The sequence below is a fragment of the Stenotrophomonas sp. Iso1 genome, assembly GCF_027497995.1.
Taxonomy (GTDB): domain Bacteria; phylum Pseudomonadota; class Gammaproteobacteria; order Xanthomonadales; family Xanthomonadaceae; genus Stenotrophomonas.
The window spans coordinates 287263-343497 of record NZ_JAODBT010000003.1 but is presented as its reverse complement, the minus strand read 5'-3'; the positions used below and the strand labels follow the sequence as shown (position 1 = coordinate 343497).

General features: G+C 62.3%; 54 protein-coding genes (1 of these 54 only partly in view). 29 read left to right on the top strand and 25 right to left on the bottom strand.

The window, feature by feature from the left end; all coding sequences use genetic code 11:
• The 3 genes from PAN08_RS14420 to glk form a co-directional block, all read right to left on the bottom strand.
• On the bottom strand, positions 1 to 1927 hold the 5' portion of the coding sequence (locus tag PAN08_RS14420) for a family 20 glycosylhydrolase (RefSeq protein ID WP_269792200.1). Its footprint begins 380 nt before the window's first position; 1927 of the gene's 2307 nt are visible here — the first part of the coding sequence; its start codon is at positions 1925 to 1927; its stop codon lies beyond the left edge, outside the window.
• 253 nt (positions 1928 to 2180) lie between these two features.
• Positions 2181 to 4904: a TonB-dependent receptor gene (locus PAN08_RS14415; protein ID WP_269792199.1), complete on the bottom strand. Its 2724-nt coding sequence runs from the start codon at positions 4902 to 4904 to the stop codon at positions 2181 to 2183.
• A gap of 76 nt (positions 4905 to 4980) precedes the next feature.
• Positions 4981 to 6015, bottom strand: coding sequence for a glucokinase (gene glk, locus PAN08_RS14410; RefSeq protein WP_269792198.1), 1035 nt, complete (start codon positions 6013 to 6015; stop codon positions 4981 to 4983).
• Between the two features lie 370 nt (positions 6016 to 6385).
• On the opposite strand from glk, the gene PAN08_RS14405 reads away from it, so the two are divergent.
• The 6 genes from PAN08_RS14405 to PAN08_RS14380 all read left to right on the top strand — a co-directional run bounded on the left by PAN08_RS14405 (position 6386) and on the right by PAN08_RS14380 (position 13306).
• Complete coding sequence (locus PAN08_RS14405; protein ID WP_269792197.1) at positions 6386 to 7675, top strand: sugar MFS transporter; 1290 nt, start codon at positions 6386 to 6388, stop codon at positions 7673 to 7675.
• A 43-nt stretch (positions 7676 to 7718) separates the two neighbouring features.
• A complete protein-coding gene (locus PAN08_RS14400; RefSeq protein WP_269792196.1) occupies positions 7719 to 8795 on the top strand; it encodes a LacI family DNA-binding transcriptional regulator in 1077 nt (358 codons plus the stop codon).
• A gap of 6 nt (positions 8796 to 8801) precedes the next feature.
• Positions 8802 to 9830: an SIS domain-containing protein gene (locus PAN08_RS14395; protein ID WP_269792195.1), complete on the top strand. Its 1029-nt coding sequence runs from the start codon at positions 8802 to 8804 to the stop codon at positions 9828 to 9830.
• Entirely contained in the window at positions 9830 to 10972 is a 1143-nt protein-coding gene (nagA, locus tag PAN08_RS14390; protein ID WP_269792194.1) for an N-acetylglucosamine-6-phosphate deacetylase, read from the top strand. Before PAN08_RS14395 ends, nagA begins: the two co-directional genes overlap by 1 nt.
• 9 nt (positions 10973 to 10981) lie before the next feature.
• The gene (locus PAN08_RS14385) at positions 10982 to 12049 is read left to right on the top strand and encodes a heparan-alpha-glucosaminide N-acetyltransferase domain-containing protein (protein WP_269792193.1); all 1068 of its coding nucleotides are present in this window, start codon (positions 10982 to 10984) and stop codon (positions 12047 to 12049) included.
• Between the two features lie 198 nt (positions 12050 to 12247).
• The gene (locus PAN08_RS14380) at positions 12248 to 13306 is read left to right on the top strand and encodes a S41 family peptidase (RefSeq protein ID WP_269792192.1); all 1059 of its coding nucleotides are present in this window, start codon (positions 12248 to 12250) and stop codon (positions 13304 to 13306) included.
• A 126-nt stretch (positions 13307 to 13432) separates the two neighbouring features.
• Here PAN08_RS14380 and PAN08_RS14375 read toward each other — a convergent pair whose 3' ends face one another.
• Positions 13433 to 14653, bottom strand: coding sequence for a multifunctional CCA addition/repair protein (locus PAN08_RS14375; RefSeq protein WP_269792191.1), 1221 nt, complete (start codon positions 14651 to 14653; stop codon positions 13433 to 13435).
• Positions 14654 to 14772: 119 nt separating this feature from the next.
• A complete protein-coding gene (locus PAN08_RS14370; protein WP_269792190.1) occupies positions 14773 to 16716 on the bottom strand; it encodes a transglycosylase SLT domain-containing protein in 1944 nt (647 codons plus the stop codon).
• A 333-nt stretch (positions 16717 to 17049) separates the two neighbouring features.
• Here PAN08_RS14370 and PAN08_RS14365 point away from each other — a divergent pair, with 333 nt between their 5' ends.
• On the top strand, positions 17050 to 17460 hold the full coding sequence (locus tag PAN08_RS14365; protein WP_269792334.1) for a biopolymer transporter ExbD: 411 nt from the start codon (positions 17050 to 17052) through the stop codon (positions 17458 to 17460).
• Between the two features lie 210 nt (positions 17461 to 17670).
• A complete protein-coding gene (locus PAN08_RS14360; protein WP_269792189.1) occupies positions 17671 to 18549 on the top strand; it encodes an EamA family transporter in 879 nt (292 codons plus the stop codon).
• Positions 18550 to 18562: 13 nt separating this feature from the next.
• Here PAN08_RS14360 and PAN08_RS14355 read toward each other — a convergent pair whose 3' ends face one another.
• The 4 genes from PAN08_RS14355 to PAN08_RS14340 form a co-directional block, all read right to left on the bottom strand.
• Positions 18563 to 19300: an endonuclease/exonuclease/phosphatase family protein gene (locus tag PAN08_RS14355; RefSeq protein WP_269792333.1), complete on the bottom strand. Its 738-nt coding sequence runs from the start codon at positions 19298 to 19300 to the stop codon at positions 18563 to 18565.
• Positions 19301 to 19370: 70 nt separating this feature from the next.
• Positions 19371 to 20183 (bottom strand): thiol:disulfide interchange protein DsbA/DsbL, encoded by an 813-nt coding sequence (locus tag PAN08_RS14350; protein WP_269792188.1) that lies wholly within the window; start codon positions 20181 to 20183, stop codon positions 19371 to 19373.
• A 128-nt stretch (positions 20184 to 20311) separates the two neighbouring features.
• Positions 20312 to 20956: a thiol:disulfide interchange protein DsbA/DsbL gene (locus tag PAN08_RS14345; RefSeq protein WP_269792187.1), complete on the bottom strand. Its 645-nt coding sequence runs from the start codon at positions 20954 to 20956 to the stop codon at positions 20312 to 20314.
• A 95-nt stretch (positions 20957 to 21051) separates the two neighbouring features.
• Positions 21052 to 21837 carry a c-type cytochrome gene (locus PAN08_RS14340; protein ID WP_269792186.1) on the bottom strand — a complete coding sequence of 262 codons (786 nt, stop codon included), beginning with the start codon at positions 21835 to 21837 and terminating at the stop codon, positions 21052 to 21054.
• Positions 21838 to 22051: 214 nt separating this feature from the next.
• On the opposite strand from PAN08_RS14340, the gene yihA reads away from it, so the two are divergent.
• On the top strand, positions 22052 to 22684 hold the full coding sequence (gene yihA / locus PAN08_RS14335) for a ribosome biogenesis GTP-binding protein YihA/YsxC (protein ID WP_269792185.1): 633 nt from the start codon (positions 22052 to 22054) through the stop codon (positions 22682 to 22684).
• Positions 22685 to 22944: 260 nt separating this feature from the next.
• Here the strand turns inward: yihA and PAN08_RS14330 are convergent, their stop codons facing one another.
• The 3 genes from PAN08_RS14330 to PAN08_RS14320 form a co-directional block, all read right to left on the bottom strand.
• A complete protein-coding gene (locus PAN08_RS14330; protein ID WP_269792184.1) occupies positions 22945 to 23922 on the bottom strand; it encodes an MBL fold metallo-hydrolase in 978 nt (325 codons plus the stop codon).
• A gap of 104 nt (positions 23923 to 24026) precedes the next feature.
• Positions 24027 to 24860 (bottom strand): helix-turn-helix domain-containing protein, encoded by an 834-nt coding sequence (locus PAN08_RS14325; RefSeq protein WP_269792183.1) that lies wholly within the window; start codon positions 24858 to 24860, stop codon positions 24027 to 24029.
• Positions 24861 to 24864: 4 nt separating this feature from the next.
• Positions 24865 to 25563, bottom strand: coding sequence for a VIT family protein (locus tag PAN08_RS14320; RefSeq protein WP_269792182.1), 699 nt, complete (start codon positions 25561 to 25563; stop codon positions 24865 to 24867).
• Positions 25564 to 25770: 207 nt separating this feature from the next.
• Here PAN08_RS14320 and PAN08_RS14315 point away from each other — a divergent pair, with 207 nt between their 5' ends.
• Both PAN08_RS14315 and PAN08_RS14310 read left to right on the top strand, forming a co-directional pair.
• Positions 25771 to 27135, top strand: a complete 1365-nt coding sequence (locus PAN08_RS14315; RefSeq protein WP_269792181.1) for a glutamate--cysteine ligase — start codon at positions 25771 to 25773, stop codon at positions 27133 to 27135.
• A 202-nt stretch (positions 27136 to 27337) separates the two neighbouring features.
• A complete protein-coding gene (locus PAN08_RS14310; protein WP_269792180.1) occupies positions 27338 to 27976 on the top strand; it encodes a glutathione S-transferase family protein in 639 nt (212 codons plus the stop codon).
• Positions 27977 to 28057: 81 nt separating this feature from the next.
• Here the strand turns inward: PAN08_RS14310 and PAN08_RS14305 are convergent, their stop codons facing one another.
• The 4 genes from PAN08_RS14305 to PAN08_RS14290 all read right to left on the bottom strand — a co-directional run bounded on the left by PAN08_RS14305 (position 28058) and on the right by PAN08_RS14290 (position 31287).
• A complete protein-coding gene (locus tag PAN08_RS14305) occupies positions 28058 to 28396 on the bottom strand; it encodes a DUF6616 family protein (protein WP_269792179.1) in 339 nt (112 codons plus the stop codon).
• 67 nt (positions 28397 to 28463) lie between these two features.
• Positions 28464 to 28949, bottom strand: coding sequence for a MarR family transcriptional regulator (locus tag PAN08_RS14300; RefSeq protein ID WP_269792178.1), 486 nt, complete (start codon positions 28947 to 28949; stop codon positions 28464 to 28466).
• Between the two features lie 162 nt (positions 28950 to 29111).
• Positions 29112 to 30566, bottom strand: a complete 1455-nt coding sequence (locus PAN08_RS14295; protein WP_269792177.1) for an amidohydrolase family protein — start codon at positions 30564 to 30566, stop codon at positions 29112 to 29114.
• 49 nt (positions 30567 to 30615) lie between these two features.
• Positions 30616 to 31287, bottom strand: coding sequence for an ankyrin repeat domain-containing protein (locus PAN08_RS14290; RefSeq protein WP_269792176.1), 672 nt, complete (start codon positions 31285 to 31287; stop codon positions 30616 to 30618).
• 120 nt (positions 31288 to 31407) lie between these two features.
• Between PAN08_RS14290 and PAN08_RS14285 the strand changes: the two genes are divergently transcribed.
• From PAN08_RS14285 to PAN08_RS14265, 5 genes are all read left to right on the top strand, one after another.
• Complete coding sequence (locus tag PAN08_RS14285) at positions 31408 to 32289, top strand: LysR substrate-binding domain-containing protein (RefSeq protein WP_269792175.1); 882 nt, start codon at positions 31408 to 31410, stop codon at positions 32287 to 32289.
• Positions 32290 to 32411: 122 nt separating this feature from the next.
• A complete protein-coding gene (locus PAN08_RS14280; RefSeq protein WP_269792174.1) occupies positions 32412 to 33527 on the top strand; it encodes an alpha/beta hydrolase in 1116 nt (371 codons plus the stop codon).
• Between the two features lie 476 nt (positions 33528 to 34003).
• Positions 34004 to 34150: a hypothetical protein gene (locus tag PAN08_RS14275; RefSeq protein ID WP_269792173.1), complete on the top strand. Its 147-nt coding sequence runs from the start codon at positions 34004 to 34006 to the stop codon at positions 34148 to 34150.
• A gap of 564 nt (positions 34151 to 34714) precedes the next feature.
• Complete coding sequence (locus PAN08_RS14270) at positions 34715 to 34984, top strand: hypothetical protein (protein WP_269792172.1); 270 nt, start codon at positions 34715 to 34717, stop codon at positions 34982 to 34984.
• A 169-nt stretch (positions 34985 to 35153) separates the two neighbouring features.
• Positions 35154 to 35834, top strand: a complete 681-nt coding sequence (locus PAN08_RS14265) for a hypothetical protein (RefSeq protein ID WP_269792171.1) — start codon at positions 35154 to 35156, stop codon at positions 35832 to 35834.
• A gap of 170 nt (positions 35835 to 36004) precedes the next feature.
• Here PAN08_RS14265 and PAN08_RS14260 read toward each other — a convergent pair whose 3' ends face one another.
• Positions 36005 to 36892 carry a LysR family transcriptional regulator gene (locus tag PAN08_RS14260; protein WP_269792170.1) on the bottom strand — a complete coding sequence of 296 codons (888 nt, stop codon included), beginning with the start codon at positions 36890 to 36892 and terminating at the stop codon, positions 36005 to 36007.
• 127 nt (positions 36893 to 37019) lie between these two features.
• Here PAN08_RS14260 and PAN08_RS14255 point away from each other — a divergent pair, with 127 nt between their 5' ends.
• The 4 genes from PAN08_RS14255 (at position 37020) to PAN08_RS14240 (ending at position 40952) form a co-directional block, all read left to right on the top strand.
• Positions 37020 to 38069 (top strand): NAD(P)-dependent alcohol dehydrogenase, encoded by a 1050-nt coding sequence (locus tag PAN08_RS14255; RefSeq protein WP_269792332.1) that lies wholly within the window; start codon positions 37020 to 37022, stop codon positions 38067 to 38069.
• Between the two features lie 25 nt (positions 38070 to 38094).
• Complete coding sequence (locus PAN08_RS14250) at positions 38095 to 39207, top strand: alpha/beta hydrolase (RefSeq protein WP_269792169.1); 1113 nt, start codon at positions 38095 to 38097, stop codon at positions 39205 to 39207.
• Positions 39204 to 40415 (top strand): MFS transporter, encoded by a 1212-nt coding sequence (locus tag PAN08_RS14245; RefSeq protein WP_269792168.1) that lies wholly within the window; start codon positions 39204 to 39206, stop codon positions 40413 to 40415. Before PAN08_RS14250 ends, PAN08_RS14245 begins: the two co-directional genes overlap by 4 nt.
• A gap of 195 nt (positions 40416 to 40610) precedes the next feature.
• Positions 40611 to 40952 carry a cyclophilin-like fold protein gene (locus PAN08_RS14240; protein ID WP_269792167.1) on the top strand — a complete coding sequence of 114 codons (342 nt, stop codon included), beginning with the start codon at positions 40611 to 40613 and terminating at the stop codon, positions 40950 to 40952.
• A 258-nt stretch (positions 40953 to 41210) separates the two neighbouring features.
• Here the strand turns inward: PAN08_RS14240 and PAN08_RS14235 are convergent, their stop codons facing one another.
• Together PAN08_RS14235 and PAN08_RS14230 are read right to left on the bottom strand one after the other, a co-directional pair.
• Positions 41211 to 41879, bottom strand: a complete 669-nt coding sequence (locus tag PAN08_RS14235; RefSeq protein WP_269792166.1) for a hypothetical protein — start codon at positions 41877 to 41879, stop codon at positions 41211 to 41213.
• A 179-nt stretch (positions 41880 to 42058) separates the two neighbouring features.
• Positions 42059 to 42802, bottom strand: a complete 744-nt coding sequence (locus tag PAN08_RS14230; RefSeq protein WP_269792165.1) for a hypothetical protein — start codon at positions 42800 to 42802, stop codon at positions 42059 to 42061.
• Positions 42803 to 43098: 296 nt separating this feature from the next.
• On the opposite strand from PAN08_RS14230, the gene PAN08_RS14225 reads away from it, so the two are divergent.
• Positions 43099 to 43884, top strand: a complete 786-nt coding sequence (locus PAN08_RS14225) for a hypothetical protein (protein ID WP_269792164.1) — start codon at positions 43099 to 43101, stop codon at positions 43882 to 43884.
• An 805-nt stretch (positions 43885 to 44689) separates the two neighbouring features.
• Here PAN08_RS14225 and PAN08_RS14220 read toward each other — a convergent pair.
• Positions 44690 to 45139, bottom strand: coding sequence for an MBG domain-containing protein (locus PAN08_RS14220; RefSeq protein ID WP_269792163.1), 450 nt, complete (start codon positions 45137 to 45139; stop codon positions 44690 to 44692).
• Here PAN08_RS14220 and PAN08_RS14215 point away from each other — a divergent pair.
• The 3 genes from PAN08_RS14215 (at position 45114) to PAN08_RS14205 (ending at position 47537) form a co-directional block, all read left to right on the top strand.
• Positions 45114 to 45470, top strand: a complete 357-nt coding sequence (locus tag PAN08_RS14215) for a transposase (protein WP_269792162.1) — start codon at positions 45114 to 45116, stop codon at positions 45468 to 45470. The genes PAN08_RS14220 and PAN08_RS14215 overlap by 26 nt on opposite strands.
• Positions 45440 to 46276, top strand: coding sequence for an IS3 family transposase (locus tag PAN08_RS14210; protein ID WP_269792331.1), 837 nt, complete (start codon positions 45440 to 45442; stop codon positions 46274 to 46276). The genes PAN08_RS14215 and PAN08_RS14210 overlap by 31 nt, the downstream gene beginning before the upstream one ends.
• Before the next feature lie 1033 nt (positions 46277 to 47309).
• Positions 47310 to 47537: a hypothetical protein gene (locus PAN08_RS14205; RefSeq protein WP_269792161.1), complete on the top strand. Its 228-nt coding sequence runs from the start codon at positions 47310 to 47312 to the stop codon at positions 47535 to 47537.
• 454 nt (positions 47538 to 47991) lie between these two features.
• On the opposite strand, the gene PAN08_RS14200 is transcribed toward PAN08_RS14205, so the two are convergent.
• Entirely contained in the window at positions 47992 to 49428 is a 1437-nt protein-coding gene (locus PAN08_RS14200) for an IS1182 family transposase (protein WP_269792160.1), read from the bottom strand.
• A 304-nt stretch (positions 49429 to 49732) separates the two neighbouring features.
• On the opposite strand from PAN08_RS14200, the gene PAN08_RS14195 reads away from it, so the two are divergent.
• From PAN08_RS14195 to fghA, 4 genes are read left to right on the top strand one after another with little or no spacing between them, the layout of a single operon-like run.
• On the top strand, positions 49733 to 50008 hold the full coding sequence (locus PAN08_RS14195; protein WP_269792159.1) for a metal/formaldehyde-sensitive transcriptional repressor: 276 nt from the start codon (positions 49733 to 49735) through the stop codon (positions 50006 to 50008).
• Between the two features lie 48 nt (positions 50009 to 50056).
• Positions 50057 to 51166 (top strand): S-(hydroxymethyl)glutathione dehydrogenase/class III alcohol dehydrogenase, encoded by a 1110-nt coding sequence (locus tag PAN08_RS14190; RefSeq protein WP_269792158.1) that lies wholly within the window; start codon positions 50057 to 50059, stop codon positions 51164 to 51166.
• Positions 51167 to 51176: 10 nt separating this feature from the next.
• A complete protein-coding gene (locus PAN08_RS14185; protein WP_269792157.1) occupies positions 51177 to 51506 on the top strand; it encodes a hypothetical protein in 330 nt (109 codons plus the stop codon).
• A gap of 1 nt (position 51507) precedes the next feature.
• Positions 51508 to 52341 (top strand): S-formylglutathione hydrolase, encoded by an 834-nt coding sequence (gene fghA, locus PAN08_RS14180; RefSeq protein WP_269792156.1) that lies wholly within the window; start codon positions 51508 to 51510, stop codon positions 52339 to 52341.
• Positions 52342 to 52401: 60 nt separating this feature from the next.
• On the opposite strand, the gene PAN08_RS14175 is transcribed toward fghA, so the two are convergent.
• From PAN08_RS14175 to PAN08_RS14165, 3 genes are all read right to left on the bottom strand, one after another.
• On the bottom strand, positions 52402 to 53073 hold the full coding sequence (locus PAN08_RS14175; protein ID WP_269792155.1) for an adenine nucleotide alpha hydrolase: 672 nt from the start codon (positions 53071 to 53073) through the stop codon (positions 52402 to 52404).
• A gap of 6 nt (positions 53074 to 53079) precedes the next feature.
• Positions 53080 to 53418 (bottom strand): hypothetical protein, encoded by a 339-nt coding sequence (locus PAN08_RS14170; protein ID WP_269792154.1) that lies wholly within the window; start codon positions 53416 to 53418, stop codon positions 53080 to 53082.
• 70 nt (positions 53419 to 53488) lie between these two features.
• Positions 53489 to 54430 (bottom strand): DegV family protein, encoded by a 942-nt coding sequence (locus PAN08_RS14165; RefSeq protein ID WP_269792153.1) that lies wholly within the window; start codon positions 54428 to 54430, stop codon positions 53489 to 53491.
• 243 nt (positions 54431 to 54673) lie between these two features.
• Here PAN08_RS14165 and PAN08_RS14160 point away from each other — a divergent pair, with 243 nt between their 5' ends.
• Complete coding sequence (locus PAN08_RS14160) at positions 54674 to 55213, top strand: DUF924 family protein (RefSeq protein WP_269792152.1); 540 nt, start codon at positions 54674 to 54676, stop codon at positions 55211 to 55213.
• A gap of 79 nt (positions 55214 to 55292) precedes the next feature.
• Here the strand turns inward: PAN08_RS14160 and grxD are convergent, their stop codons facing one another.
• Positions 55293 to 56219, bottom strand: a complete 927-nt coding sequence (gene grxD / locus PAN08_RS14155) for a Grx4 family monothiol glutaredoxin (protein WP_269792151.1) — start codon at positions 56217 to 56219, stop codon at positions 55293 to 55295.
• Between the last annotated feature and the right edge of the window lie 16 nt (positions 56220 to 56235).

Here is a 56235-nt window from a genome sequence, read left to right as displayed (position 1 = left end):
CCACCGGGCCATCATCTTCCAGCCGCAGCAGCAGCTTGCCGCCGGTGGGGCACAGGCCCAGTTGCGTGTCATCACGCATCAACAGCGACTCGGCAGTGAAGTTGTAGGCACGCGTGGCGGCAAGTGGCTTGCCGTCGAAGAACGCAGCAGCACGCACTTCGCTGGGGACCTTCAGCTGCAGCGGCTGGCTGTACAGCGGCGCGTTGGCGGTGACGTCGCTGCCATCGAGTGTGTAGTGCACCGGATAGCCGAGCGGATTGACGAGGGTAACGTCGGCGGTGCCGGTGGCATGGTCGCCCTTGTCCAGCATGTCCACCTGGAATGGTGTCTGTGCGTAGCGGATACCCATGGCCTGGTAGCGCTGCAGCTGACGCGGCAGACGTTGCAGGAAGGTGCTGAAGTTGCGCTTGTCCTGCGGGCTCCAGCCGGTTTCGGCAACCGCTGCCAGGCGCGGGAACAGATTGTGTTCCAGACGAACGTCATTGCGGGTGTGTTCGTTGAACATGTTGGCTTGCAGGCCAAGGATGTGCGAACGCTTGTCGGCGGCAAGTTCAGCCGGCACCGGCTCGAATTCATAGACCTTCTGCAATGGAATGGTCGTCGGCCGGCCGGGCACTTCGTACGGCGACTCGGTTTGCAGGTAATCCATGTACATATGGGTGACTGGCGACATCACCACATCGTGGCCTTCGCTGGCGGCCTTCAGGCCACCTTCGGTGCCACGCCACGACATCACCGTGGCTTCCGGCGGCAGGCCGCCCTCAAGGATTTCATCCCAACCGATCAGGCGCCGATCATGCTGCTCCAGGAATTTTTCCAGGCGCTTGATCATGTGGCTCTGCATTTCCATCTCGTCCTTCAGGCCGAGTTCGCGCATGTGCGCCTGCACGCGTCTGGAAGCAATCCACTGGTCCTTCACCGCTTCATCGCCGCCTACATGCACGTACTTGGCCGGGAACATGGTGATCACTTCTTCCAGCACGTTCTCGATGAACTGCAGGGTGCTTTCTTCGGTGTTGAACAGGTTTGGCAGCACGCCCCACTCGCTGGAGGTGAGCAGCTTCTGGTTGGTGACGCCCAGCTCCGGATAGGCGGCAATGGCAGCCGTGGCATGGCCGGGGACGTCGATTTCCGGGATCACCTGGATATGCAGTTGTGCGGCATAGGCGATGATTTCGCGAATCTGATCCTGCGTGTAATAGCCGCAGTAAGTGCGCGGCTGCCCAGTGGCTGCATCAACGCCGGCGTCACCCAGCGGGACGCGGCAGCTGCCCACTTCAGTGAGCTTGGGGTAGCGCTTGATTTCCATGCGCCAGCCCTGGTCATCGGTCAGGTGCCAATGGAAGGTATTGAGTTTGTGCTGCGCCATCGCATCGAGGATCTTCTTGATCTCGTCCATGCTCTGGAAGTGACGGGCCGAGTCGAGCATGAAGCCACGCCACGGGAAGCGTGGGGTGTCCTGGATGGTGGCGGCGGCAACATGGCCGGCGTTGTCGCCGGTGAGCAGTTGCATGGCGGTCACCGCGCCGTAGAACAGGCCAACATCATCACCGGCGCTGACTTCGATGCCATTGTTGGACACCTTCAGTTCGTAACCTTCGGCGGTGTTGGTGGCCGACGGATCCAGGCGGAAGCGGATCTTCGCCTTGCTGGCGCTGTCTGCCACGGCAAGTGTGGGGCCGCCGTTGCGCGACAGCATCTGTACGAACTGGCCGGCAGCGCGGCGTGAGGCCTCGTCATTGCCGCCGACAAGGTCCGAGCCCTTCAGTACGAAGTCCTTTCCGGTGGATGCCTGGTAATTGGCAGGCAGGGGAACGAGCGATGGCGCACTGGCAGATTCCGAGGCCTGCACCTGCAGGGCGGTCATTCCCAGCAGCACGCAGCTACTGAGCCAGGGCGCACGGTTGCGCGCGAGGGACTTCGTCATGGGCGGAGCTCCTGTTCTGTTCTTTGGATGTTTGGTGAAAGCGTGTGCAGCGCTGATGGTAGTGCCGAGTGGTGCTCGGCAGGGGACCATGGCGTTGCGCATGGGTCGATGCCGGGCATCGTCTGGCGGGTTGCCAGAACACAATGGACTGGCGGACGTCGAGCATGGTCCGGCACTACAAAAAAACGCCGGGCCCGGAATGATCCAGGCCCGGCGCGTCACACTAACCGGCGATGGTGCGTGCCGGGATGGCTCAGTACTTGAAGCGGAAGTTCAAGTAGTACTGGCGACCGTTCTCGTAGAACGCACTCGGGATCGCCGCGCTCTGGTAGTACTTGAGGGTCGGGTTGTTGAGGTTCAGCGCATCGAAGCTGACGCTCAGCCAATCGGTTGCCTTGTAGCTCAGCGACAGCGCCAGGGTGCCGAAGTCATCTTGATAGTACGGGCTGGCGCCCTTCAGGCCGATCAGGAAGGACGAACGGTAGGTGTAGCTGACGCGTGCACCGAAGGTGTCGTTCTCGAAGTAGCCACCCACGTTGTAGGTGTTCTTCGAGGTGCCCAGCAGGTTGTTGCTGCCATCTTCCCAGGTGTGGGAGGTGCTGCCATCGGCATAGGTGTAGTTGGCATTGATGCCGAAGTTGTCGCCAATCGGCTGCTCATAAGCAACTTCGAGGCCGGTGACCTTGCCGTTGGAATTGACCGGCACTGCAACTTCATAAGCTTCCAGCTGGTTGGTCAGCTCACTGAACAGCATCTGCGTTTCAGTGCCGAAGGCCACATAGTCCTTCAGGTTCATTGAGTACGCACCGACCGACAACAGGCCGCGCGGCATGAAGTACCACTCGATGTTGGCATCGAAGTTGGTTGACAGCACCGGGTTCAGCTTCGGGTTGCCACCGCCACCGGTGCGGCTCAGATCCGAGCCCCACGAGGAAGCGCCCAGTGCCGAGAAGTCCGGCAGGGTCTGGGTCTGCGACGCGGCGAAGCGGAACACCAAGTCATCGGACATGTCGAACTTGATGTTCGCGCTCGGCAGGATGCGGTCGTGCTTGTTGTTGAATGCCAGTGCCTTCCACATGCCGAACAGGCTGCTTACGTCAGCATTGGCTGCGTCGGAAACGGCCTGGTAGGTGTTGATGTCCTGGTCGATGTTGACGTAACGCAGGCCGACGTTGCCGCTCCAGCGGTCGCCCACGAAGTTGGCCTGCACGTAGCCAGCAAAGTTCTTCTCCTCAACCTTCCACTCGCCGCCGTAGTTGTGGCGACCGGTCGGACCGTCGTTGTTCGCCAACCACTCGGAGTTGTTGAGGATCGCGTCCTTCAGTGCACCCGGGGTGAAGTACCACAGGTTGCGTGGGAAGGTGCCGCCGATGCCGCCGGCAAAGCCGCCCGGGAAGTTGGCAGTGGCGCCGTTCTTCAGTTCAGACCAGATATCGCCCGGGCTGGCGCCTTCCGGGGACAGGGCTTCGCGCTTGTGGTCGGCATAACGCACACCGAAGTCGATCGAGCTCAGGGTGCCGCTGTCGAAGTACTGGCTGAAGTCGGCGGTGAACCACTTCTCCTTGTCCTCAGCGGTGACTTCCTGGTTGCCCCAGGTGCCGAAGCTGGTGACGCCGGCCGGGCTGATGTCACCGCCGACGTTCCAGTCGATGGGCTTGCCGGCACCATGCGTGGTCCAGTTGGCGCCGCCACCATTGGCTGCGGTCACTTCAGCGATAAACTGGCGCGGAGTCGAGCCGGTGCCCTTGGTGCTGCCGGCCTGGAACTTGGCGTTCAGACCGTCATTGATCTGCCAGTCCGCATCAGCAGTGATGTAGCTGCTCTTGGCGGTGGCTTCGCGATAGATCATGTCGTACACGGCGTAATCGCGACCGGCCTGACCGGTGAAGTTGGCGTTGCTGAGCACGCCATCCTTGACCACATAGCCGGGAGTCGGCGCCTGACCGGGAATCAGTACCTTGCTGACCACGCCGGTCACTGGATCCTTCACATCAACGGTACGGTCATTGAGGACGTTGCTACCCCACAACATGAAATTGCGGTTGTAGTTGTTGGCGTCCATCTTCGAGCTGAAGCCTTCCAGGCCCAGCGTCAGGTTGTCGGCCGGCTTGAACTGCAATGCGACCAGGCCGCCCTTGCGCTCGCGGGTCTGCTCGAACAGGGTCGAACCCAGCAGGCTGGGGGCGTACACGCCAGCCAGGTCCGGGTTGCTCTGCGCGACCGTGCCGTTCGGGTCGATCTGGAAGAAGCCAGCCGGGATTTCCTGTGCTTCGCGGCGCAGCTCACGCTTCTGGCTGAAAGCCTGCACCATCACGCCGAAGGTGCCTTCGTCGTTCTTGTAGTTGAACAGGCCCGACAGCTGCGGATCATTGGACTTGGCCGAATCCGAACGCACGGCGCCGATCGAGGCTTCAGCAGTGATCTGCTTGGCAAATTCCAGCGGCTTGCGGGTAACGATGTTGACGGTACCGGTGGTGCCGCCGTCCTGCAGCTTGGCCTGCGAGGACTTGTGTACTTCCACCGAGCGGACCAGCTCGGACGGCAGCAGGGTGTAGCTGACGCTGCGGCCCACGTTGCTGCCCTGGCTGAGCACGAACCAATCGGCCGAACCGACGGTGTGGCCGTTGATCAGGGTCTGGGTCAGGCTCGGGCTAGTGCCGCGCAGGCTGACACGGTCGGCTTCGTCGAAGCCGCCTTCGTCGGCGCTGGACGAGCTGATGTTCACGCCCGGCAGGCGCTGCAGGGTGTCGGCGACGTTGTGCGCCGGCAGCTTGCCGACGTCTTCAGCGGTGACGACTTCAACACGCGAATTGGCTTCGCGCTTGGTGTCCAGCGACTTTTCCATCGAGCCGCGAATACCGGTAACGGTAACGGTGTCCAGGTCGGTAGCAGTGGCGGACGGGGCGGCTTCCTGCGCGTGTGCGCTGAAAGCAAGGCAGCTGATGATCGCTGCAGAAAGCAGGGTCTTGCGGTGCATGTTGTCTCTCCTCAACATCTGAGTGAATGGCACGAACGTGCCGCGTTACTGCAGGTCTTGCTGGTGGATCTGTTGCTTATGCTGCGAGGGCTTTTATTGCCGTCTTTTCCAGATACCAACTGGCTGCGCCGATGACGCCCAGTTGCCCGTGCTCTACCAGCTTCACGGGAATGCTTTGCAACGCCTTGGTCATGGGCCCCTTGTTGAGGAAGCGTTCGACGAAGGTGCTGTTCAAAAGGAATTGGCTGATCTTTGGCAGGATGCCGCCAGCCAGATAGATGCCGCCCTGCACGCCATAGAGCAGGGCCATGTCGCCGATGGTGGAGCCGAGGATTCCGCAGAACAGCTGCAGGGTTTCCACGGCTACCGGGTCGCTGCCATTGCAGGCGGCGGCGCTGACGGCATCGGGCGTTGCATGCGTGGGCGTGGTGCCGCGTACTGCGCACAGCGCGTTGTAAAGATTGAGCAGGCCGGGGCCGGACAACGCCTGTTCGATGGAGACATGGCTGCGGTCGCGCAGCATCTGCTGCAACACGGCCATTTCCAGATCGGTGGTGGCTGCCAGCGACGCCTGGCCGGCTTCGGTGGCCAGCACCACGGAGCGGTTGCCGACCGGAATCCATACCGCCGCACCCAGGCCGGTGCCGGGGCCGATGACCAGGGTGGGGCCGCGCGGTGCATCGGCCGGGCCGGTGAGCTGCAACACCTGGCTCGCGCTGATGTGCGCGGCGGCGTGGGCGACAGCTTCGAAATCGTTGACCAGGTGTACCGCCTCGAAGCCGAGGTCCTGGCGGATGCGATTGGAGGACAGCGGCCAGGGCAGGTTGGCGGTGATCACCGTACCGTCGGGCAGCGCGTAGCCAGCGGTAGCGATGACGCAGTCAGCCACCGCGCGGGTATGGCTGGCGAAGTCGGCCAGGATCGCGCTGAGGCTGGGGTAATCGGCACAACGGTATTTGCGATAGGACAGCACGTCGATGGCGTGTCCTTCACCCATGCCTGGCTGGATCAAGCCGACGCGGACATGGGTGCCACCGACGTCGGCGGCGAAGAAAGGCCGGGCGGCGAAGTCGTAACGGGTGGTCTGCAGCGGGGGGACGACAGCGGTCACTCGATTTCCCTATGGCGGTGGCCAGCGCCCGACAGGACGCCATTCGGGGGCCGAGTCTGTAATCCTTCTGACAACGATGTCAACGAATAATTACAAGTTTCGATGCTGCGCTGCAGCGCTTCCGCGCAAACCCTGCAGCCACCGTATTTGTTGCATCCGATAACGTCATCTACGGTATGTCAGGGCTTTTTAGGCGGAAACCTTGATTCAGCCGGCCTTGCGGCGGGTTTGTGCCGCTTCGCAGCATTCGGCACGTCTACACGCGTTGTTGACAAATCCGTCGGTGCCAAACCATAAATGTGACAACGTTGTTCCCACACAACTGCCCCGCCGTCCTGATTTGTTTCCCGCATCCGCAGGAGCCTTGCCCATGTCTGCTGTTCCCGCCACATCGCCGCGCACCAGCATGGCTTCGTCCATCGCCATTGTTGGCGTGCTGTTTTTCATCATCGGTTTCTGTACCTGGATCAACGGCCCGCTGATTACGTTCGTGCGGCTGGCCTTTGATGTGAACGAGGTGTCCGCGTTCCTGGTGCTGATGGTTTTCTATCTGTCGTATTTCTTTTTGGCGTTACCGGCGTCGTGGATTCTCAGCCGTACCGGCATGAAAAAGGGCTTGGCGTTGAGCCTGGCCGTGATGGCGGTTGGTGCGATGGCCTTCGGCGAATTCGCTACACGTCGCTGGTTCGGTGGTGCATTGGGAGGCCTGTTCGTCATCGGCGGCGGCATGGCGCTGCTGCAGACGGCGGTCAATCCCTATATCAGCATCCTTGGCCCCATCGAAGGCGCCGCCCAGCGCATCGCGCTGATGGGTATCTGTAACAAGATCGCCGGCATTCTTGCGCCAGTGGTGATCGGATCGCTGGTGCTGCATGGCATCGGTGATCTGGAAACCCAGGTGCAGGCAGCCGACGCAGCTACCAAGATCGAGCTGCTCAATACGTTCGCCGCCAAGATCCATACGCCTTACATGGTCATTGCCGGCGTACTGCTGCTCGTTGCGGTAGGTGTGCTGTTCTCGCCACTGCCGGAAGTGCATGCAGACCAGGCCAACGCGGTTGCCAACGATGGCAAGGCTGAGAAGCAGAGCATCTTTCAGTTTCCACACCTGTGGTTGGGTGTGTTCTGCCTGTTTGTCTATGTGGGCGTGGAAGTGATGGCCGGTGATGCCATCGGCACCTATGGCAATGCCTTCGGTCTGCCGCTCGACCAGACCAAACTGTTCACCTCTTACACACTGTTTGCGATGCTCATCGGCTACGTGGCCGGCCTGCTGCTGATTCCGCGTTACATCTCGCAGGAAAAGTACCTGGCTGTGTCGGCGGTGCTGGGCGTGGTGTTCACCCTGGGCGCATTCTTTACGCACGGCTATGTCTCCGTGGGCTTTGTGGCCGCACTGGGCTTTGCCAACGCCATGATGTGGCCGGCTATTTTCCCGCTGGCTATCCGAGGGCTGGGCCGCTTCACCCAGACCGGTTCGGCCCTGCTGGTGATGGGTATTGCCGGCGGTGCGATCATTCCGCAGGCCTTCGCCCTGCTCAAGCACGCGTACCCGGAACACTTCCAGCTGGTATTCGCGGGGCTGATGATCCCCTGCTACCTGTACATCCTGTATTTCGGCACGGTCGGACATAGCGCGGGCAAGGCACGTGGCGCCTGAATCGAGCATCATGGCGGCCATCAAGCCAACGCAGGAACCGGTTATGCGTAGACCCACCATCAAGGATGTTGCCGAGCGGGCCAAGGTATCGCTGAAGACCGTCTCGCGGGTCATCAACAATGAGCCTTCGGTGATGCAGGCCACCCGCGCGCGCGTACTGCGCGCCGTGGCAGAGCTGGATTACGAGCCGGACCCGTCCGCGCGCAACCTGCGTAGCAACACTACTTTCGTGATCGGATTGGTGTACGACAACCCCAATCCGTACCACATCATCGGTGTGCAGAACGGCGTGTTGTCGGCGTGCCGTGAGACCGGATTTGGCCTGCAGATTCACCCGTGCGACTCCACGTCGCCAATGCTCGCCGAAGAGCTGGCGGACTGGGTGCAGCGTTCGCGCCTGGCTGGGCTGGTACTGACCGCACCGATGTCCGAGCGCCCGGAACTGGTAGGCGCGCTCAATGCGCGTGGCATCAAGACGGTGCGCATCATCGCCGCGACGGAAGACCCGGGCGATGGCCCGTGCGTGTTCGTCGACGACCGCGATGCCGCCTATGAAATCACCGAGCATCTGATCCAGTTGGGTCACCAGCGCATCGGCTTCCTGTGGGGTGGCACCTCGCACCATTCCAGTGGCGAGCGTTACGCCGGCTACGAAGCAGCACTGAAGGACTACGGCATCCCGTTGGACAAGCATCTGGTGATCCCGGGCGATTACACCTTCGATGACGGCTTCCGAGGCGCGCGTCGTTTGTTGGCCTTGCGCGAACCGCCGACTGCCATCTTCGGCTCCAACGACGAAATCGCTGCTGGTGTGCTGGCCGCTGCCAATTCGGCCGGTTTGAACGTGCCGTACGACCTGTCCATCGCGGGTTTCGAGGACAGCCCGTTCTCGCGCCAGTCGTGGCCGGCGCTGACCACGGCCAAGCAGGCGACCGGGGATATCGCCCGGCACGCCGCACGCTTGCTGATCAGCCAGCTGCGCAGCGATGCCTACGACGACAGCCCAGTGCAACTGCAGAACCAAGGCTTCGTGCCGCAGCTGGTGGTACGTGGCTCCACCGCGCCGCTGCGTCAGCAGCCTTCGCGTCCCCCTTCAACTCCCCCCGACCTTTCCGAGTAACGATCCATGGCACTGCCGAGTGAGACCGAAACCCTGATGTTCCGTGAGGCCGCCGAAAGCGCCTCCGTCATCGCCGCCCAGTTCGCCCGCAATCGTGACGTGGTCCAGGCCCTTGCGGCCGACCTGCGGCAGAACCCGCCACCGTTCGTGGTGACGTGCGCACGTGGCAGCTCCGATCACGCGGCAACCTACGCCAAGTATCTGTTCGAAACCCAATTGGGCCTGGTGACGGCCTCGGCATCGCCGTCGGTGGGTTCGGTGTATGAAGCGCCGCTGCAAGTGCGTGGCGCGCTGTACATCGTGATCTCGCAGTCCGGCAAGAGCCCGGATCTGCTGCGCAATGCTGAAGCCGCCAAGGCCGGCGGTGCGCGCGTGGTGGCGTTGGTCAACGTCGAAGACTCGCCGCTGGCGCTGTTGGCCGACACGGTGATCCCGCTGGGTGCCGGTGCCGAGCGCAGCGTTGCCGCGACCAAGAGCTACCTCGCATCACTGGCTGCGATCCTGCAGTTGGGCGCTCACTGGAAGAATGATCCGGCGCTGATTGCCGCGCTTGATGCGTTGCCGGCAGCGATGTCCAAGGCATGGGAATGCGATTGGACCGCGCTGACCGATGGTTTGGTCGACGCGCACAATTTGTTTGTGCTGGGCCGTGGTCCGGGTCTGGCTGCCGCGCAGGAAGCCGCGCTGAAGTTCAAGGAAACCTGTGGTCTGCACGCCGAAGGCTACAGCTCGGCCGAAGTGAAGCACGGCCCGATGGCGCTGGTCGGCAAGGATTTCCCGGTGTTGGCGTTCGCACAGCCGGATGAAACCGGCACCGGTACCCGTGCTGTGGCAGAAGAATTCGCTGCGCGTGGTGCGCACGTGTGGCTGGCAGGCGAGGGCGGCAGCTTGCCGACCGTCGCGGCACCGCACGCGTTGTGCGCACCGTTGCTGACCATCCAGAGCTTCTATCGCGCGATCAATGCGCTCGCGCTGCGTCGTGGCAACAACCCGGACCTGCCGCCGCATCTGAACAAGGTCACGGAAACGGTCTGATGAAAACCGTACTGCGCAATGGCCGCATTCTTGCCGGCGAGAGCTTTCGTGACGATGTTGCCGTCGTGATTGAGAACGACCGCATCATTGCGGTCGTGGCTGCAGATGATGCGGCCGTTGCAGCGGCCGATGTGCAGGTGGATCTGGCCGGTGGCTGGCTGATGCCGGGCTTCATAGACGCCCAGGTCAACGGCGGCGGCGGCGCGTTGTTCAACAATCAAACCGATGTGGAAGCTCTGCGCACGATGGTTGCCGGTCACCGCAAGTACGGCACCACTGGCATGCTGCCGACGCTGATCAGCGATGACGTCGAAGTGATGGCGCGCGCAGTACAGGCCACGCGTGAAGCCATCGCAGCGAAAGTGCCGGGGGTGCTCGGCATCCATCTGGAAGGGCCTTACATCGCGCCTGCGCGCAAGGGCACGCATGATGTGGGCAAGTTCCGCGTGCCGGATGCCGATGAAGTACGCATGGCGACGTCGCTGGACAACGGCGTCACCCTGATCACGTTGGCACCGGAACGCGTGCCGGTGCAGACCATCGAGCAGATGGTGGCCAATGGTGCCATCGTCGCTGCCGGCCATACCGCTGGCACCTACGATGAAATTCGTGCCGGTCTGGACGCGGGCGTCACCGGCTTCACGCATCTGTACAACGCCATGTCACCGCTGCAGGGGCGCGATCCCGGCGCGGTGGGTGCGGCGCTGGAAGATGCCGACAGCTGGTGTGGCGTGATCGTCGATGGCGTGCATGTGCATCCGGCCAGCCTGCGCGTGGCGCTGGCGGCCAAGCCGCGTGGCAAGGTATTTCTGGTGACCGATGCGATGCCAATGGTGGGCTCGGACAATCCTGCGTTTGAGCTGTATGGCGAAGTGATCACCGCCGTCGATGGCGTGGTTCGCAATGCGGCTGGTTCGCTGGCGGGCTCGGCGCTGGACATGGTCACGGCGGTGCGCAACACGGTGAACCTGCTCGGTTTGCCGCTGGCGGAAGCCTCGCGCATGGCGTCGACCTATCCGGCACAGTTTCTCGGCCTGGATGATCGCTACGGTCATATCGCAGCGGGCTATCAGGCAGATTTCGTGTGGCTGGACCAGGATATGCAGGTCCAGGCGACCTGGATTTCCGGTCAGCGCGACTGAGTCATTTCAATGAACAAGCCTGCCCGATATGCCTCGGTGGATGCCCTGCGGGGCATCACCGTGGCAGCCATGTTGCTGGTCAATAATCCCGGCAGTTGGAGTCACGTTTACGCGCCGCTGTTGCATTCGGAATGGAACGGCTGCACGCCGACGGATCTGGTGTTCCCGTTTTTTCTGGTGATTGTCGGCGTATCGATCGCGCTGGGCGTGGTGCCACGGGTAGAGCAGGGGGCGGACCGCGCCGTACTCAGTCGAGCCTTGCTGGTGCGCGCAATGCGCATCCTGGGCCTTGGCTTGCTGCTGCACTTTCTCGCATGGTGGTGGCTGGATCTTCCGCATTACCGGCCATGGGGTGTACTGCAACGTATCGGCCTGTGTTTCGCCGCCGCGGGGATGGTTGCGATCTGGTTGCGGCCACGCACGCAGTGGCTGTGCCTGGGCGTGTTGTTGACCGGCTATGCCGCATTGCTGGTGGCCGGTGGTTCGCTGGAGCCCTGGCTCAATCTGGCAAGCCGTGTGGATGCATCGCTGCTGGGCCCGCTGCTGTATCAATACGACCCGGCCACCGGCCACGGACATGACCCAGAAGGTCTGCTGTCCACGTTGGGCGCATTGGCTTCGACGTTGATCGGCCTTCAGGCCGGCGCCTTGTTGCGCCAACGCCCCTGGCGATTGCTGCCAACCGCTGCCGTGTTGTTGGTGGCAGGTTGGCTGTGGTCGCAATGGCTGCCCTTCAACAAAAATCTGTGGACGCCTCCTTATGTGCTGTGGACCGCAGGTTGGGCGCTGTCTGCGTTGTGGCTCGCGCACATCCTGATTGATTGCAGGCAGTGGCCGGCGCTGGGCAAGCGCTTCGGCGTCAACGCCATCACCGCCTATGCCGGTTCCTCGGCGATGGTGCTGGCGATGATGGCTAGCGGTAGCTGGGGCGGGGTGTACACGCACGTGTTTGATCGCCTGATCACCCCGCTGGCTGGCGCACAGGCCGCGTCGCTGGCGATGGCGCTGGCGTTCGTCGCGCTGTGGTGGCTGCCGATGGCATGGATGGACTGCCGGAAGATCTATCTGAAGATCTAGCACCCAGGCTGTAGAGCGGAGCTAGGCTCCGCTGGGGCGTTCCCGGGAAGGCCCCTGCCGAGTATGGCTCGGCACTACAGCGATGCTGTGGAGGGTCTGCACCCTGTCGAAAGACATGCTGCGGCGACGAATGACTTCATCCTATGCTGCCGTCTGACCAGTCACGGAGCAGACGCAATGGTTGCTGGGAAACGAGGGATGTTGTTTCCGTTCTATGGCTTGGCGGCATTGGCGCTGGCGTTTTCTGCCGAAGCCCAGCTGCCAACCGTGCAGGCACGCGAGCAGATGCTGGTGTTGCTCGAGCGCGGCGCGTTGTACCGTGATCGTGTGGATTGGCGCGGGTTGCGACGCGATCTTGCCAATACCCCCGATCCACAGCGGCAGCGCACCTTGCTGGTGAACGCCATCCAGCGTGCAACCGCCGGTCATGGGTTTTGGCTGTCTGTGGAAGAGGCCAACAACAGGAGCGAACGCGTGAGTGCCACGCAACAGGGGCCGACGTCGTCAAGCGCATCCGGCATCGCATCCACGACGGTGAAGTTGGATCCCCGGCTTGGAATGATTGTTATCGGTCCCTATCGGACAGATCGCAGGCTTTCTGAAGCTCAACAATCGGCACAGGGACGCCAATGGGCCTTGAATCTGCAGACCGCGATACGTCAGCAGGACGATGGAAAGCGCTGTGGCTGGATGGTGGATCTGCGTCGGAACAGGGGTGGCAACATGTGGCCAATGTTGCTCGGCGTAGGGCCGCTCCTGCACGGAAGTGCTGATGAATCCAAGCCCGTCGGCCACTTCAATGATGGTCGCAATGCGCAGCCTTGGTACTACCGCAATGGAGCGGTGGGAGCGGGTGATCAGCTGCACTATGCGCTGGGTACAGCGGCCTATGTTCTCAAACGATCTGGATCGCCGGTTGCCGTGTTGCAGTCCGGGGCCACTGCCAGCTCTGGCGAGGCGATCGCGCTGTCCCTGCGTGGACGCCCTAACAGCCGCAGTTTTGGCTTTCCCACGGCAGGCTACTCGACCGGCAACAGTCCGGTGACGTTGGTGGATGGCAGCCTGCTGGTACTGACCGGGACGGTGATGAAGGATCGAAACGGCATGGGCGACGGCGCAAGGATCGTCCCGGATACGCCGTCCAGAGACGATGCGGACATCGAGCGTGCAGCACAGCAATGGTTGCTGGCGCAGCCCGCCTGTACCGGGAAGCGGGAGACGACGGTAGCGCCCCTTCCCATCAACGTGTCGCGTTGAGCAGCGTAGCCTTGTCGGTGTTCAGCAGGGAAACCGATTGCTGTTGAGCGGAGTCAAGCTCCGCTGGGACTTTCCCGGTGAATCCTCTGCCGAGCGTGGCTCGGCACTACATGAGGTTTTTCTGGGTCAACGCGCTGCGCTGATCGCAGCAATTCGTGCTTTTTTCAGGGCCTCACCGATGGCTGGGCCCTGTAGGCCCTCGGTGCTGATGTCGCGTGCATTGATCGCAAGTGCGGCGGCATGCAGGCGTTGCAGGGTGATGCGTTGTGGATAGTCACTGTCCTGAAAGCCGAGACGGCCGCGCTTGTCGCATTCGCAGACGAGCGCTATCTGTGCGATGCGTTCTGGCCGACGGAAACCATCGCAACGTGAGATCAATTCCAGCACGGTGGCATCGCGTAGTTCGTCGATGCGATGCACGTTGAGATGTTCGCGGCACACCGCTTCGGCAAGCAGACGATGGTCGACCGGGATCTTCAGCCGTTCACACAGCTTGGCCAAGGGCTTGAGTCCACGCTGCTCATGCATGATGTGGCGCGGCAATTCGTGCTGCGGAGTAAGTGCCTTGCCCAGGTCGTGGGTAAGTGCGGCGAAGCCGATCAGGTCATCGCCCGGTGCCAGCAGTGCGGCCATGTCGCTGACCATTTCCTGATGCACGCCTGTGTCCACTTCCGGGTGGTATTCGGCGCGTTGCGGTACGCCATACAGCGCCTCCACTTCCGGCAGGATTGCGGTCAGCGCGTCGGTGTCATGCAGGCAGCGCAGGAACGCGGAAGGGCTTGGCAACGTCAGTGCGCGACGCAGCTCCTGCCAGATGCGCTCCGGAACCAGTGCATCCAATTCGCCGCTGGCGGCGATCTGTCGCATCAAGTCGGCGGTTTCCGGTGCCAAGGTGAAACCCAGCGGTGCGAAGCGTGCCATGAAGCGTGCCGCGCGCAGCACCCGCAACGGGTCTTCGACGAACGCCGGGCCGACGTGGCGAAGCACGCGCTGTTCGATATCACGTACGCCGCTCCAAGGGTCGACCAGCTCGCCCGTTTCTTCGTCGCGGGCGATGGCGTTGATGGTGAAGTCGCGGCGTTGCAGGTCTTCTTCCAGTGACACCGACGGATCGGCATCGACCACGAAGCCGCGATAGCCACGGCCCGATTTGCGTTCGGTACGGGCCAGCGCATATTCCTCGCCGGTATCCGGATGCAGGAACACCGGGAAATCCTTGCCGACGGCCTTGAAACCGCGCGCTTCCATTTCTGCTTGGGTGGCGCCCACTACCACCCAGTCGCGGTCACCTGGCTCCTGGCCCAGCAATGCATCGCGGACGGCGCCGCCTACGAGATAGATCTTCATGCGCGCATTAGAGCAGGAGTGAGCAGGAGGGAGAATGCGCAGTGGCAAGCATCTGTGGTGCCGAGCCATGCTCTACAAGCGCTTTTCCCGCCACTGCATCAGCGGAGCATGGCTCCGTTCTACGGCGTTGCGCAGACAAAGTTCTTCCGCGCGCCATCAATTCTGCCGACCATGCGGTCACTCAGGGTCAACGCATTGCCATTGAGGCGCCAGTCGTAGATCACGCTGAAGGCCAGCACGCGGGCGACGTACTCACGGGTTTCCTTGTAGCTGATCGTCTCGATCCAGAAGTCCGGGTCATAGTTCGGGCGCTGTGATTGCCACCGTGCCGTCGGGGTGGGGCCAGCGTTATAGGCGGCGATGGTGACGTAGGGCTGGCCGTTGTATTTGTCCATCAGTTGGCGCAGGTAGGCGGTGCCGATGGTGATATTGGTGTCCGAGTCGTACAGGCTGGCGGCGCCGCCGTAGCCGCTCAGGCCGATGCTTTTGGCCACGCTGGCACCGGTAGCCGGCAGCACCTGCATCAGGCCCATGGCGTTGGCCGGCGAGCGTGCCTTCGGATTGAAGATGCTCTCGGCGCGGATTTCTGCAGCAATCCAGGCCGGGTCCAGTGCGTTGCGTGAGGCTTCGCGGCGGATGGTGTCGCCGTGGTGCAGCGGGAAGCGCAGCGTATACAGGCGCTGTTCCTGCGGGCCCTTGAGCGCGAACACCGCGCGGTCGAACCAGCCATCGTTGCTGGCTACTTCCACGGCCAGGCGACGTTGGGTGTCGTCAAAGCGCGTTAGTGCATCGGCCCATTCGCGGGCGGCCCAAGTCGGGCGCTCGATCTTGTTCAACTCCAACGCGCGCGTCAGTGCCGGGTCGCGGGCAACGGCGGCCTTGGCCTGGGCGCTGTCGTTCGGATTCCACGGGCACAGCGCGTAGGGCTGCTTGAGTTTGTCCGCCGCCAGAAAGCCGTGGAAGGTCGGCTCGGCAGCGGCAGCACGGTACAGCGCGGTGGCATCGGCCGGCTTGCCGGTCTTCTCCAGCAGACGCCCTTCGAACCAGCGCCAGCGCGAATCGTTGCGCTGGTTCGACGGCATCTTACGGATGGCGGCCAGTGCCGCTGGCCAGTCACCGCGCGCCATCGCTTCACGTGTGCGCCATTCGTGCAGACGCTCGTCGTAGGCCGGCTCGGGCACGGCGGCAAGCCGGCGCGCGGAGTCGGGCAGATAGGAAGCCACGGTCCACAGTGCGATTTCATAGCGCACCTGGCCTTGTTGTTCGGCCGTCAGCGCCAATGCCTGCGCGTATTGCGGCAGCTGCTGCTCGGCGGCATCCGGGTTGGTCTTGGCGAGCTTCTGCAGGCCATCGGTGGCGATGCGACGGCTGCGTTCGTTCTTCGGCCAGTTCAAGGCGCGCGCGTCAGGTTTGTCGACGAAGGCAGCGTAGTCGTTGGCCTGCGCCAGCTCTGCGGCAGGAAGGCCGCGTGCGGCGGAACGCATCACCGCCGGTTGCTGGGCGTCTGCAGCAGCATCGATACGCTCCCAGCGCAATGCGGGCGTCAGGCCTCCGCGGGTGGTCAGTACCGCGAACACCGGGTCGCAGGCATCAGGCAGCGACTTACCACTGCTACGCCACAGTGCCTGCGCATCGTTGGTCCACTGCGCATCGGCCTTGCCAGTGGCCTGGCGCGCGTTGAGTTCGGCGCAGCGCATGCCGGCATCGTTGCTGGGCTTCCAGTTGGCCAGCAGCGTCGGCCAATCCTGGCGGCGCGCCAATGCTGGCAGCCAGGCCGCACGGAAGGTCTCGGCCACGGCCTGACCCTGGTAGCGCTTGAGGAAATCCTGCGCCTGCGCATTGCCCAAAGTATCGATGTTGCGACGCAGGGCGCTGTATTCCAGCCAGCCGTACAAGGGGTGGTTGCGCAGAGCGTTGGCAGCGCTCGCATCGAACTGACCGCGTTCGGCGTTGTCGATGGCCGTACGTATGGCTGCGCGCTGCGCATCCAGGTTCTGGGCGGATGCGGCGCTGCAGGCAAACACAGCGAGCGCGGCCAATGGAATCAGGGAAAGTTGTTTCATGCCCGAAGCATAACGGCCGCTGCGTCAACGGCCGAGCAACAGTCCGACTACTGCATGAACGGGGTGCTTTCAGGCCGGAAGAGGTTGAGGGATGAGGGTGTGCTTGAGGGGCTGATGGATGCGTTAGGGATTTTGACCGCGGCATACGGGCCATGCGTTGCTGATTCGCCCGATGTCGACTTCGGTTTGCCGCACCCCAATCCCTCTCTTATAGGCAGGGGGGAGATTCACCTACTGAAAGCTGAACGGAAGACGCCAGTGCAGATGGCATCGGCCGACGCCGGGCGTAGCGTCGGCGATGAGGCAGCCGGCCTCGCGCTGGGGGAACTGGACATGGCATTCAGTACAGCAAGCAATTCCGGACGTCCGTTGGCCGATATCAACGTCACTCCGCTGGTGGACGTGATGTTGGTGCTGTTGATTATTTTCATCGTCACCGCGCCGATGGTGGCGATCCCCATCCCGGTGGATCTGCCGCAGCGCACCGAGCGGATCGTCGAGCGCCCCGAACCACCACCGCCGATTGAACTGCGGGTGGATGCCGGCAATCAGCTGTATTGGAATGGCCAGCCACTGGCCCGTGCGGACATGCAGTCGCGGTTGTCGGAGCAGGCGCAAGTGCATGCCGGCAACCTGCCGGAGCTGCGTATCGCGGCCTCGCCGGACGCGCAGTACGAAGTGATGGCGCAGGTGCTGGCTGCGGCCAATAACGCACAGATGGAGCGCATCGCGTTCGTGCAGTGAGCGCTGCACGGTATGTCCGTGAACCCTGATGCGGTTCACGGGCATAGGCATTCACAGTGGAATGGCGAAGGGGCGTTTGCGCGCCGCCAAGGTCACTGCGGTGAGTCGATGGCGTAGAGAACGGCGGGCTTGGCCTTGATGCGCGGAAATTACGCAAACGCCGCGTCAATTGAGCCAAGCATTCGTGTTGTGGGCAATACAATACGCGCCATGCAGACTTCTCGATTCGCGCCGCTTGTACCGGTGCTGGCGGTGCTTGGCGCGGTGACTTCGCTGGCCATTGGCACGTCCTACGCAAAACAATTGTTTCCGTTGATCGGCGCCCAGGGCACCAGCGCGTTGCGCGTGGGCTTTTCGGCGCTGTTCCTGTTGCTGTTGTGGCGGCCCTGGCGCTGGCATACCAGCCGCATCGACGCTGCCGCGATCCTGCGTTACGGGCTGACGCTGGGGGTAATGAACCTGCTGTTCTACATGGCCATCCGCACCATTCCGTTCGGCATCGCGGTGGCCATCGAGTTCACCGGCCCGCTGGCCGTGGCGATGTGGTCCTCCCGGCGGGTGATCGACTTTGTGTGGGTAGGGTGCACGGTGATCGGGCTACTGCTGTTGCTGCCGCTGGGCGGGGCGCAGTCGCTGGATCCGACCGGCGTGTTGTATGCCCTCGGTGCGGCTGCGTGTTGGGGCTTGTATATCGTGTTCGGCAAGCGCGCCAGCCATCTGCATGCGGGTCACAGCGTGTCGCTGGGCCTGGCGGCGGCAGCCTTGGTGGTGGTGCCGATTGGTGTCGCGCATGCGGGCAGCCTGCTGTTGAACCCGAAAATATTGTTGGCCGGCGCGTTGGTGGCGGTGGTGTCCAGCGCGATCCCGATGTCACTGGAAATGATGGCGCTCAAGCGGTTGCCGAAGGAAACCTTCGGCATCCTCATCAGCATGGAGCCGGCCGTAGCGGCACTGTGGGCGATGTTGTTGCTGCACGAACAGCTCACTGGCCTGCAGTGGCTGGCAATCGGCTGCACGGTGTTGGCGTCGGTGGGCAGTACGATGACGGCCCGTCGGCAGCGTCCGGCAGTTATTCCCGCAGGCGGGTGACCGTGTTGGGGACTCAGCGCAGGCTGTTGCCGGGGACTTCGACTTCCATTTCCACGGCCAGATGGTCCGAATGCGCGGCCGGTACAGCGCGGGTGTCGACGACCTTGAGCGTGTCGCTGGTCAGGATGTGGTCGATAGCACGGTCCGGGCCCCAGCTGGGGAAGGTGTGCACCAGGCAGCCGGGGGGTTGCAGCCGGGTTTTGCGGTAAAGCACCTGCATTTCCGGACGGTCGGCGGTGCAGTTGAAATCGCCCATCAACACCGCGTTGGGGTGGTCGCTGAGCAGGTCGGAAATGAAATCCAGCTGCGACAGGCGCGAGCTGACGCCCAGTGACAGGTGTGCCACAGCCACTGTCAGGCCTTCGTCGCCATCGCCAAACCGGGCCAGCAGCACGCCGCGTCCGCCCAGGCGGCCGGGCAGGGCATGGTCCTGTACTTCCACCGGTTCCAGCCGGCTGAGCAGGCCATTGGCGCTGGAGGCCACGCCGCCCATGCGCCGGTTGGGTTGGTGGCTCCAATAGTTGAAGCCGGCCCGTTGCGCGAGGTAGTGGGTCTGGTTGGTGAAGCCCGAGCGCAGGCTGCCGGGGTCGGCCTCTTGCAGGCCCACGATGTCGCGACCGCTGGCCAGCTGGGCAATGGCGTCCAGGCTGGAGCGTTTCTGGCCCGCAGGCAGGGCATGCGACCAGCTGCGGGTCACATAGTCACTGTAGCGGCGGGTGCTGGAACCGGCCTGGATGTTGGCCGTCAGCAACCGCAATGTTTGTGTGGGGGATTTCACGGCTTGCAGTCAGGGGCCTCGAAACCGAGGCCCCAGGAATACCTTACTTGGCGTTGGCAGCGCGTTCGCGCGCGATCAGGTGGTCGGCGATGCGGAGCATGTCTTCAAAGCTCTTGCCCTTCACCAGGTACTTGCCGCCCACAATGATCGACGGGGTGCCGGCAATCTTGCTGCGCTGGGCAAACTGCTTGGCGCGGTTGACCTTGGCAGCAATGGAGAAGCCGCTCATGGTGTCCAGGAAGGTTTTGGCGTCCACGCCGTGCTGGCCGTAGAACTTGGCGATGTCTTCCGGCGAATCCACACCCATTTCACCCTTCAGGGTCTTCTCGACGTGAATGGCGGCATACAGCGGGTCATGGGTCTTTTCCTGCACGCCCAGGGCTTCGGCGGCGTAGAAGGCGCGTGCGTAGTTATCCCAGATACCGCCGAAGCCGGCCGGCACGTAGACAAAGTTCACGTCAGCCGGCAGGCCGGCCTTCCACGAACCCACCAGCGGCTGGAAACGAGCGCAGGCCGGGCAGACATAGCCGAAGATTTCGACCACTTCGATCTTGCCGGTCGCCGGCTGGAACGGCTGGCCGCCTTCGATGACAACGTAGTCGGTACCTGCGACAGGTTCCGGGCCGACCGGGCGGGCCGGGGCCGGCACCGGGGTATTGGCAGTGGCTTCAGTGCTGGCGCCTTCGGCAGCAGCAGCGGGGGCGGCGGCGTCGGTGGCGGCCGGTGCAGCTGCCGGAGCGGCTTCAGCAGCCGGCGTTGCGGCCGGGGCAGAGGTTTCGGCGGTGCCGTCCTGGGCCTTGCAGGCCACCATCAGCGGAAGCAGGGCCGTCAGGGCCAGGGCGAAGCGGATCTTCATCGGGTGGGATCTCCAGCGGGGTTTCGTTGATGCATCAGGCCGCTACACCGCGGCGGGCGCGGGCATGATGCCATTATTGATGGCGTTGGCTGAACCGGCGACGCGGTGACCGCGCCGCCGTTTAGACCTCAGCGGCCCTTGCCGGCAGCGCGTTCGCGGGCGATCAGTGCATCGGCAATACGCAGCGTATCGTCGAAGGAGCGGGCACGGACCAGGTACTTGCCGTTGACGATCACCGCCGGGGTGCCCGGTATCTGGGTGCGCACAGCGAAATCGCGGGCTTTCTTGATCTTCTCGTCCACCTGGGCGCTGCGCAGTGCGTCCATGTAGCGCTGCGGTTCCACACCGTAATTGGCGTAGAAGGTGGCCAGCTCCTGCGGCGAGACACTCTGCATCGGCAGGCTGCGCTGCTCATGCAGGGCCTTGAACACATCGGCATGGCTGCGCTTGAGCACGCCCACCTGCTCGGCGGCATAGAAGGCCCGGGCGTAGGCATCCCAGTAGCCGCCGAACGCAGCCGGCACCGCAGTGAAGCGGACATCGGCCGGCAGCTTGGCTGTCCATGCTTCCAACTGCGGCTCAAAGTGCGCGCAATGCGGGCAGGTGTAGCCGAACACCTCCACCACCTCGATCTTGCCGGCCAGCGGCTCAAATGGGCCGGGCGCAGCGATCAACTCATAGTCCTCGCCCTGCACCGGAGCAGTGGGCGAGGCGCAGGCGGCCAGCGGCAGCACGGCAGCGAGCAACAGGAACAGGCGGGGAAACAACTTCATTGCGAGGAATCTCCAGTGGAAAAAAACAGACGCCGACCTCGCGGCCGGCGTGTCTACGGGCAGTAGTTGTACCAGCCGCCGAAGCGGCCAGCGGGTCAGGGTTGTGCGGCGGCGGCAACCACCTTGGCATCATTGGCGCGATCATGCAGGCCCTGCACATAGCTGGCCAGTGCCTGGATTTCCTGCTCGGTCAGGGTCTTGCTGACCTGCTCCATGATTTTGAACTGGGCAGTGTCGGTCTCGCGGGTCTGCCCGGTCTGGTAACGCTGCAGACGCTGGGCCACATAGCCGGCGTACTGGCCGCCGATATGCGGATAGGCCGGGCCCGGGTTGCCGGCACCGGCCGGGCCGTGGCAGGCCATGCAGGCCGGGATGTTGCGACTGGCGTCGCCACCCCGGTAGAGCTTCTGGCCGACTTCATAGAATTTCATGCCGGCATACGGGCCATCGGCCACCACCGCGTCATCGGCGACACCGGCACCGGCTTTCTGGGTGGCGAAGTAGGCACCGAGGTCGCGCATGTCCTGCGGGGTGAGGTCTTGAACAAACGGCATCATCGCCGCCACCGCGCCTTCATTGCGCTGGCCGTTGGCGATGAGCGCCAGCTCCTTTGCGATGTATCGCTCACTTTGGCCGGCAATGCGTGGGTAGATTTCTACCGACGAATTGCCATCGGCACCATGGCAGGCGGTGCAGGTTGCCGACTTGGCCTCTCCCGCCTTGGCGTCACCTGGGCGGGTTTTGCTGAAGTCCACTTCCAACGGAGCGGTCTGCACCGGTGCGTTGTCCGGAACCGGGATGACCGAACTCTGGGCGAACGCTACGGCTGCAATAACGGGTACAACAAGTGCGGTAACGGCAAGAACACGAGCATGGCGCATGCGGAAGCTCCGTGTGGACCGGGCCAAGCGGGGCTTCCGCCGGCATCGCCCGGATTATCAACGCCGTTTCGCGGCAGGGTCAACGAACAGTGCAGCAAAATCTGGGCTGGCCTTGCCAGCACGGCCTGCCAGCGGCTGCGGCAGAAGGCGATAGTGGGCCCTGCAAGGGCCGATACAGCCGACGCGCGGCGCCGCAACATGCGATCCTATGCGCATGTCACAGCTTCTAGAAAATGCCCGTTACTTGCTTTCCGCCCATACCAGCCGGCAGTTGCCGCCTGATGAAGGGGCCGAAGTCGCATTCGCCGGCCGATCCAACGCAGGCAAGTCCAGCGCACTCAATGCGCTGACCCGCCGCAATGCGCTGGCCCGCGTCTCCAAAACTCCGGGCCGCACCCAACAACTGGTTTTCTTCGAGGTTACGCCCCAGGCGAGCCTGGTGGACTTGCCCGGCTACGGTTACGCCAAGGTTCCGCTGGAACTGCAGGCGCACTGGCAGGCTTTTATCGACCAGTACTTCCGTACCCGCCAGGCGCTCAAAGGTCTGGTGGTGGTGATGGACATCCGCCATCCCCTCCGGGATTACGACCGGCAGATGCTTGGGTATGCCGTGCAGCGCGGCTTGCCGGCGCATGCGTTGCTCACCAAGGCCGATAAGCTCGGACGTGGCCAGCAGATGCAGACGCTGAAGCAGGTGCGCAAGGAACTGTCCTCTGCGTTCGGCGACACCGTCGGCGTGCAGTTGTTCTCCGGCGAGTCGAAGCAGGGTGTGGATGAAGCCCGTTTGATCATCGGTAGCTGGCTGGGTCTGAACCCGCCGCCTGTGACTGAGATCCCGCAGGGCTGATAAGGCTGGGGCCAGCTATCTATTGAGCCCCCTGAGCCATTGGCTCGTGCATGACCGAACGCCACGCACGCGGTGCGTGGCTGAGGCGCGGAGCGAGGTGCCCCCGAAGGAGCGGATGAGGGGAGCTTTGGTGCATTGATTGGCATGTAGCCTGCACTCGGACGGGCGTCTGCGCTTGGTCGCAGCCCGGCTCCGGCTTTGCCCTCATCCCACCCCTCTCCCGTAAACGGGAGAGGGGCTTCAGTTTTCCCGTTTGTCTATTACTTCGCCGGCAACGGCGCGAACTCACCCGGCACCCAGGCGAAAGCATCACCCTCGCGGCGGACGTGGCCCAGGCCGGGGAAGGGCAGGTGTGCGCCCGCGACCCACCAACCATTGGCGGCAGCCTCGGCCATCATGCGGCGGCGGCTGGCGATGGCTGCGCGGCGATCGCTGTCGGCCTCGTAGGAGGCATCCGGGCGGGCGAACTGCACTGCATGGAAATGCACGATGTCACCCCACACCAGTAATTTCTGGCCTGCGCCGCCGTCGATTGCATACGACACGTGGCCCGGTGTGTGGCCGTGGCTGTCCAGTGCGGTGACGCCGGCCGGCAACGCATCACCCGGCGCAAAGCGGCGCAACGTGCCCGCGGTGGCATACGGTGCCACTGCATCGCGGGCCAGTTTGAAAGCAAAACGCAGCGGCTGCGGTGCGGTGGCTTCGCTGGCGGGGTCCAGCCAGTAATCGGCATCGGCCTTGGACAACCACACCATTGCCTTGGGGAAGGCGACTTCGCCCTGCGCGTCAAGCAGGCCACACAAGTGGTCCGGATGGGCGTGGGTCAGCAGAACATCGTCGACATCGGAAGGTGCGTAACCGGCGGCACGCAGGTTGCTCAGTACCTGGCCCAGACCCGGACCGAAGCACTGCGCGGTGCCGGTATCCACCAGGGTCAGATGATTGCCACGCTGCACCAGGTAGGCGTTGACGGCGGTCTGCAGGCCTTTGCTGTCTTCGGGCACATACCGGTGGTCGAGCAGCCGGGTGACGGCGCCAGCATCGATGCCCACCAGTTCCTGTCGGCCCAGTGCGACGGTGCCGTCGAACAAGGCGGTGACCTGCAATTGTCCGATCTGCTGGTGATAAACACCGGGCACCTGTTGCTGCGGCGTGTGCATGGTGCCTGCGTGAGCGAACGCGGCGCAGGCAGCCAGCAATAGGGCTGCGGCGACGCGGGATGTGGGCGAGATAGGCATCGGGGGGTTCCAGAAAAAGCGGCGTGGCCGCAGAGACTTCATGCTGCGCGTCAGGTGAATTTCGATTCGCTCAGAATGCCGCGTGATCCGCTCGCGGTCGTGACTCAGCTGTTGCCTATTGCCGCAGGGTCGAGCCCATAGCGGGCGTTGAAGCGCTTGTTGAAACTGCCCAATGAACGATAGCCGGCCCGCGCGGCGACGGTCTTCAAGGGCAGTCGCGTGGTGTAGAGCAGCTGCATCGCATGCGCCAGCCGCGCATCACTGATCAGTTCGCGCAGGCCGAGCCGCTCGCTGGCCAAGCGTCGTCGCAGCGTGGCGCCACTCAGGCCCAGTTGCTGCTCGAAATCGCGCGATTGCCAGTCCCGGTCTGGTTGTGCCGCGACCAGATCACGAATGCGTTCACCCAGGCCGGGCTCCGGTGGAATCAGCAAGCTGCCGTGCCCGCGTCGGCAGAACGCGACCGCCAAGGCAGCCAGCGCCAGCCGCGCTTCGATGTAGTGGCCTGATTCCAGTGCCTGCCGCCATGCCAGCAGCGTGGTGCCGTGGTCGGCCAGCGCCAACTGGGCAAGGGCGTCACCGGCGTCGGGCAGTGGCTCGTTCCACAACGTGCGTGCTGCGGCCAGCGCCTCGGCGCAGAACGGCACAATCGCGCTGAGATAGATGCCGCTCTGCGGATCGGGGATGTTGACCACGTCAATACGGCAGCGGCGGCTGACCAGGAAAATATCGCCCGGCGTCAGCTCCAGTGATTGCTGCGCAGTGCGCACCTGCTTGCGTCCCTGCAGCAGGATGGCGAACTGCGGCAGCGGGATTTCCACGGACGACGCACCGTGTTCGCGGCGTGCAGTGATGCAGGCATAACCCTCGGCGCGCTGGCAATCGGCGAGCGTGGCCATCTGTGCGAGCAACGCGGCATTGGCGGGAAGTTGAGGGCTCATCGACTCACAGCGCGGCGTTGAACAACCGGCCGATGGCAGCGGCCGCCGCCATGGCCAGTGCGCCCCAGAACATCACCCGCACCGCGCCTCGCACCGGCGCAGCCCCACCTGCCTGCGCGGCCAGTGCGCCGGTGATGCACAGGCCGACAAGGGTGGAGACGGTGGTGATCTGCGCCACATGCGCATGCGGTGCAAGCAATGCGGTCAGTACCGGCAAGGCGGCGCCTGCGATGAACGCTGCCGCCGATGCGGCCGCTGCCTGGATCGGACGCGCGCGCATTTCTTCGGTGATGCCCAGTTCGTCGCGGGCATGTGCGGCGAGTGCGTCGTGGGCCGTGAGTTGCACCGCGACTTCGCGCGCCAGCTCCGGTGACAGACCTCGATGACGATAGATGGCAGTGAGCTCATCCAGTTCGCTGTGCGGATCTTCGTGCAGCTCGCGGCGTTCCACCGTCAGGTCGGCATGCTCGGCATCAGCCTGGGATTGCACGGACACATACTCGCCAGCGGCCATCGACATGGCCCCGGCGACGGTGCCAGCAACACCCGTGGCCAGTACGGTGGACGCTGGCGCGCCGCTGGCCGCGATGCCAACCACCAGCCCGGCCACCGAGACAATGCCGTCGTTGGCACCCAATACGGCGGCGCGCAGCCAACCCAGGCGGTCGGAGCGGTGCACTTCCGGATGTCTTGATCGGCTCATGCGTGCAGTTTAGGACGACGCACCGGCCTGCGCCGGAACGACTCGCAGGCGCAGTTGCGGTGGGCCAACCCGTCAAGCCAGCGTCGGTAGGATGCTGAAACCCGCCACGGTGACATGAAGGCAATGTACGCCGCGATATAGTGCGCCCTTGCGATGCGGGTCCCTGGCCCCACATCCCACCCAAACCAGATTCCTGCGAGCCTCCCCTTGTCGAGCCCCAGCCACGTCGCCGATACCCCCATCACCGACCGCGACCAGCTGGTCCAGAACATTGCCTCGGGCGAAAAGCCCAAGTCGCAGTGGCGGATCGGCACCGAGCACGAGAAGTTCGGATTTCGCCTGGATGACCTGCGTCCGCCCACGTTTGAAGGCGAGCGCGGCATTGAAGCGCTGCTCACCGGGCTGACCCGCTTCGGCTGGGAGCCGGTGCTGGAGAACGGCAACACCATCGCCCTGCTGCGCGACAGCGCCTCGGTGTCGCTGGAGCCGGCCGGGCAGCTGGAGCTATCCGGCGCGGCGCTGGAAGACATTCACCAGACTTGCATTGAAACCGGCACCCACCTCAACGAAGTGGCGCAGGTCGCCGGTGAATTGCAGCTGGGCTTCCTGGGCATGGGCTTCCAGCCCAAATGGCGCCGCGATGACATGCCATGGATGCCGAAAGGCCGCTACCAGATCATGAAGAGCTACATGCCCAAGGTCGGTTCGCTCGGCCTGGACATGATGACCCGCACCTGCACGGTGCAGGTCAACCTGGATTACGCCAGCGAAGCGGACATGGTGAAAAAGTTCCGTGTGTCGCTGGCGTTGCAGCCGATCGCCACCGCGCTGTTCGCCGATTCACCGTTCACCGAAGGCAAGCCCAACGGCTTCCTGAGCTACCGTTCGCACATCTGGACCGACACCGACGCAGGCCGCACCGGCATGCTCGATTTCGTGTTCGAGGATGGTTTTGGCTATGAGCGCTATGTGGATTATCTGCTCGACGTTCCGATGTACTTCTCTTACCGCGACGGCATCTATCACGACGCCAGCGGCCAGAGCTTCCGTGACTTCATGCAGGGCAAGCTGCCGGTGCTGCCGGGTGCGATGCCGACCCTGCGCGACTGGTCGGACCACATGACCACCGCGTTCCCGGAAGTGCGCTTGAAAAAGTATCTGGAAATGCGGGGCGCCGACAGCGGCCCATGGAGCCGCATCTGTGCGTTGCCGGCATTCTGGGTGGGCCTGTTGTATGACCAGACGGCGCTGGATGCAGCTTGGGATCTGGTCAAGGATTTCAGCCTGGTCGAACGCAACGTACTGCGCGACGGCGTGCCAAAGCATGCGATGAACCTGCCGTTCCGCAACGGCACGGTGCGTGACCTTGCGGCACGCGCGCTGGAGATTTCACGCGATGGTTTGCGTCGTCGTGCGGCACTCAACAGCGACGGACAGGACGAGACGCATTTCCTGGACGTGCTGCAGGAGATTGTCGATTCCGGCAAGACCGCAGCCGAGCGCAAGCTGGAGCTGTTCCATGGTCGATGGAATGGCAGCGTAGAGCCGGTGTTTGGCGAATTCGCTTACTGATTCACCCGGCCCTGCGGCCCGCTTGAAGCACATTGCAGGGCTGTCTGGCGACCTCCCGAGGCTATGCCTTACCGATAGTCGCAGTGACCGGATAGGAACTGGTGCGTCCGCAGCCCTCCAGGGTGGTCTACGTTGACCAGTACCGCTGACGAGAGCCGCGACAGCTGGCTAGACTACGCATTCATCCAGCGGAATCACACGCATGAGCAGCGCGGCCCAAGAGATCGTTTTCTACACCAACCCGCAGTCACGCGGCCGCATCGTGCGCTGGATGCTGGAGGAAGTTGGCCAGCCGTATCGCACCGAAGTGCTGAGTTTTGGCGAGGGCATGAAATCGCCGGAGTACCTGGCCATCAATCCGATGGGCAAGGTGCCGGCCATCGTCCATCGCGGCACGGTGGTGACTGAAGGTGCGGCCATCTGCAGTTACCTCGCGGATGCCTTCCCGGCGGCCGGGCTGGCACCGGCGTTGGATGACCCGAAGCGGGGCGATTATTTCCGTTGGTTGTTCTTCGCTGCCGGCCCGGTAGAGGCTGCAGTCAGCGCCAAGGCCATGGGCCTGCTGGCGCCGCTGGAGAGGTCCGGGCTGGTGGGCTATGGCAGCTTCGAGCAGATGGTCGATACATTGGAGGCGGCGGTCGCAGGTGCGTCCCCGTGGCTGCTCGGTGAGCAGTTCACAGCTGCCGACGTGTATGTCGGCAGCCAAGTGTTGTGGGGCACGATGTTCAAGACGCTGCCCGTGCGCGAGGCCTTCAGCGTTTATGGCCAGCGGTTGCAGGGCCGTGAAGCGTGGCAACGTGCGGCGGCGCTGGATGATGCGTTGATTCCGTCGCGCGGCTGATCGCAAGCATGCGAGGGTTCGTCAGGCACCCGCGCGCACCGCAAGCAGTGGACCTTCGCGTGTTCACCGCCTGCGGTTGGCTTATGCGGTAGCCAATGCAGTCAGGTGCTGCTCGAAGCCGCCGGTGTCACTGGCGGCATTGATGTGGTCGAAGTAGTCATACCAGCCGCTGGCGCGAATGCCGGCGAGCAGGGCGTCGCGCAGTGCGGTATCGGGGAAGCGCCAGATTCCAAGGAAACGATGCGCGCTGGGTTGGTCGATGTCCGGCTGGGTTTCGGCCAGAGCCAGCACCTCCACGCCCATGCTGGACAGCGGCGCCATTGCGGCCTGGATGCCCTGCAGAAAGTGCTGGCGTTGCGCCGTGGACAAGGCCTGCCAGTTGGCATTGGGTGAGTACAGTTCCACCAGGTAATGCGACATGTGTTGCTCCTTCGGTTTGCAGATTGCGCAAGGCGCAGTTACTTGAATGACGGTCGCCGCTACGGCCTCAGCCGGTGAGATTGCTGGCGACCTTGTCGAGCAATGCCGTGAGCTGGCGACGTTCGGTTGCGCTCAGGTTGCCGAACAGGCCCGCGATCCAGTGGCCATGCTGGTCAACTACTTTCTTCGCCACCTGCTTGCCCTTGCGGGTGAGATGGATGCGCAGTGCCCGGCGGTCAGTGCTATCAGCGGTGCGTTCGATCAGTGCTTCTCGCTCCAGCCCATCCAGCAGACCGGTCACGGTGGCCCGGGTCACACCGGCACGTTCGGCCAGTACGTTGGGCGCCAGCCCATCGCCTGCCGCATCGAGCAGAAACAGCAGTACAAAGCGGCCTTCGGACAATCCATGCGGTGCGAGCAGGGCGGCACAGTCGCGGTCGATGGCAGAGGCCAGCGACAGGGTCTGGAAGCACAGGCGGATACCGTCCACGTCCGACAACTGCCGGCGCTGGGCTTCCTGGATCAGTGCGGTGTACTTCTGATCGAGCTGCATGACGGATGTCACCATATAGTTAGGCGGCTAACTATATAGAAATCACTGCGGCTTGCAAGCACATGGCAGCGTGCGTCTGTGGCATTTCACGGTTACCCAGAAAGCACATGGCGGATCACATGAGTGACCCGCCATGCGGTACTGCCAATGAATGCGCGAGGCTTACTTCGCCAGCGCTTCCTGGTTCCACGCAGCCACCTTTTCCCGGGTGCTCTCCAACAACGCGTCCAGTGCGGCGCGGTCGTACACCTGTCCACGGAGGATGACGGTATTGATCGCGCGCGTGGCGCCGATGTCCTGCAGCGGGTTGCGCTCCAACAACACCAGGTCGGCGGCCTTGCCGGTTTCCACCGCGCCGTAACGGTCGAGCTTGCCGAACCATGCGGGACCGGCGCGGGTAGCGGCAATGAGTGCCTGTGGCGGCGTCAGGCCTTCGCGCACGTACAACGTAAGCTCGTTGTGCAGGCCGATGCCCGGGTAGTTGTATGAGTTGAGGAAGCCCGCATCGGTGCCGGCCATGATGCGCACGCCCGCTTCCTGCAACATTGGCAATACCGCAGCGACCTGTGCGTAACGCGCATGGCGGGCCTGTATTTGCTCCGGCGTGGCCTTGGCCGCACGCTCCACGCGCCAATCGTAGGTCTTGCGCAGGCCCGGGCCGATGTAGGCCAGGTAGGCATCGTTGTCGTGTGGCTCAACGTCGAGGAAGTCGATGATGCGGCCGCCATCCAGCGTCGGTGTCACCGCCACGCCGAGTTCGGCGAAGCGACGGTAAGCGGCCATTGCCGTGTCGCGGTCGAAGCCGGCATGCAGGCGTCGGTTGGCCTCAGCGCGGTCGATACGGCCTGCGGCGAAGTCGGCGGCAATCGTCGCTTCGTCCTTCACGCCGGCCTTGTAGGCGTAGTCCAGATGCTCGATGGAACTGATGCCGGCATCCACCGCCTGGCCCACAGTGAGCGCCATCGGGATGTGTCCGGACGTGCGCAGGCCACGCTGCTTGGCCTGGCTTACCGCGTACAGGAACAAGTCCGGCGTGAGCGTGCTGTCGGTGATCTTGACGAAGTCCACCTGGTCGCGTTGTTCGCGGTCCAGTGCCGCATCCACGCCCGCTTTGTCGCCTGCTTCGATGGTGCCTTTCCACACCGGTGCGATACCTTCGATCTTGGCACCGGAGGTGAACAGCTGCGGCCCGAACAACTGGCCACTGGCGATCTGGCCGCGCCATGACAACACCTGTTCGGCCAGGTCACCGGAAGCATCTCGCACGGTAGTGATGCCGTGCGCCACGTACAGCGGTAGCAGTGCCTTGTTCTCTTCGATCAGCGCCGGACCGCCGCCGAAATGCACGTGCATGTCCCACAGGCCGGGAATCAGATAGCGGTTCTTCGCATCGATGGTTTTGGCCGCACGCCATTGACGGGCGAGGGTTTGGTCGTCGCCGACAGCGACGATGTCATCGCCACGAATGACCACGGTTTGATCGGCACGGGTGGTGCCGTGTTCGACATCCACGACAGTGGCGTGGCGGATCAACACATCGGCCGTGGACTCGGCGGCAATGGCGGGCGCTGCGGCGGTGAGCAACACCGACAAGGCGAGGGACAGCGGGTTCTTCATGCAATGACTACCTGTTGTGTGCGGCGAGTACGGTTGGAGTGCGTGCTGCTCAGCGTGCGTTGGCAGCGAGCAGCAGGCGGATGTTTTCGGCCTGACCGCGTTGGCGGGCATGCCGCAAGGGCGTGACGCCATCGCCATCGGCGAGGTTCACATCGGCGCCGGCATCGATCAACAATTTCACGATGGCGACGTGTGGTGCACCACCATCGCCGAGGAGGATGGCCTCCAGCAATGCGGTCCAGCCGAGGTTGTTGACGTGGTCCACCGCCACGCCGGCGTCGATCAGCGTGCGCACGACATCGACATGGCCACGCTCGGCAGCGGGTATCAGCGCGGTGCCGCCATAGCGGTTGGTGCTGCGCAGATCGGCGCCGTGTTGCAGGGTGCTGCGCAGGATCTCCAGCTGGCCGCTGGCGCCGGCCAGCAGATACGCGCTGTCGTTGATGGCGTCTTTGGCATTGACGTCGGCACCGGCGTCAATCAGCGCCAGCGCGGCGGCGGTCTGGCGCTCGCCAACAACAGCGAGCAACGGGGTTCTACCCTCGGCGTCACGTGCTTCCAGGTCGGCGCCGTTGTCCAGCAAGCGCCAGACATCGTCCGCATTGCCGGTGTTGGCGGCATGGTGCAGTTGCCGGTTCTGTGGGCCGGCGTCGGCGCCCGCCGCGCAGGAGGCCAGCATCGCTGCCAACGCATGTGTGGTGACCCAGTGCCGGGCTGTCATGGTCTTCTCCTGTTGCGGGGCGGCCTGGTCAGGCGCGCTGGATGCTGCCCGGCGAGTGTTTGCGCCGGTTATGCGGCGATGCTACAAGGCGGTCATTCCATCCAGAAATTAAATATGTCGATGGGTGGCATTTCAAAATCAAATAGATCGGTGTTCGACCTGGATCTGCTGCGCGCGCTGGTGACGGTTGCCGATTGCGGCAGTTTCACGGTCGCTGCTACGCGCCTGCATTCCACCCAATCCACCATCAGTCAGAAGCTGCGGCGGTTGGAGGACCTGGCGGGACATCGGCTGCTCGACCGGGGTGCGCGCGATGTTCGTCCGACCGATATCGGCGAGACCGTGCTGGGCTACGCGCGGCGGATGCTGGCCTTGAACGAAGAATTGGCCGAAGCGCTGTCCAGCGGCGGCGCGCCCATCACCCTGCGGTTTGGTGTGCCCGAGGATTTCGCCGCCGGCCGCACCACGCGCTTGCTGGCCGAATTCAGCCGTGAGCATCCGCGGGTGAAGCTTGAAGTCAGCAGCGGCTTGAGCCGCGCCCTGGGCGAAGGCTACGACCGCGGTGAGTTGGACCTGGTGTTGGTCAAACAACGGCGCGGCAGTCGCGAGGGCGTGGCCTGCTGGCCCGAGCCGATGTGCTGGATAGATGCGGCCGCCAGCCCGGCATTCGGCACCGATCCGGTGCCGCTGGTGGCGTTCCCGCCGCGTGGGCTTTACCGCGAGGACATGATCGACGCTGTCGAAGCATTGGGCCGCGCGTGGCGTATCAGTTTCACCAGCTCCAGCCTGGGCGGCATCCAGGCGGCTGTGGGCGATGGCTTGGGCATCAGCCTGTTGCCGGCGCGTGCGGTGACGGCGGCGCATGTGGCACTGGGGCCGGAGAGTGGTTTGCCGGTCATCGACAGCATTGAACTGGTGTTGCTGCACCGACCGTCTGCTGACCCGGAGGTCAAGGCGCTGGCGGCGATGTTGCAACGGATGCTGGGAGACGCGGGAGCGTAGTTGTGCTTGCCTGCAGTTGGGAATATTTCTGCAACGCCGATCAACAACGGCGCGGATCGCGCTTTGGTGCGCAGGCAGACCGCGTTATTCTCGGCCGCTTCTTATTGCACAGCGGGGTGGGCATGCATCGGTTTCTTCTTCTGGTGGTACTTACCCTGACGGCGATCAGCGCGCAGGCGGCAGACGCGCCACGGCCATTCACCCGTGCCGACGCTACGTCCGCTATCGCCGACATGCGCAAGATCGTCGTGCCCGGTGGCATCGAGCGTTTGGAGAAAGTGCGTATCGGCGGCATCGACCAGTGGGTCAGCATCCGTGGCAACGACCCGCACAACCCGGTGTTGCTGATGCTGCACGGCGGACCGGGTTGGGTGTCCATGCCGACCAGTTGGTATTTCCAGCGTGGCTGGGAGGAATACTTCACCGTGGTGCAGTGGGACCAGCGCGGTGCCGGCAAAACCTACACCACGAATGACCCAGCGACCGTCTTGCCGACCATGACCATCGCGCGGATGAATGCCGATACCGAAGAAATGGTCGCCTGGGTACGGCGCGAACTGGGCAAGGAAAAGATCTTCGTGCTCGGCCATTCCTGGGGCAGCTACCTGGGCGTGGAGCTGGCGCGTAAGCGACCGGAATGGCTGCACGCCTATATCGGCATGGGCCAGACGGCCGACGGGCCGGAAAGCGAGCGTCGTGGCTGGGCATGGACGATGGAGCAGGCGCAGAAGGACGGCAATGCCGAAGCCATCGCTGACCTGCAGGCGGTTGCGCCCTATGCGCAGGGTAAGGTGCCGGTTCCCGTGCCGGACCTGATGAAGCAGCGCAAATGGCTCAACCATTACGGCGGCATGGTGTATGGCCGTGATGGCGGCGGCGCGGAAGCGGCGGCCATCAAGCTTTCCCCCGAATACACCGACGACGATCTCGCCAAAGTGTGGCAGGGCAACGAAGCCTCGGAGAATGCATTGCTGTCGGACGTGCTGACCAACGATTTCAACAACGTCCGCACGCTGGATTGCCCGGTGATCCTGTTCCTCGGGCGGCACGACATCAACGTGTCCTCGACCGTGGCCGCTGAATGGTTTGAGCGCCTGCAGGCACCATCCAAACGCGTGGTGTGGTTCGAACATTCCGCGCATGAAGTGATGAACGAAGAGCCGGGCAAGACGTTGCTGTCGCTGGTGCAGTACGCGCGTCCGCTTGCGGCTGATGCGTTGGTGGATGAACCGCGCTGAGTTTATGGGCGTTCGATTGGGCTCCCGATCGAACGCCGCGCAACGCACCTGCCAATCATGGTGGTGTTTTCGTAGCCGTTTATTCGCCGCTCAATAACGCGCCGCTGTCAGCGGCGCATCGGCCATTGCCAGGCGTTCACTTGTTGGCGCGGTGTCTCGATCGCCGCATCGCGCTGACCCAGTGCTTGTTGTGCCTGCGCCAAACCAAACAGCGATCAATCATTGTTGGAAATCGGTTCTGAGCTCCTGCGCGAAGGCTCTTTTCGCACGGCTGGCGAGGCCCATAGCGCGGGCAGCCAACGTCGTGGCGTCTTTGGCCTACGTTGGGTCCATCGGTAGATTGATGTTCGGCCCCAGCACCAACGCCTGGCACTACGCGCATCGCACATTGCGGATCCAATCGTGCCGCGTCGGCAAAGGCACGCCCGGCAGCTTGGTGATTGAAACCGTAAGTCAGGTGCAAGCCCTGATCGAAAATGGCGCTGCGCTTCCGGCACGCGGGTGGCTACAGCGCGATGCAGATCGCCAAAGGTATCGAGCAAGATCAATGCAGTTTTGGCGGGTGTCGCCATCTCATTTTCGGCGCTGATTTTTTTCTGAATAACAGCCGCCACGCAGAGTGAACGCCAAGGCGGAGGACAGCAGTGGGGACGGGAATTGACGGCCCATGGCGGCGTTTCCGGGACGGATAGCCGTGACGATACTGCTGGAAAAATCAGTAGGTGATGTGGCGCTGTGAAGGTGATTCGCAAAGCGTATTCAGATCGGCTTGTCGGGTGCTTTCTGCGACTGCCCGTGACGAGATCGGCGCGGCTTTGTTTCATTTTTCCGGCCGTCCTTGGGAGGGGCATTCGACATGAAGCGGTCCATTGCGCGCGGTGCGGCGTGATGCCCGGGGGAGACGATGTCGACCGCTTGAACGCCTCGCTGGGCAGGTATGGTTTTTCTTTTTTTATGAATAGGCATGACTCAAATACGTCTCGTGAAGATCCGCCGCTGGAGAAGGCCCGCTTGATCAAGATCTACGGTTCACTTTGGGTAGGGAGCGATGACTACGGATAAGGCGTGATGGGTGTTGTCACATCTTCACCGTCCATCCACGTACTCCAACGTCAGCTGAAAGCAGGTCATGGCTTTGTCAAAAAGGCCGCTATATTCCAGATTCCCCAGACGAAGGAGGGAGTGGAATGTTCATGACCAAGCAACACTTTGTAATGGCCCGTACGCTCGGCGTGGCGCTTATCGCCACCGCAGGCCTTGCTTCCTGTGCAACCTATAAAGAGGAGTTTGCAGGGATCAACTCACGCCTCGATCAACTCGACACGAAGGTGCAGGGCGCGGCACAGAGCGCCGAATCCGCCAATCAATCCGCACAGCAGGCTAACCAACGTTTGGATCAGATTGAAGGCCGCGTCCAGCAGCTCGAAAGGGCACCCCGCCGCACGCCTCGCGGCTAGTTGCTATTGAACCGTTCGCACAGTTCGTGACGAACGGTTTTGATTTCAGGACCCGGTGGCCTTTGCTGGCCACTGGTTTCCTTTTGGTCATGCAGTCTTGATTCGGAGGAACCGTCCCATCCGTACGCACAAATACCCCGCGATCCGGGCCATCCCAGGCGTGCTGGCAATGGTTCTCGCGTTCGCGAGCATCGGCGTGGCCAGCGCCGAGGATGTCGTGGCGCAACCGGTAGCCGCCGTTGATGAGCTTCCGCACGGCCAAGAGGTGTCCGACACGGTGATTGAACTTGCGGGCTGGGTTGTCGCAAGCAAGGACAATCAGGGCTATCCGTTCGCGATCATGGACAAGGCCGCTGCACAGATACTGGTGTTTGGCGGCGATGGTCGGCTGCGTGGCGCGGCGCCCGGGCTTTTTGGCTCGGCCACCGGCGATCATACGGCCCCCGGCGTTGCTGGCCTCGCGCTTCGCGAGATTCCAGGGCGGGATCGCACGACGCCTGCTGGTCGCTTTGTGGGCGGTTTCGGTCCGTCAATCGACGCCGGGCGCGTCCTGTGGGTGGACTACGATTCCGCAGTCTCCATCCACCCCACCGCTACTGGCGTCCCGGCCGAGAGGCGCGTCGAACGTCTGGCATCGCCTTCGCCGGATGACAACCGCGTCACTCACGGTTGTATCAACGTCTCGCCCGGGTTTTACGAGCAAATCATCCGTTCCACATTTGATCGTGGCGGGGTGTTCTACATCTTGCCGGACAAGGCGACGCTGGCGGAGACCTTTCCGGAATTCGCGCAGGGCCGCGTGACGACGGAACCCAAAGATGGAAAAGGCGCACCACCTGCCCATCGGTGAGGGGCGTCAGTGAAGTGGTCTGGCAATCTACTCAAGCCGAAGCGGCGTCGCGGCGCAGCGAACGTCACTTCTGACGGTAGCGGCACTGGGAGCGTCATGGCGTGATGCGATCCCTGGCGAACAGTTGAACTCGGGAAAGTTGCGTGGCTGCTGTGCCGGAAACGCATCTCTCACCTCCGCAATGCGTCCACGACCAGCGAGAATGCCGGCGAATGCTGGCGGCGGCTCGGGTAGTAAAGGTGGTATCCCGAGAATGGCGGACACCAGTCCTGCAGCACGCGGACCAGGCGTCCTTCTTCGATGTGGGGCGCGAACTCCTCTTCGGGGAGGAACGCGATCCCCAAGCCATTGAGCGCCGCAAGCACGATGTGGGGCGAGGTATTGAAGATTGCCTGGCCTTCGACACGCACGTTCAACTGCCGATCACGGCGCTCGAACTCCCAGACATAGACGCCCCCTGATGACGGGAACCGGATATTGATGCAGTTGTGCCGCGTCAGGTCTTCGGGGATCTTTGGAGCCGGATGCTTTTCAAAGTAAGCGGGTGAAGCCACGGCCGCCATCCGCAGCTTCGGACTGATCGGCAGGGCGATCATGTCCTTGTCGATGCTTTCCCCCAGCCGAACACCCGCATCGAACCGATCGGCCACGATGTCCCGCAATCCGTAGCTGACATCGAACTCAATGTGGACATCCGGGTAGCGATGCATGACCGGCAGCAGCTTGGGCAGCAGGATCGTGCGCAGCACATGGTCGCCGCAGGTGATGCGGACCGACCCAGCAGGCTTGTCCCGCAGTGCCGTGAGCGCATCCAGTTCCGACTCGATCTCGTCGAAGCGGTTCCCTATCGCTTGAAGCAACTGCTCACCGGCTGGCGTGGCCGACACGCTGCGCGTGGTGCGGGTGAGCAGCCGGATTTCCAACCGTTCCTCCAAGGCCTTGATCGCCTGGCTGAGCGCCGATTGAGAAACCCCGAGTACCGCACCCGCACGGGTGAAGCTGCCTTCTCTGGCGACAGTGACAAAGGCCAGCAGATCATTGAGGTTGCGTCGTGCCATGGGGCAAGTCTGGCACGGCCGATTGATTAGTAAAACTAATAGGGCCTAAAAGCATTCATCATCTAATCAAGTAAATGGCGCATGGTCAGAATGGTCCGCATCCTCCTTTGGACCCTTGGACATCCTCATGCCTGTTTATGCCTACGGCGCATACGCCAGCGACAAGCCGCTGCAGTCGATGGAAATTACCCGCCGCAGTCCCGGTCCCCATGACGTGCAGATCGACATCGCCTACTGCGGCATTTGCCACTCCGATCTGCATCAGGTCCGAGCGGAGTGGGCCGGAACCCAGTTCCCCTGCGTGCCGGGCCACGAAATCGTCGGGCGGGTGGCATCAGTAGGCGCGCATGTCACGGGTTTCCAGCTTGGTGACCTGGTCGGCGTCGGCTGCATCGTCGATAGCTGCCAGCAGTGCGAGGACTGCAACAGCGGCCTGGAGAACTACTGCGACGACATGGTCGGCACCTATAACTTTCCGACGGCGGATGCCCCAGGTTGGACGCTCGGCGGCTACGCGCAGCAGATTGTCGTCCACGAGCGCTACGTGCTGCGCGTCCGCCATCCCGGGGCGCAACTGGCGGCAGTGGCGCCGTTGCTATGTGCCGGCATCACCACCTATTCGCCGCTGAAGCATTGGAATGCCGGCCCCGGCACCAAGGTCGGTGTCGTGGGTATTGGTGGCCTGGGTCACATGGGTATCAAGCTCGCCCATGCCATGGGCGCACACGTCGTGGCGTTCACCACCTCCGAGGCCAAGCGTCAGGCTGCCTTGGCACTGGGTGCTGATGAAGTGGTGGTGTCCCGCAACACGGATGAGATGGCGAAGCACGCCAAGCGCTTCGATCTGATCATCAATACGGTAGCCGCGCCGCACGACCTCGATGCGTTCCTCGTTCTTCTCAAGCGCGACGGAGCGATGGTGCTGGTCGGCGCGCCTGCTACGCCGCATCCGTCTCCGGGTGTGTTCAACCTCATCACCCAGCGCCGCACATTGGCCGGCTCGATGATTGGCGGCATTGCTGAAACCCAGGAAATGCTCGACTTCTGTGCCGAGCACGGAATCGTGGCCGACATCGAGCTCATACGTGCCGACGAAATCAACACCGCCTACGAACGCATGCTCAAAGGCGATGTCCAGTATCGCTTCGTCATCGACAACGCCACTCTCACGGATTGAATGCGGCGCACTCCGAGGAATCATCATGAACAAGCGCAACGCAATGCCTCATCAACCAGCCCCTGATAAGGGACGCCGCACCCTGCTGAAGATGGCCGGCTTGGCCGCTGCGGTCAGCGCGTCGCCGGTCTTCGCGCAAACCCATCCCTCCGAAGCCGAAGCCGAAGCAGAGGCTGTGCAACTCGCGCAGGAGTGGGACAAGGTTTTCTCCAGGAGCAACAAGGTCGAACACCGGAAGGTGACCTTCAAGAACCGCTACGGCATCACCCTGGCAGCCGATCTGTATCAACCCAAAAATACCAATGGACAGCTGCCCGCGATCGCTGTCGGAGGCCCCTTTGGTGCGGTAAAAGAGCAGTCGTCTGGCCTGTATGCGCAGACGATGGCCGAACGCGGTTTCGTCACGTTGGCTTTTGATGCGTCCTATACCGGCGAAAGCAGCGGAGAACCGCGCAACGTGGCCTCGCCGGATATCAATACCGAAGACTTCAGTGCCGCCGTGGACTTCCTCGGTCTGCAGCCCAGCGTGGACAGGGAGCGTATCGGCATCATCGGTATTTGTGGCTGGGGTGGCATGGCGTTGAATGCTGTTGCCGTGGACAAGCGCGTCAAGGCTGTCGCGACCAGCACCATGTACGACATGGCGCGTGTCATGTCCAAGGGTTACAACGACAGCATGACTCCCGAACAGCGCACGCAAATGCTGGAGCAACTGAGCCGGCAACGCTGGCAGGATGCGGAGCGGGGTACCCCGGTCTATCAACCGCCCTACAACGAACTAAAAGGTGGTGAAGCGCAATTCCTGGTCGACTACCACGACTACTACAGGACACCGCGTGGCTACCACCCTCGGGCGGTCAATTCCGGGAACGCATGGACGCTGACCACGCCGCTGTCGTTCATGAATATGCCGCTGCTGACCTACATCGCAGAGATCTCGCCGCGCCCAGTGTTGTTCATCCATGGCGAAAAGGCGCACTCCCGTTACTTCAGCGAAACAGCCTATGCCGCTGCCGTGGAGCCGAAGGAGCTGATGATCGTTCCAGGTGCCAATCACACTGATCTTTACGATCGCGTGGACGTGATCCCGTTCGACAAACTGACCGCTTTCTTCACGCAGCACTTGGCTGCGAAATGACGGCGTCGACGAACATTCCTGCGCGCGCCGAGCAGGAGGAGGCCGCGGCAGGCATTGCGCATTGGGGCGGGGTCTTCGCCATGACACTGTGCGTGTTTGCGCTGATCGCGTCTGAGTTCATGCCCGTCAGCCTGCTGACGCCTATCGCCTTCGATCTTCGTGTCAGCGAGGGCTGGGTGGGGTATGGCATCGCCATCTCCGGTGCGTTTGCGGTGCTCACCAGCCTGTCGATTTCCGCCTTGGCGGGCAGCATGAATCGCAAAGCCCTACTGCTGGTGCTGACGGGCTTGATGGGGTTGTCCGGTGCGGTGGTCGCGGCTGCTCCGAACTACGTCGTCTACATGGTCGGGCGCGCCATGATCGGTGTGGTGATCGGGGGTTTCTGGTCGATGTCGGCGGCGACGGCGATGCGTCTGGTACCGGCTGCGCAGGTGCCGCGTGCCCTGGCTATTTTCAACGGGGGCAACGCACTGGCGACCGTGATCGCCGCACCTTTGGGCAGCTACCTGGGCGCGATCATCGGTTGGCGTGGTGCCTTCTATTGCCTGGTGCCCGTGGCGGTGATCGCTCTGGCTTGGCAGTGGATCAGCTTGCCGTCCATGAAGCCGGACGGATCGGCCGCTTCGGTCAACGTCTTCCGGTTGCTCAGGAATCGGACGGTGGCGCTGGGTATGGCCGCCTGCGGTGTGTTCTTCATGGGGCAGTTCACCTTGTTCACCTATGTGCGGCCGTTCCTGGAAACGGTAACGCGGGTGGACATCTCCACGCTCTCCCTGATCCTGTTGGGTATCGGTGTGGCCGGCTTCATCGGTACCGTCATCATCGGAACCTTTCTCAAGCGAGGCCTGTACCGCACGCTGATCGTCATTCCCATCCTGATGGCAGCGATCGCGCTGGCGCTGCTCCCCATCGGAGACTGGGTTTGGCCAGTGGCGGGCCTGCTGGCGGCATGGGGATTGCTGGGCACCGCAGCCCCGGTGGGCTGGTGGAGCTGGATCGCCGAGAGCCTACCCAAGGATGCGGAAGCCGGTGGCGGGTTGATGGTGGCGGTGATCCAACTGGCGATTGCTTTGGGCTCCACGGTTGGCGGCCTGCTGTTCGATGGCAGTGGATACCAGAGCACCTTCATCGTCAGCGCGATCGTGCTCCTGTTTGGTGCCTTCCTCACGGTTTTGGCGGCGCGTTCGCAGGCCTCGCACCAGGCCTGAATCGGCGAGATCAGCATGGCCCGAACTCATTCCTATTCGATCTCGTCCCCGTCGCCGATGTCTTGGTACGTGCGAGGATTGAGCCTGGCATTCGGCGTGTTGATGCTGACTGGATGCAAGGCCAGCCCATCCGGAGCGGCCGTAGTCGTTGCCCTGGATGCCGCAGGGGCATCCACCCAGCCGGGGGAAACCAACATGTGGATGACCATCGGCGAACGTCGCTTCAGCATCACGTTGGCTGACAATGCTGCCGCCCGCGCGTTCGCGGCCCAGTTTCCGTTGACGCTGGAGATGGCCGAGCTCAACGGCAACGAAAAGCACGCCGATCTGCTGCGCACGTTACCTGCCGATGCAGGCCGGCCGGGGATGATCCATGCCGGTGATCTGATGCTTTACGGCTCGAACACCGTGGTCGTCTTCTACGCAACGTTTCGTTCTTCCTATTCCTACACTCGCTTGGGGCGCGTGGATGATCCAGCGGACATGGTTCGGGCACTCGGTCAGCATGGCGGTCGTGTGGTCTTTTCGCTGAAGTAGGCCGTGTTCACCGGTGCAGTGTTTGTTGTCGTGGGCGAATGCTCAGTTCCTGCTCGCTGACAGTGCTCCGGTTACTCATCGTCAACTGCGGGAGCAGATGCTGATCGTCACATTCGGGAAAGGCCGGGCGCAGTGCGAAAGGCGGGCTGATCGTTGGGCTAAATGCACGGAACATCTCGCACGTATGCAAATGAGATGGTCCAGCGTTGTGAGCAGTTGCTGCACGCTCAAGTTTGGATAGCCCATTGGGTCACTGGCTTAGAGGACTGAGGCGGTGACTACAGCCAGAATCACGAGAGATGTGCCGACAAACCAGACGAGGGTTGCTGCAAACACCGGCAGAAACGTTCCCCCATGCAGGGCGCGGTAGGCGGCAACGCGGGCAAGAACGTACCAGACACACGCAATGGCCGATAGAGCCGCTCCTGGCACTTGGGCTTCGCCAGACGGCATTTGCAGCAGTTGTATGCCCGTCGAAAGGAGAACAACGAATGGGCAGGCAAGGAAGGCCTGGACGGAGAACGGTTCGCGCAACGTATCTCGCGTGATGGGCTTGCGCTCCCGTATCAGCGTGCCTAGTGCAGCCCCAAGCGCATAGCAGCAGAAGATGATCGACCGCGTGAGGAGAAGGGATTCCTCGGTGCCAAACAATACGCGCCCCAACGGCGAGTCCACTTTCAGAGCTGGCAGCCTGAAGGCCATTTCCATCGCATGCGCCAGGCCCACCGAAAGGATGAGCATCAAGACGGGGCTTATCGTTTCCTGGAACTGCTGCTCGGGCGCGCCCGTGAGTTCCTTGCGGGTGTAGCGGGCAATAGCGCCTGGGTGCAGGAGAATCCGCCAGAACGTACGGGGATAGAAAACCAGCCAGCCGATCAGCTCATATAGAAACTCTTCCAACGAGCGTAGTAAGCGCATCAGATCCATCGAACATCCTCGGGACGGCAGATGACTGGTTAGGTGGGGCAGCCCGGTGCGAACTGGCAGCGACGGTGGGGTGCCGAAACAGAAGTAACCCCAGTCTCGGTTGGGTGCCGAAACAGAAGTAACCCCAGCCTCGGTTGGGCTGGGGTTTGGTGCTTGCGTGGGACGCACAAAATCAGGGACTAGAAGCGGCGCTGGCCGCCGCCGTAATTGCCCATATCGCACTGCCCTGCGAAGCTGGTGCCACCTTGGATGGTGATATGGCCCGATCTGCGGTCAACGCTTATACGCGGCTTGTTCATGCCGTTGAGGCGATAGCCTGCGGTGATCAGGTCGGGGCTGATGTGAAGATTGTCCAGTTCCCACCAACCATGGTCACCGCCCGAGTTGATCGGCGGTACCAAGCCTTGGCTCAGGTGAATTCGGCCGTGGTCCCCGTAGAGCTCGATTTGCACATCGCCATTGAACCCTTCGCTACTGCTGTGAACCGTATCGCTGGATTTCCATTTGTGCTCCTGGCTATCCCACGCATAGGTCGGTTCGGTCTTGACGGTGGGGCGAGTGCCGGCGCCATAGCAGACCAGGACGAGAGAGTCGGTGTACTGCGGTGACGTCGTGACGGGTGCTTGGTTGTCCCTCGATGCGTCCGCGCAGTTGGCGGCCGGAACCGATTGGATGGATGCGTATCGGCCTTCAACGGTGGAAACAGAAATGCATTGGGAGCTTTTGGCTTTCCACCAGAAAGAAAAGCGCTGATCTCCCACGGTGTTGGAGTCGCGTTGCTCGTAGCCACGGGATAACAGCTGTGTCTCACCGCCGGCGCCGCGCGCGCCCACCAGATCGGTTACGTCCGGAGGGGTCTGCGCAAACACGGGGAGGCTCATGGCAGTGGCAACAAGGCAGGTCGTGAGCTGGCTGAGTCGCATGTGGGTGGTCTCCAAAGGGGCGATTGTCAGGGTCTGTGGCAGCGTGGGGTGAAGCCCCGCGTCTCCCTTGATTGAAACGCACAGGGGGTTTGCTGTGCAATCTGCGCCAGGCGAGTGTCCACCCGAATGTGATGAAAGTGTTGCCTTCCATATGCAATTCGCGCGACGGCAATGCCCGGCCCCCCGCGGGTGGCACGACCGGCGGAACCAAGCTCTCAAGCGGAGCAGGGGTGCCGAGGCTGGACAGGTGCCTTCCCTCAGTTGAATATCGTTTCTCCGGTCCAGGTCGAGCAATCATGATGAAGAAGTCGGTTCTGGCAGGAACACTAGCGACATTAGCCTCCTTCGCTACCTGGGTTGCCGTTGGGCATGAAAAGCAGCCGTTGCTGGATGCAATGCAGGCGATGGTGGAAGGTGACAATGCGGTGGAGGCGAAGTTTGGGCGCGATGATTCGACGATCAATGGACCGGATTTCGACCAGACAAGCAACGAATGGCGGATGGTGATCGAACGTGGGGAATCCACGAATCTCCACCGCTACCTGGTAAGCATCAATGAATCCTCGGGTGAGGTCTGCGTGCGGGAGTTACCCGCCGCCGATTGCGTTGCCAGGGGGGATGCTTCGATCGCGCTGCAAGGCGCACGTGACAAGCTGCAGAGACTGGCAGACGCGGCGCTGAATCCGCCACCTGATCTGCAGGGCGTAATGAAAGCAGTCTTACGCCATCAACTAGATTCCAGCGGTTATCTGGTGAGCAATCGCATGCCGCTGTATGTGGCTATTAGAGATCCAAAAGGAGACGGCATGATTGATCTGTCGTTGGAATCGATCCGGGTATTGGGGGGAATCGGCTTCCCGCTTATGCCTGGCTCCGCCTGGCAAGCTCCTTCTGAGGACATCCGTGTGGGGACAACGATGATGATGGGTCTGGGCACCCCTACCCGACGACCGGATGGGGATTACGACGTCACCTTTGGATTTTGGTGTGGCGGAACATGTGGATCGCAACACGGAGCCATCTTGCGTCACGATGCGTCAGGTTGGCATGTCGTTTCTTCAATGATGAATTCGATCTCCTGAGACATGCCAGCTCATGCAGGTCCTAAATTTCATCAGGTCGTCGGGCGCGCTGTACGCAAAAAAAGGCTACGATCCGAGCGGACATTCGCGCACCCTCTGCAAGTCCTCCCGCGGGGCCTCTGGCCCGCGAATGCCCTCATTTTCAAAAGGCGCCACCATCTTCCTCGCAGCAACCGTCGCACTAGTTTGCATCTGGCATGTGCTTCCAGCAGAAGAAATGGATAGCTACGTTTTCCAGTGATGGGCTGGCTTGAGTCAGACGTTGTGAACGACCGCTTGAATCCAAGGCCCATAACAGACATACGCACGCCTTATGATTGGCACCTGACCCGGTCTCCGTTCCGATCCTCCGGTCCGGCTATATCTGGCTTGTCGGTCCGATCAAGCAGCCTTAAGAAAAAGCGCAGCCACCATGAGGTGCGTTGTGGTCAATCGCATATGGCATGTGCGCTGGTGTCCTGGTCTCAGTCCGACTGGTGCTTATTTATGCATCTGCTGCCAATGTGCGCACAGCTTGCACAACAGAGCATCGCCGACAAGCGGACGGTGAGAAAGTGCTCATCGAGCCTGCGCCGCAGGGCTGGATAACAGTGCAAGCAATACTCCGAACTCGACCAGCAGGTCGCGCAATCGATTGCTGATCGTCAGCGCTTCGGCTTCTGGCAGTCGCGCCTGCTGATTACTCGTTCCAGGTCGAGCCAGCCTCGTTGGCCAGCATATTTCAACCGTGGAACGGCAGCGATAATGCTCTGAACAAAGAAAAGGCGCATCGAGAGACGCGCCTTTTCCATTGACCTGTCGGCAGTCAATTCGGCTGATGAATGAGACAGCGGACCTCCCTCAGAGAAGTACAGACGTCGCTGGCCGGCATGATGGCCGAATCGGTCAAGCGGTACAACGTTGCGTCGGATGAATCGGTGAGCGCGCGGGGTGCGAGCTTGCTCAGATTGGCCGCCACTTCGCGGCCAACCTGCAGGTTCTGCCCGACGGATACGCCCGTGACGTCCAGCGTTCCTTCGCGATACGTGATGTCGTAGTTACCCAGCCGTGCACCCTGCGCATCACTGGCGAGAATGGCGTAGCCACCGGGTTGGGCGTTCAGATCACTGCCATCGCTAAACAGCCTGACGTCATCAATGGTGTCGCCGTTGACCAAACCCTCTGCGGTGTAGCCGTGGTAGTTCCTTCGGTTTAGTGGACACCCTGACCTAACCCTCAGGAGTGTCGTTATGCCAGCCCCAGGTCCCAGAACCACCCATCGCTACAGCGCGCATTTCAAGGCCACCGCTGTGCGTTTGAGCGCGTTACCCGGCGTGTCAGTTCGGGATGTCGCCCACTCGCTTTACATCCACCCTTTCATGTTGTCTCGTTGGCGCAAGCTTGCCCGCGAAGGATCAATCGTGACCAAGGGGATTGAGTTGGACCAGGCGATCAGCGCTGAGCTGAAGGAACTACGCGAAGTGAAGCGCAGGTATGAGCGCCTGCAGATTGAGCATGACCTTTTAAAAAAAGCCATCGCGTTCACTTCCAAACAAAAAGCGATGTCTTCGCCTTTATCACGCACCATCAAGAAGCCTGTCCGGTGAGGGCGATGTGCCATCTTCTCGGCGTCAGCGCCGCAGGCTTCTATGCGTGGCTACAGCGCCCACCCAGCACGCGTTCAATCGAAGACGCGGCACTGATCGAGCGCATTCGCGGTGCGCATGCGCAGAGCCGGTACACCTATGGCAGTCCGCGTGTGCATGCGGCTATCAACCGAACCGGCCAAGCAGTCGGTCGACGGCGTGTGGAACGATTGATGCGCCAAGAAGGCATCTGCGCTCGCTCCGCTGGTCTGTATCGGCAGTGCCCGGGCCTGAAGCGCTTTCTTGCCAGCGTGGAAAGTCGTGCGCATCTGGTCCAGGCCAGGAAGCCGGACCAGGTGTGGGTCGGCGACGTCACCTACTTGAAAGTCGCCGGCCATTGGCGCTACCTGGCCACGGTCATGGACCGCTGCTCCAGACGCCTGCTTGGCTGGTCGCTGGGCAAGGACCGGACGGCCGCTTTGACGCAGCGTGCACTGGCCTCAGCGCTGCGCACCCGGCGGCCCAAGCCTGGCATCATCTTCCATAGCGATCGCGGCATCGAGTTTCTAAGTGGCGAATTCAAACAGCGCCTGCAGTGGGCAGGATTCTTGCAGTCGGCTAATCGACCTCGCCGGATAACAGACAATGCGCATATGGAATCGTGGAACAAATCCATGAAAGCCGACTTCTACCATCAACGTGTATTTGAGACCGACCGATCCCTGCTGGCCGCCCTCCGCAGCTACATGGATTTTTACAATCACCAGCGCCTACACTCGGCACTGGATTATCAAACACCCGTGGAATTCGAGCGCACCTGCCATTGAGCAACAGGTGTCCACTTTTTCGAAGGAAGTCCCCGTCGCTTCGCGGCGCGGCTTAATTCCGGAGTTAGGCGGCAGAGCAGACATGATCGCAACTCTACTCATCGCACTTCTTGCTACTGGCACGTCGACTGTGCCTGCCACTGAGCAACCAGCGCTTGAATGCAACATTGGACCGGCCGTGAAACAACTCGGAGGCAATGACTGGCTTGTGTATGGCTGTGCTGACGGCCATTCGGTAGTAGTCACCGCCGGCGCGCCCAATCCCGCTACTCCCTTCGTCTTTATCCTTACCCCGGACGGTGGCGGCGGCATTGAACTTTACGGCGAAGGTACTGGGGCCAAGTCTGCTACCGAGCCCGCATATGACAGTCTCAGCAAGATGTCCGACTCAGATCTGGCCACGCTCTTCCAGAAGGCTAGTCGGGCCAATGGGCGGTAAACTGCCGCCTAACAATTCATTCAAGCCGCCGCCGCTTCGCGAGTCGGCTTAATTTCAGAGTTCGAATGTCCGCCCCTGGTCGCAGGGCGTCATGCGACCCATAGCGGCCATTGGTGCGGCCGCCGAGCCAGCCGCTGGGTCCGGTTATAAGCTGGCTTGTTAGCCTGACCCAGCCACCCTAAGATCGCCTTGCATCAAGGGGAAAGCCCACCACACGGTGCTTTGCGGATAAGTCGTATAACCGGCCCCGCGGGTCCGTCTATTAGGTAGTTAGGCCGTGGAAATGCAAACTGTCGATATCCGGGGTGAAGCATGGCGAGTATCCGACATCCAAGAGGAAATCGACTGGTGTAAAGGACGCGCTTGGCAACTGACGACTTACTTAGGCAATGACAGTCATGTGCATTGCCTCATCTGCTCGTGGACTATTTCGCAGTCCGACGACTCAGCGGTTGGTCAAAGCTACTGTTCCGGGCCAAACAACTGGCTGTGCGGGGTTTGCTATGGCAAGTTCATCGCCACGGCCTAACAATTCACTCAAGCCGAAAGCGCTTCGCGGGTCGGCTTAATTCCACAGTTACGCGCAAGATTGCCATGACAGACTCTCAAGAGCAGAAGTACAAAGAGACGGTGACTTGCGAGCCGCGCCAAGATGAGGGACTCATTTTCATCAAGGTTGTGGCAATGCCTCATGAGGATGCGGTGGAGTTCGACGTGGCTCAGGCCCGTTCGTTTGCACAGCAAATTCTATCGTCAGTCGAGGTTATTGAGGCTGGTTGGGCAGGCAAATCAATGGGCCCACATGATGCTTGCGGCGCCTAACAGTTCATTCGAGCCGAACCCGCTGCGCGGGTCGGCTTAATTCCGGAGTTAGGCGGCAATGGAGAAAATCCTCACCTTGGAGATAGATGACTTTTCTGCCATCGTCAACGACGTGACCGTTCCCGTTCATCTGGGGATTTGCAAAGACTCGTCAGGGTATTTCCTTGTTAGCTCTTCGCCCCTTGGGGGCGATTCCTTCAACGGAGACACGTGGCACATATCAGTCGCTGACGCGTTCGCCCAAGCACAGATGCAGTTCGGTGTTTTACAAGGCAGGTGGCGCGTGGTTGCCGCCTAACAGTTCATTCAAGCCGAACCCGCTTCGCGGGTCGGCTTAATTCCGGAGTTGAACGTCCGCTACTGGCCGAGGCTGTGTAAAAACCCTTTGCGGATGATCTTTCGGGGAGAGCGCATACGACTCACGCAGTTTGGTCAAAACAATCATCCGGAGTTTTCAAGCCGCGATCGCTCTCAGCATGCCTTGCATTCCGACAATCTTGATCATGCGCTTCATGTTGTAAGCCAGAACCGCCAGGCTGATCTCTGTTCTGACTTTCGGAAGCGTCTTCGTCAGCAGTGGCGTCGTGCCCAGCCACGCCTTGAGCGTGCCGAACACGTGCTCTACGGTCTGCTTTCGCAAGATAGCGACTTGTGGCCTAGCGTTGAGGCGGAACTGCATCGCCTCAAGTACGTGTTCGTGCTCCCATCGACCAACGCGTCGGTAGTTGGACGTCGTGCATCTGGTACGCATCGGGCAGTCGGGACAGGCCGACGACCAGTATTTGTGCAATTTCAGTCCGTTCTCTTCGGTGGTAAAGCGGTGGATGGCCAATTCGCCCGTCGGACATTGATAGGCATCGACCACTGGGTCGTAGATGAAGTCCCGCTTGTCGAACCTTCCTTCCGCCTTGCTGTTGGACGTTAGTGGCTTCGGAACCAACGGGATGATGCCCACCTGCTCACATGCCAGTATCTCGGGGGCGTTGAAGTAGCCACGGTCAGCCAACGCTGTCATGTGCTGAGTTCCAAGTGCGTCCTTGGCCATCGTAGCCATGCCAAAGAGTTGGGCGCGATCGTTACCGGCGTTGGTGATCTGGTGGGCGACGATCAGATGATGTTCGGCGTCAACCGCCGCTTGGAGGTTGTAGCCCACGGTGCCGGTTCCGCGTCCGCTTGAGGTCATCGAACGTGCATCGGGATCAGTTAGTGATATCTGGTGGTCCGGCTTGCCCTTGAGCTGTTGTTCGATGGCATCGAGCGTTTTCATCTGATCACGTACCTTCGCCAGCTTGTCCTTCAGATGGGGGACGCGCCCCTCCGGCAGCAGCGCTGGATCACGATCAGCCCGATCCAGCTCGGCCAGATAGCGCGCGACGCTCTGGTCCAACAGTTCGCGACGCGCCTTGATCTTGCCGGTGGTGAAGTTCCGCTCTCGGCTGTTCACGGCCTTGAGCTTGCTTCCGTCGATCGCAACCACAGCATGCGAGAAGACCTTCATGTTCCGACACAGTGCAATGAAGCGACTGCACACTGACATGATGGCGGTGCCGTTGTTTCTGCGGAAGTCGGCGATCGTCTTGAAGTCCGGCGCCAATCGCCCGGTCAGCCAAATCAGTTCGAGGTTACGCTGCGCTTCGCGCTCCAGACGCCGGCTGGACTGGATGCGGTTGAGATAGCCGTAGATGTAGATCTTGAGCAGCGCGGCTGGGTGATAAGCGGGCCGGCCACCAGCGGCGCGATCGACGGTCCCAAAGCCCAGGACACTCAGATCGAGCGCGTCAACGAAAGCATCGACCACCCGCACCGGATTGTCTTCGTGGACGTAATCTTCGAGCCGATCAGGCAACAAAAGCCCCTGTGATCGATCAACGCCATCGACGAATCGCTTCATGCTCAGCACCAACCGAATGGTGCTGAGATATTGCCAGTGGCGCAGGGGTTTTCACACAGCCTCGACCGGAAGCGGCCTGTAGTGACATGGAATGGAACAGGTCCGTCTCCATCCTGGGCCACAGGACCTGCTTCCATTGCTAGGGCCCTTGGAGAGGGTATTAGCCATAGTCTGTACAACCACGATTAGCCATAGTCTGTACGTGAGGCACAGACTATGGCTATCCGTACACCCATCCGAATCAATCGCATTTCAGCTTGTTGCCAAATATACTGTCCCCCAGTACAGGATATGAGGCTGGCTGGTGCCACACTCTCCGGAAGAAAAAAAGAAGGTCCTGGCCCGGGTCAAGCGTATCCGGGGTCAGTGCGATGCGCTGGAGCGTGCGCTGGAAGCTGGCGCCGATTGCAACCCGGTGCTGCAGCAGATTGCTGCCATCCGTGGGGCCGTCAACGGGCTGATGTCCGAGGTGATGGAAGCGCATCTACGTGAGGAATTTGGTCAGCCAGCACGCTCGGAAACGCAGCGTGCTGCGCGCGTGACCGAGATGTCTGCCCTTATCCGTTCCTATCTCAAGTAATCGCGTGGCGCATCGCGTCGCGTTCCCCCATTTCGCAGGAGAAGAATCATGAAATCACGTGCCGCTGTTGCCTTTGGTCCGGGCCAGCCGTTGCAGATTGTCGAGATTGATGTCGCGCCGCCCAAGCAGGGCGAAGTGCTGGTCAAGATCACTCACACCGGCGTCTGCCATACCGATGCGTTCACGCTGTCCGGTGATGATCCGGAAGGTTTGTTCCCGTGCGTGCTCGGCCATGAAGGTGCTGGCATTGTTGTGGAAGTGGGCGAAGGCGTGACCTCGGTGAAGCCGGGCGACCATGTGATTCCGCTGTACACCGCTGAGTGTGGCGAGTGTCTGTTCTGCAAAAGTGGCAAGACCAACCTGTGTACTGCGGTGCGCGCAACGCAGGGCAAGGGCGTGATGCCGGATGGCACCAGCCGTTTTTCGTACAACGGCGAGCCGATCTACCACTACATGGGTTGCTCGACTTTCTCCGAATACACTGTGGTGGCCGAGGTGTCGCTGGCCAAGGTCAACCCGGGAGCGAACCCGGAGCATGTCTGCCTGTTGGGCTGCGGCGTCACCACCGGCATCGGCGCGGTGCACAACACTGCCAAAGTTGCTGAAGGTGACAGCGTTGCGGTGTTCGGCCTCGGTGGCATCGGTCTTGCGGTGATTCAGGGCGCGCGCCAGGCCAAGGCCGGGCGGGTGATTGCCATCGACACCAATCCGTCGAAGTTCGAATTGGCCAAGCAGTTTGGCGCTACCGATTGCGTCAACCCGAAGGATCACGACAAGCCTATCCAGCAGGTGATCGTGGAGATGACCGGTTGGGGTGTGGACCACAGCTTCGAGTGCATCGGCAACACCAACGTAATGCGTGCGGCGCTGGAATGCGCGCACCGTGGCTGGGGCCAGAGCGTGATCATCGGCGTGGCCGGCGCGGGCCAGGAAATTTCCACCCGTCCGTTCCAACTGGTGACCGGCCGCAAGTGGATGGGCACGGCGTTCGGTGGGGTGAAGGGCCGCAGCCAGCTGCCGGGTATGGTTGAAGACGCGATGAAGGGCGACATCGAACTGGCGCCGTTCGTTACCCACACAATGGAACTGGACAAGATCAACGAAGCCTTCGACTTGATGCATGAAGGCAAGTCGATCCGTTCGGTCATTCACTACTGAGATGAGTACGATGTTGAATAAAGATGTGTTGGCAGCAGCGTTGAATGGCATGGGTGACGAGCAGGAAGGGCGTGAGGCGATCGAGCGACTGCAGGAGCAGGACCTGGTGAAGATCGATCAGTCGATTCTGTCGTCGCTGGGCCGGACCTGGAAGAACGCGGGCTTCGTTACCGCAGGTGTATTGATCGCAGCACCTGACGAGTACGAGGACATCCCGGAGTCGTTTTATGCGTTGCGTATCGGCATCCTGGCCAAGGAATCGCGCATCGAAGTAAAGGGCAGCCTGGAGGTGTTGAAGACCTGCGAGATCCGGTTGCCATCGGCATCGGGAGGTGGCTGAGATGACAGCCGAACGTATCGAACACCGCGCCTGTTCTGGCGGCTGGCAGGATGTTTACCGCCACACGTCCAAGGCGTTGGGCTGCGAAATGAAAGTGGGTGTTTACCTGCCGCCACAGGCCGAACATGGCCCGTGCCCGGTGCTGTATTGGCTCAGCGGTTTGACCTGTACCGAACAGAATTTCATCACCAAGGCGGGCGCGCAGCGCTACGCCGCTGAGCACGGCATCATCCTTGTCACGCCGGACACCAGCCCGCGCGGTGACGAGGTGGCCGATGCCGACAGCTACGATCTCGGCAAGGGGGCGGGCTTCTATCTCAATGCCACGCGTGAGCCGTGGGCGCAGCACTACCGCATGTATGACTACATCGTCGACGAGTTGCCGGCGTGGGTGCAGGCCAACCTGCCAGCCAGCGACGCGCGCGCGATCAGTGGTCATTCGATGGGCGGGCACGGTGCATTGACCATCGCGTTGAAGAACCCCGGCCGCTATCGCAGTGTGTCGGCGTTTTCACCGATCGTGGCGCCCTCGCAGGGGGCTTGGGGGCAGAAGGCATTCGCTGCCTACCTCGGTGAAGACGAAGCCGCATGGGCGCAGTACGACGCGACGGCATTGGTCGCCGATGCGAAGGAGCGGTTGCTGTTGCTGATCGATCAGGGTGGCGCGGATGAGTTCCTGGACAACCAACTGCGTCCGCAGTTGTTGCAGGCTGCCTGCGAGGCGGCCGGTCATCCGTTGGAGCTGCGCATCCAGCCCGGCTATGACCACAGTTACTACTTCATCAGCAGTTTCATCGGTGAGCACATCGCGCACCACGCAAAGGCGATGCGCTGATCTTCGCCATGTAGGTGCCTGTCACGCAGGTTGGGATTTCATTCCCCGCCTGCGAAGGCACTACAGCACGAAATCCGTATACGCATAGCGCGACTCGCGCAGCACGGTTTCCCCTTGCGTCAACGCAAGCGCGCTGCCGAACATCGGGCCGGCGCTCACACAGGTGTGGAACTCGCCATTCTCGCCGCAGGCATCAATACCCGGCGGTAGCGCCTCCAGCAGTGAGTGATCGAACGCGCGGCCGGCGAATGCGGCGTCCATGTGCTGGGTATCCACGCAGCACAGATGGGCGCGCAAGCCTTCGGCGATCATCTCCCGCGCCAGTTCGCGGGTATCGAGGCCGAACAACGGAAACAACGTCTTCCAGCCCAGTGCGTCGTACTGCTGTTCGCGCCAGTGGCGGATGTCCTGCAGCAGCAGGTCACCGAAGGCCAGGGTCTCCAGTCCGGGCCAGCGTTGTTGCGCTTCGCACAGGGTGGCGGTCATGCGCTGCAGGTACACGGCGTTGTCGCAGGCCTGCGGAATCCACGATGGCAGCAGTGGCAAACCGGCGGCGCGGGCCTGGGCGCGCACTACGTCCGCACGCACGCCCTGCATCGACGAGCGCTCATGGCCTTCGGTGAATGTGGTGAGCAGCGCGACCACGTGCACATCGTCGCGCTGCTGGAGTTGGTGCAGTGCCCAGGCGGCATCTTTGCCGCCGCTCCAGGACAAAAGGACAGGGGTACTCACAGTGCGTCAGCGGACGTCGCGCAGTTCCCAGTGGTTGCCGGCCAGCAGGCGCAGGCGCTGCTTGAACACGTCGCCGGGCAGGCTGGTGGTGGCCTGGAGGTTGATGCGCAGGTCGGCCTGCTGGCCGGTGACGGTTGCCGTCGGGTCGGTGGCAGCCATGGACGGATCGACATCGTCCGGCTCGTCCTGCATGGACTTCCAACGGTCAAACAGCTCGGTGGTGCGCAGCGCGGCCTGCAACTGCTCGGCAAACGCCTCCGCGCCACTGGCGGTGAAGGACAGGCGCGGATCGCTGCCACGGGCCTTGGCCGGGTCCGGAAGGGAAATCGAATAGAGCACGGACATGCAGGTTCTCCTTGATGGGGATGCAGCCTAGCGCTGCGGACGTTGCGAAATCGTGGAAATCCGGGCGGGCTCAGCCAAAGGTGTGGGGTTCGTCGGCAAAACCAATGGTCACCGCGCCCTTGCCGACGTTGACCATGCCGGTCAGGCTCATCACCGCTTCCATCAGCGCCACGCCATGGGTGTCACAGGTAGTACGCAGCTGTGCGTAGCCGGGCAGGGCGCGCAGTTCGTCCAGCGGGCCGCCGTAGCTGACGCACACGACTGGTGTCATCAAGCCATGGGTGACGCGCTTGCCGACGAAGTCGAACAAGGTTTGCACCGCATGGTCGAAGCCCTTGATCTTGGCCACCGGCGCGGTCTCGCCACGGTAGCCGTGCAGCACCGGCTTGATATCCAGCGCGCTACCCAACGCGGCACTGAACAAGCCCACACTGCGGTCGCCCTTGTGACGGGCGCGGGCACGCATGTAGTACAGGTCGCGGGTGACCATGTAGCCGTGCACATTGGCAGCCACCTGCTCGAGCCGTTCGCGCATCTGTTGGACGTTGGCGCCGGCATCGCGCATGCGCACGGCCTCCACGGCGCTCACTGCCTGGGCAGCGAACAGGTTCTGGGTGTCGATCACGCGCAGGCTGAAGGGCGAGTTGAAGCCGGCGGCCTGACGGATGGGCTTGTATTCGTTGAGGATGCTGTAGCTGGCCTGCACCGCGTTGTCATACAACGGGCTGCGGGTACGGGTGATGGTCAGGCAGAACACCTGGTCGAAATCGGTGACCAATTGCTTCAGGAACAGGTCGCGGATCTGCTCGGCGGTATAGGGGATGGTCTCGGCCTCGGCGCCCTGGTCGCTGAGCGGGCCCTGCAGGAAGGCCAGGGTGGCGGCTTCGTCCCGCTGGTCAGGCAGCAGGGTCTGGCCAATACGCACGGCAATGGGCAGCAGCACGATATTGTTCTGGTGCAGGTAGTTCATCGGCAGGTCGCATGCCGAGTCCACCACGATTCCAATGCGCATACGGAGCCCTCTCCTGATCCGATCTTGTCTTGGGCGAAACCCTATCGTAAAAAAAGCATTTGGGGCGGAGTTCGTGTGCCGGGTCCCACTTGGGATGTGTCTCATTTCACGTCCAGCTCATATCCACGCGCTTGGCAGCCCATTAAGCTAGCGCCCAAGCAACCCATGCCATCGGCAGCGTTGCGACGGGATTGGCAGGGGATGTCGCTGCCTTAAGACGGGCAGTGAGGCGGGGATGCAGCAATGGAAACGGTAGAACGGGTGGTGGATTTCTGGCGCACGGCGGGGCCAAAACGTTGGTTCTCGCGCGATGACGCCTTTGATGCGGAGTTCCGCCAGCGCTTTGAAGGCCTGCATTGGCTTGCCGCCCGTCGTGGTTGCGAGGAGTGGCTGCAGTCGGCCGACGGCGCCCTGGCGCTGCAGGTGCTGCTGGACCAGTTCCCGCGCAACTGCTTCCGTGGTACCGCGCACTCTTACGCTACTGATGGACTGGCGCGGCACTACGCGATGCGCACCATCGAAGAAGGCCTGGACCGGGAACTGACGCCGCAGCTGCGGGCTTTTATCTATCTGCCGTTCGAACACTCCGAGGATCCGCAGGACCAGGAGCGCTCGGTGGCCATGTTCGAGGTGTTGGGCGACCTGGAGTACCTCAAGTTCGCCGAACTGCACCGCGACATCATTCGCCGCTTCGGGCGCTTCCCGCACCGCAACGCGGTGCTGGGCCGTATTCCAACGCCCGACGAACTGCATTACCTGGCGGAAGGTGGCTTTGCCGGTTGAGCCTTCGCTGGCCAGCAATCGTGCAAAGGAAAAACGCCGGCATTGCCGGCGTTTTTCGTTGTAGCGGTACCGCAGCCGATCAGTACTTCGGCACGCTGTTGTCCACGTCTTCCGACCAGGCATCGATGCCGCCGGTGATGTTGAACACGTTGGTGAAGCCCAGTTCCAGGAACTGCTCGGCCGCCTGCGCGCTGCGGCCACCACGGTGGCACAGGAATGCCAGGGCGGTGTCCTTGGGCAGTGCTTCGAGCTTGGCCCGGTTGTCGCCGTCGAAGGTTTCGAACGGGGCGTTGATCGCGGCGATGGCACGCTCGTCGGCCGGACGCACGTCCACCACGGTGAGCGTGCCGGCACGCAGCTGGTCATCGGCGCCGCGTACATCCAGCGCCTGCACCGGCTTGGGTGCATTGGGGTTGTTGATGGCCAGGCCCTGGCCACGGATGTCATCCACCCAGTCGATGGTGATGCCTTCGGCGCGACGGGCGCTGGCGGCGTCGAACTGAACGCGCAGGCCGTTGGATTCGGCGGCGATGGCGTTGGCGTCGATCGGGGCCAGCTGGAAGTTCGGCTGGAAGCGGGCGTCGATGCTCAGCTGCAGCGCGGCGCCGGGCGAATCGGCCAGCGCGCCCTTGAGCATTTCCACTGCCGCCGGGGTGACGGTAATGGTCGGCGGGGTGCGGTCCGGTGCGGCCAGGCCGAGCAGGCTGCTCAGTTCACCGCTGCCGGCCATCTGCAGAATGATGTCGCTGCCGCCGATCAACTCACCGTCAACATACAGCTGTGGAATGGTCGGCCAGTCGCCGTAGGCCTTGATGCCTTCGCGGATGTCCTGATCGGCCAGCACGTTGACGTGGGCGAATTCAACGCCCAGATCCTGCAGTGCACCAACAGCCTTGGCCGAAAAACCGCACTGCGGCATGGTCGGCTGGCCCTTCATGAACAGGACGACGCGGTCGGCGCCGAGGAGGGTTTCAATGCGCGCGCGCAGGGCGGGATCCAGGGACATCATGTACTCGTGGAAG

Excerpts from the sequence above, each read along its gene's own strand:
- PAN08_RS14415 (WP_269792199.1), bottom strand. The coding sequence starts at position 4,904 with ATGCACCGCAAGACCCTGCTTTCTGCAGCGATCATCAGCTGCCTTGCT.
- PAN08_RS14405 (WP_269792197.1), top strand. The coding sequence starts at position 6,386 with ATGTCTGCTGTTCCCGCCACATCGCCGCGCACCAGCATGGCTTCGTCC.
- PAN08_RS14400 (WP_269792196.1), top strand. The coding sequence starts at position 7,719 with ATGCGTAGACCCACCATCAAGGATGTTGCCGAGCGGGCCAAGGTATCG.
- PAN08_RS14395 (WP_269792195.1), top strand. The coding sequence starts at position 8,802 with ATGGCACTGCCGAGTGAGACCGAAACCCTGATGTTCCGTGAGGCCGCC.
- nagA (WP_269792194.1), top strand. The coding sequence starts at position 9,830 with ATGAAAACCGTACTGCGCAATGGCCGCATTCTTGCCGGCGAGAGCTTT.
- PAN08_RS14385 (WP_269792193.1), top strand. The coding sequence starts at position 10,982 with ATGAACAAGCCTGCCCGATATGCCTCGGTGGATGCCCTGCGGGGCATC.
- PAN08_RS14380 (WP_269792192.1), top strand. The coding sequence starts at position 12,248 with ATGTTGTTTCCGTTCTATGGCTTGGCGGCATTGGCGCTGGCGTTTTCT.
- PAN08_RS14375 (WP_269792191.1), bottom strand. The coding sequence starts at position 14,653 with ATGAAGATCTATCTCGTAGGCGGCGCCGTCCGCGATGCATTGCTGGGC.
- PAN08_RS14370 (WP_269792190.1), bottom strand. The coding sequence starts at position 16,716 with ATGAAACAACTTTCCCTGATTCCATTGGCCGCGCTCGCTGTGTTTGCC.
- PAN08_RS14365 (WP_269792334.1), top strand. The coding sequence starts at position 17,050 with ATGGCATTCAGTACAGCAAGCAATTCCGGACGTCCGTTGGCCGATATC.
- PAN08_RS14360 (WP_269792189.1), top strand. The coding sequence starts at position 17,671 with ATGCAGACTTCTCGATTCGCGCCGCTTGTACCGGTGCTGGCGGTGCTT.
- PAN08_RS14350 (WP_269792188.1), bottom strand. The coding sequence starts at position 20,183 with ATGAAGATCCGCTTCGCCCTGGCCCTGACGGCCCTGCTTCCGCTGATG.
- PAN08_RS14345 (WP_269792187.1), bottom strand. The coding sequence starts at position 20,956 with ATGAAGTTGTTTCCCCGCCTGTTCCTGTTGCTCGCTGCCGTGCTGCCG.
- PAN08_RS14340 (WP_269792186.1), bottom strand. The coding sequence starts at position 21,837 with ATGCGCCATGCTCGTGTTCTTGCCGTTACCGCACTTGTTGTACCCGTT.
- yihA (WP_269792185.1), top strand. The coding sequence starts at position 22,052 with ATGTCACAGCTTCTAGAAAATGCCCGTTACTTGCTTTCCGCCCATACC.
- PAN08_RS14330 (WP_269792184.1), bottom strand. The coding sequence starts at position 23,922 with ATGCCTATCTCGCCCACATCCCGCGTCGCCGCAGCCCTATTGCTGGCT.
- PAN08_RS14325 (WP_269792183.1), bottom strand. The coding sequence starts at position 24,860 with ATGAGCCCTCAACTTCCCGCCAATGCCGCGTTGCTCGCACAGATGGCC.
- PAN08_RS14320 (WP_269792182.1), bottom strand. The coding sequence starts at position 25,563 with ATGAGCCGATCAAGACATCCGGAAGTGCACCGCTCCGACCGCCTGGGT.
- PAN08_RS14310 (WP_269792180.1), top strand. The coding sequence starts at position 27,338 with ATGAGCAGCGCGGCCCAAGAGATCGTTTTCTACACCAACCCGCAGTCA.
- PAN08_RS14305 (WP_269792179.1), bottom strand. The coding sequence starts at position 28,396 with ATGTCGCATTACCTGGTGGAACTGTACTCACCCAATGCCAACTGGCAG.
- PAN08_RS14300 (WP_269792178.1), bottom strand. The coding sequence starts at position 28,949 with ATGCAGCTCGATCAGAAGTACACCGCACTGATCCAGGAAGCCCAGCGC.
- PAN08_RS14295 (WP_269792177.1), bottom strand. The coding sequence starts at position 30,566 with ATGAAGAACCCGCTGTCCCTCGCCTTGTCGGTGTTGCTCACCGCCGCA.
- PAN08_RS14290 (WP_269792176.1), bottom strand. The coding sequence starts at position 31,287 with ATGACAGCCCGGCACTGGGTCACCACACATGCGTTGGCAGCGATGCTG.
- PAN08_RS14285 (WP_269792175.1), top strand. The coding sequence starts at position 31,408 with ATGGGTGGCATTTCAAAATCAAATAGATCGGTGTTCGACCTGGATCTG.
- PAN08_RS14280 (WP_269792174.1), top strand. The coding sequence starts at position 32,412 with ATGCATCGGTTTCTTCTTCTGGTGGTACTTACCCTGACGGCGATCAGC.
- PAN08_RS14275 (WP_269792173.1), top strand. The coding sequence starts at position 34,004 with ATGGCGCTGCGCTTCCGGCACGCGGGTGGCTACAGCGCGATGCAGATC.
- PAN08_RS14270 (WP_269792172.1), top strand. The coding sequence starts at position 34,715 with ATGTTCATGACCAAGCAACACTTTGTAATGGCCCGTACGCTCGGCGTG.
- PAN08_RS14265 (WP_269792171.1), top strand. The coding sequence starts at position 35,154 with ATGGTTCTCGCGTTCGCGAGCATCGGCGTGGCCAGCGCCGAGGATGTC.
- PAN08_RS14260 (WP_269792170.1), bottom strand. The coding sequence starts at position 36,892 with ATGGCACGACGCAACCTCAATGATCTGCTGGCCTTTGTCACTGTCGCC.
- PAN08_RS14255 (WP_269792332.1), top strand. The coding sequence starts at position 37,020 with ATGCCTGTTTATGCCTACGGCGCATACGCCAGCGACAAGCCGCTGCAG.
- PAN08_RS14250 (WP_269792169.1), top strand. The coding sequence starts at position 38,095 with ATGAACAAGCGCAACGCAATGCCTCATCAACCAGCCCCTGATAAGGGA.
- PAN08_RS14245 (WP_269792168.1), top strand. The coding sequence starts at position 39,204 with ATGACGGCGTCGACGAACATTCCTGCGCGCGCCGAGCAGGAGGAGGCC.
- PAN08_RS14240 (WP_269792167.1), top strand. The coding sequence starts at position 40,611 with ATGTGGATGACCATCGGCGAACGTCGCTTCAGCATCACGTTGGCTGAC.
- PAN08_RS14235 (WP_269792166.1), bottom strand. The coding sequence starts at position 41,879 with ATGGATCTGATGCGCTTACTACGCTCGTTGGAAGAGTTTCTATATGAG.
- PAN08_RS14230 (WP_269792165.1), bottom strand. The coding sequence starts at position 42,802 with ATGCGACTCAGCCAGCTCACGACCTGCCTTGTTGCCACTGCCATGAGC.
- PAN08_RS14225 (WP_269792164.1), top strand. The coding sequence starts at position 43,099 with ATGATGAAGAAGTCGGTTCTGGCAGGAACACTAGCGACATTAGCCTCC.
- PAN08_RS14215 (WP_269792162.1), top strand. The coding sequence starts at position 45,114 with ATGCCAGCCCCAGGTCCCAGAACCACCCATCGCTACAGCGCGCATTTC.
- PAN08_RS14205 (WP_269792161.1), top strand. The coding sequence starts at position 47,310 with ATGACAGACTCTCAAGAGCAGAAGTACAAAGAGACGGTGACTTGCGAG.
- PAN08_RS14200 (WP_269792160.1), bottom strand. The coding sequence starts at position 49,428 with ATGAAGCGATTCGTCGATGGCGTTGATCGATCACAGGGGCTTTTGTTG.
- PAN08_RS14190 (WP_269792158.1), top strand. The coding sequence starts at position 50,057 with ATGAAATCACGTGCCGCTGTTGCCTTTGGTCCGGGCCAGCCGTTGCAG.
- PAN08_RS14185 (WP_269792157.1), top strand. The coding sequence starts at position 51,177 with ATGTTGAATAAAGATGTGTTGGCAGCAGCGTTGAATGGCATGGGTGAC.
- fghA (WP_269792156.1), top strand. The coding sequence starts at position 51,508 with ATGACAGCCGAACGTATCGAACACCGCGCCTGTTCTGGCGGCTGGCAG.
- PAN08_RS14170 (WP_269792154.1), bottom strand. The coding sequence starts at position 53,418 with ATGTCCGTGCTCTATTCGATTTCCCTTCCGGACCCGGCCAAGGCCCGT.
- PAN08_RS14165 (WP_269792153.1), bottom strand. The coding sequence starts at position 54,430 with ATGCGCATTGGAATCGTGGTGGACTCGGCATGCGACCTGCCGATGAAC.
- PAN08_RS14160 (WP_269792152.1), top strand. The coding sequence starts at position 54,674 with ATGGAAACGGTAGAACGGGTGGTGGATTTCTGGCGCACGGCGGGGCCA.
- grxD (WP_269792151.1), bottom strand. The coding sequence starts at position 56,219 with ATGTCCCTGGATCCCGCCCTGCGCGCGCGCATTGAAACCCTCCTCGGC.